This is a genomic window from Cytobacillus sp. Hm23 (genome assembly GCF_051842895.1).
Lineage (GTDB): Bacteria > Bacillota > Bacilli > Bacillales > SM2101 > Nanhaiella.
On record NZ_JBPXRQ010000014.1, the window covers coordinates 1 to 57671 of the forward strand.

At 34.6% G+C, this 57671-nt stretch carries 66 protein-coding genes and 2 pseudogenes (1 of these 68 running past the window's edge); 62 read left to right on the forward strand and 6 right to left on the reverse strand.

Annotated features, from left to right (window positions below):
* The first annotated feature begins 141 nt into the window (after positions 1 to 141).
* From ACSVDA_RS10845 to ACSVDA_RS11010, 34 genes and pseudogenes are all read left to right on the forward strand, one after another.
* Entirely contained in the window at positions 142 to 408 is a 267-nt protein-coding gene (locus tag ACSVDA_RS10845) for a hypothetical protein (protein WP_485883123.1), read from the forward strand.
* A 42-nt stretch (positions 409 to 450) separates the two neighbouring features.
* Positions 451 to 1011: a YopX family protein gene (locus tag ACSVDA_RS10850; protein WP_485883125.1), complete on the forward strand. Its 561-nt coding sequence runs from the start codon at positions 451 to 453 to the stop codon at positions 1009 to 1011.
* A gap of 21 nt (positions 1012 to 1032) precedes the next feature.
* Positions 1033 to 1215, forward strand: coding sequence for a DUF3954 domain-containing protein (locus ACSVDA_RS10855; RefSeq protein WP_485883126.1), 183 nt, complete (start codon positions 1033 to 1035; stop codon positions 1213 to 1215).
* 88 nt (positions 1216 to 1303) lie between these two features.
* Positions 1304 to 1504, forward strand: a complete 201-nt coding sequence (locus tag ACSVDA_RS10860; RefSeq protein ID WP_485883128.1) for a hypothetical protein — start codon at positions 1304 to 1306, stop codon at positions 1502 to 1504.
* 19 nt (positions 1505 to 1523) lie between these two features.
* Complete coding sequence (locus ACSVDA_RS10865; RefSeq protein WP_485883130.1) at positions 1524 to 1982, forward strand: ArpU family phage packaging/lysis transcriptional regulator; 459 nt, start codon at positions 1524 to 1526, stop codon at positions 1980 to 1982.
* Positions 1979 to 2521, forward strand: a complete 543-nt coding sequence (locus ACSVDA_RS10870) for a site-specific integrase (protein ID WP_485883132.1) — start codon at positions 1979 to 1981, stop codon at positions 2519 to 2521. The genes ACSVDA_RS10865 and ACSVDA_RS10870 overlap by 4 nt, the downstream gene beginning before the upstream one ends.
* A gap of 517 nt (positions 2522 to 3038) precedes the next feature.
* The gene (locus ACSVDA_RS10875; protein WP_485883134.1) at positions 3039 to 3206 is read left to right on the forward strand and encodes a hypothetical protein; all 168 of its coding nucleotides are present in this window, start codon (positions 3039 to 3041) and stop codon (positions 3204 to 3206) included.
* 18 nt (positions 3207 to 3224) lie between these two features.
* Positions 3225 to 3356: a hypothetical protein gene (locus ACSVDA_RS10880; RefSeq protein ID WP_485883136.1), complete on the forward strand. Its 132-nt coding sequence runs from the start codon at positions 3225 to 3227 to the stop codon at positions 3354 to 3356.
* A gap of 171 nt (positions 3357 to 3527) precedes the next feature.
* Positions 3528 to 3860 carry an HNH endonuclease gene (locus ACSVDA_RS10885; RefSeq protein WP_485883138.1) on the forward strand — a complete coding sequence of 111 codons (333 nt, stop codon included), beginning with the start codon at positions 3528 to 3530 and terminating at the stop codon, positions 3858 to 3860.
* A 117-nt stretch (positions 3861 to 3977) separates the two neighbouring features.
* On the forward strand, positions 3978 to 4295 hold the full coding sequence (locus tag ACSVDA_RS10890; RefSeq protein WP_485883140.1) for a P27 family phage terminase small subunit: 318 nt from the start codon (positions 3978 to 3980) through the stop codon (positions 4293 to 4295).
* Entirely contained in the window at positions 4292 to 5977 is a 1686-nt protein-coding gene (locus ACSVDA_RS10895; protein WP_485883142.1) for a terminase TerL endonuclease subunit, read from the forward strand. Before ACSVDA_RS10890 ends, ACSVDA_RS10895 begins: the two co-directional genes overlap by 4 nt.
* Positions 5978 to 5996: 19 nt before the next feature.
* A complete protein-coding gene (locus ACSVDA_RS10900; protein WP_485883144.1) occupies positions 5997 to 7136 on the forward strand; it encodes a phage portal protein in 1140 nt (379 codons plus the stop codon).
* A gap of 29 nt (positions 7137 to 7165) precedes the next feature.
* Positions 7166 to 7936 carry a head maturation protease, ClpP-related gene (locus ACSVDA_RS10905; RefSeq protein WP_485883331.1) on the forward strand — a complete coding sequence of 257 codons (771 nt, stop codon included), beginning with the start codon at positions 7166 to 7168 and terminating at the stop codon, positions 7934 to 7936.
* Positions 7937 to 7942: 6 nt separating this feature from the next.
* Positions 7943 to 9097, forward strand: coding sequence for a phage major capsid protein (locus ACSVDA_RS10910; protein ID WP_485883145.1), 1155 nt, complete (start codon positions 7943 to 7945; stop codon positions 9095 to 9097).
* A gap of 12 nt (positions 9098 to 9109) precedes the next feature.
* Positions 9110 to 9415: a hypothetical protein gene (locus ACSVDA_RS10915; RefSeq protein WP_485883147.1), complete on the forward strand. Its 306-nt coding sequence runs from the start codon at positions 9110 to 9112 to the stop codon at positions 9413 to 9415.
* Positions 9402 to 9758: a phage head closure protein gene (locus tag ACSVDA_RS10920; protein WP_485883149.1), complete on the forward strand. Its 357-nt coding sequence runs from the start codon at positions 9402 to 9404 to the stop codon at positions 9756 to 9758. Before ACSVDA_RS10915 ends, ACSVDA_RS10920 begins: the two co-directional genes overlap by 14 nt.
* Positions 9758 to 10123 (forward strand): HK97-gp10 family putative phage morphogenesis protein, encoded by a 366-nt coding sequence (locus ACSVDA_RS10925; protein ID WP_485883150.1) that lies wholly within the window; start codon positions 9758 to 9760, stop codon positions 10121 to 10123. Before ACSVDA_RS10920 ends, ACSVDA_RS10925 begins: the two co-directional genes overlap by 1 nt.
* A complete protein-coding gene (locus ACSVDA_RS10930) occupies positions 10120 to 10443 on the forward strand; it encodes a hypothetical protein (protein ID WP_485883151.1) in 324 nt (107 codons plus the stop codon). The genes ACSVDA_RS10925 and ACSVDA_RS10930 overlap by 4 nt, the downstream gene beginning before the upstream one ends.
* Before the next feature lie 12 nt (positions 10444 to 10455).
* The gene (locus tag ACSVDA_RS10935) at positions 10456 to 11031 is read left to right on the forward strand and encodes a major tail protein (RefSeq protein WP_485883153.1); all 576 of its coding nucleotides are present in this window, start codon (positions 10456 to 10458) and stop codon (positions 11029 to 11031) included.
* Between the two features lie 55 nt (positions 11032 to 11086).
* Complete coding sequence (locus tag ACSVDA_RS10940; protein ID WP_485883155.1) at positions 11087 to 11410, forward strand: hypothetical protein; 324 nt, start codon at positions 11087 to 11089, stop codon at positions 11408 to 11410.
* 209 nt (positions 11411 to 11619) lie between these two features.
* Positions 11620 to 14874, forward strand: coding sequence for a phage tail tape measure protein (locus ACSVDA_RS10945; protein ID WP_485883156.1), 3255 nt, complete (start codon positions 11620 to 11622; stop codon positions 14872 to 14874).
* Complete coding sequence (locus ACSVDA_RS10950) at positions 14875 to 15723, forward strand: phage tail family protein (RefSeq protein WP_485883158.1); 849 nt, start codon at positions 14875 to 14877, stop codon at positions 15721 to 15723.
* 2 nt (positions 15724 to 15725) lie between these two features.
* Positions 15726 to 17465, forward strand: coding sequence for a tail fiber protein (locus tag ACSVDA_RS10955; RefSeq protein ID WP_485883160.1), 1740 nt, complete (start codon positions 15726 to 15728; stop codon positions 17463 to 17465).
* On the forward strand, positions 17462 to 17683 hold the full coding sequence (locus ACSVDA_RS10960) for a hypothetical protein (RefSeq protein WP_485883162.1): 222 nt from the start codon (positions 17462 to 17464) through the stop codon (positions 17681 to 17683). Before ACSVDA_RS10955 ends, ACSVDA_RS10960 begins: the two co-directional genes overlap by 4 nt.
* Before the next feature lie 20 nt (positions 17684 to 17703).
* Positions 17704 to 18858 carry a siphovirus ReqiPepy6 Gp37-like family protein gene (locus ACSVDA_RS10965; protein ID WP_485883164.1) on the forward strand — a complete coding sequence of 385 codons (1155 nt, stop codon included), beginning with the start codon at positions 17704 to 17706 and terminating at the stop codon, positions 18856 to 18858.
* Between the two features lie 68 nt (positions 18859 to 18926).
* Entirely contained in the window at positions 18927 to 19337 is a 411-nt protein-coding gene (locus ACSVDA_RS10970) for a phage holin family protein (RefSeq protein ID WP_485883166.1), read from the forward strand.
* Positions 19338 to 19386: 49 nt separating this feature from the next.
* Positions 19387 to 19872 (forward strand): annotated as a pseudogene (locus tag ACSVDA_RS10975) (peptidoglycan recognition protein family protein); the annotation flags it as partial.
* Between the two features lie 449 nt (positions 19873 to 20321).
* Positions 20322 to 20549 carry a LexA family protein gene (locus ACSVDA_RS10980; RefSeq protein WP_485883168.1) on the forward strand — a complete coding sequence of 76 codons (228 nt, stop codon included), beginning with the start codon at positions 20322 to 20324 and terminating at the stop codon, positions 20547 to 20549.
* Between the two features lie 748 nt (positions 20550 to 21297).
* Complete coding sequence (locus ACSVDA_RS10985; protein WP_485883170.1) at positions 21298 to 22761, forward strand: phage head spike fiber domain-containing protein; 1464 nt, start codon at positions 21298 to 21300, stop codon at positions 22759 to 22761.
* Positions 22762 to 23617: 856 nt separating this feature from the next.
* The gene (locus ACSVDA_RS10990; protein WP_485883172.1) at positions 23618 to 24214 is read left to right on the forward strand and encodes a hypothetical protein; all 597 of its coding nucleotides are present in this window, start codon (positions 23618 to 23620) and stop codon (positions 24212 to 24214) included.
* On the forward strand, positions 24192 to 25571 hold the full coding sequence (locus tag ACSVDA_RS10995) for a ParB N-terminal domain-containing protein (RefSeq protein ID WP_485883174.1): 1380 nt from the start codon (positions 24192 to 24194) through the stop codon (positions 25569 to 25571). Before ACSVDA_RS10990 ends, ACSVDA_RS10995 begins: the two co-directional genes overlap by 23 nt.
* A 38-nt stretch (positions 25572 to 25609) precedes the next feature.
* Positions 25610 to 26773 (forward strand): hypothetical protein, encoded by a 1164-nt coding sequence (locus ACSVDA_RS11000; RefSeq protein ID WP_485883176.1) that lies wholly within the window; start codon positions 25610 to 25612, stop codon positions 26771 to 26773.
* Positions 26774 to 27147: 374 nt separating this feature from the next.
* Positions 27148 to 28371 (forward strand): DNA-processing protein DprA, encoded by a 1224-nt coding sequence (locus ACSVDA_RS11005; protein ID WP_485883178.1) that lies wholly within the window; start codon positions 27148 to 27150, stop codon positions 28369 to 28371.
* Positions 28355 to 29605, forward strand: a complete 1251-nt coding sequence (locus ACSVDA_RS11010; RefSeq protein ID WP_485883180.1) for a ComF family protein — start codon at positions 28355 to 28357, stop codon at positions 29603 to 29605. Before ACSVDA_RS11005 ends, ACSVDA_RS11010 begins: the two co-directional genes overlap by 17 nt.
* Before the next feature lie 110 nt (positions 29606 to 29715).
* Here the strand turns inward: ACSVDA_RS11010 and ACSVDA_RS11015 are convergent, their stop codons facing one another.
* Complete coding sequence (locus tag ACSVDA_RS11015) at positions 29716 to 29940, reverse strand: transcriptional regulator (RefSeq protein WP_485883182.1); 225 nt, start codon at positions 29938 to 29940, stop codon at positions 29716 to 29718.
* A 235-nt stretch (positions 29941 to 30175) separates the two neighbouring features.
* Between ACSVDA_RS11015 and ACSVDA_RS11020 the strand changes: the two genes are divergently transcribed.
* Complete coding sequence (locus tag ACSVDA_RS11020) at positions 30176 to 30598, forward strand: hypothetical protein (protein ID WP_485883183.1); 423 nt, start codon at positions 30176 to 30178, stop codon at positions 30596 to 30598.
* A gap of 240 nt (positions 30599 to 30838) precedes the next feature.
* Here the strand turns inward: ACSVDA_RS11020 and cotJC are convergent.
* From cotJC to ACSVDA_RS11035, 3 genes and pseudogenes are all read right to left on the reverse strand, one after another.
* Positions 30839 to 31036 (reverse strand): annotated as a pseudogene (gene cotJC, locus ACSVDA_RS11025) (spore coat protein CotJC); the annotation flags it as partial.
* A 37-nt stretch (positions 31037 to 31073) separates the two neighbouring features.
* A complete protein-coding gene (locus tag ACSVDA_RS11030) occupies positions 31074 to 31337 on the reverse strand; it encodes a spore coat protein CotJB (RefSeq protein WP_485883185.1) in 264 nt (87 codons plus the stop codon).
* Entirely contained in the window at positions 31334 to 31564 is a 231-nt protein-coding gene (locus ACSVDA_RS11035) for a spore coat associated protein CotJA (RefSeq protein WP_485883187.1), read from the reverse strand. Before ACSVDA_RS11035 ends, ACSVDA_RS11030 begins: the two co-directional genes overlap by 4 nt.
* A gap of 167 nt (positions 31565 to 31731) precedes the next feature.
* On the opposite strand from ACSVDA_RS11035, the gene ACSVDA_RS11040 reads away from it, so the two are divergent.
* The 6 genes from ACSVDA_RS11040 (at position 31732) to ACSVDA_RS11065 (ending at position 37232) form a co-directional block, all read left to right on the forward strand.
* Positions 31732 to 32364, forward strand: coding sequence for a CBS domain-containing protein (locus ACSVDA_RS11040; RefSeq protein ID WP_320208479.1), 633 nt, complete (start codon positions 31732 to 31734; stop codon positions 32362 to 32364).
* A gap of 60 nt (positions 32365 to 32424) precedes the next feature.
* Positions 32425 to 32820 carry a hypothetical protein gene (locus tag ACSVDA_RS11045; protein WP_485883189.1) on the forward strand — a complete coding sequence of 132 codons (396 nt, stop codon included), beginning with the start codon at positions 32425 to 32427 and terminating at the stop codon, positions 32818 to 32820.
* Positions 32821 to 32829: 9 nt separating this feature from the next.
* Positions 32830 to 33597, forward strand: coding sequence for a metallophosphoesterase (locus ACSVDA_RS11050; protein WP_485883191.1), 768 nt, complete (start codon positions 32830 to 32832; stop codon positions 33595 to 33597).
* A gap of 173 nt (positions 33598 to 33770) precedes the next feature.
* Positions 33771 to 34361, forward strand: a complete 591-nt coding sequence (locus ACSVDA_RS11055) for a genetic competence negative regulator (protein WP_485883192.1) — start codon at positions 33771 to 33773, stop codon at positions 34359 to 34361.
* A gap of 341 nt (positions 34362 to 34702) precedes the next feature.
* Entirely contained in the window at positions 34703 to 35983 is a 1281-nt protein-coding gene (locus ACSVDA_RS11060) for a Glu/Leu/Phe/Val family dehydrogenase (protein WP_485883194.1), read from the forward strand.
* Positions 35984 to 36260: 277 nt separating this feature from the next.
* Positions 36261 to 37232: a YpdA family putative bacillithiol disulfide reductase gene (locus ACSVDA_RS11065; protein ID WP_485883196.1), complete on the forward strand. Its 972-nt coding sequence runs from the start codon at positions 36261 to 36263 to the stop codon at positions 37230 to 37232.
* A gap of 194 nt (positions 37233 to 37426) precedes the next feature.
* On the opposite strand, the gene ACSVDA_RS11070 is transcribed toward ACSVDA_RS11065, so the two are convergent.
* A complete protein-coding gene (locus ACSVDA_RS11070; protein WP_485883198.1) occupies positions 37427 to 38395 on the reverse strand; it encodes an asparaginase in 969 nt (322 codons plus the stop codon).
* Positions 38396 to 38602: 207 nt separating this feature from the next.
* Between ACSVDA_RS11070 and prsW the strand changes: the two genes are divergently transcribed.
* From prsW to fni, 9 genes are all read left to right on the forward strand, one after another.
* Entirely contained in the window at positions 38603 to 39271 is a 669-nt protein-coding gene (gene prsW / locus ACSVDA_RS11075) for a glutamic-type intramembrane protease PrsW (protein ID WP_485883200.1), read from the forward strand.
* Between the two features lie 650 nt (positions 39272 to 39921).
* A complete protein-coding gene (gene sleB, locus ACSVDA_RS11080) occupies positions 39922 to 40710 on the forward strand; it encodes a spore cortex-lytic enzyme (RefSeq protein WP_485883333.1) in 789 nt (262 codons plus the stop codon).
* A 14-nt stretch (positions 40711 to 40724) separates the two neighbouring features.
* Entirely contained in the window at positions 40725 to 42071 is a 1347-nt protein-coding gene (gene ypeB, locus ACSVDA_RS11085) for a germination protein YpeB (RefSeq protein ID WP_485883201.1), read from the forward strand.
* 97 nt (positions 42072 to 42168) lie between these two features.
* Complete coding sequence (locus tag ACSVDA_RS11090; protein ID WP_485883203.1) at positions 42169 to 42825, forward strand: flagellar brake protein; 657 nt, start codon at positions 42169 to 42171, stop codon at positions 42823 to 42825.
* A gap of 247 nt (positions 42826 to 43072) precedes the next feature.
* On the forward strand, positions 43073 to 43258 hold the full coding sequence (locus ACSVDA_RS11095; RefSeq protein ID WP_485883335.1) for a YpfB family protein: 186 nt from the start codon (positions 43073 to 43075) through the stop codon (positions 43256 to 43258).
* A gap of 162 nt (positions 43259 to 43420) precedes the next feature.
* Entirely contained in the window at positions 43421 to 44092 is a 672-nt protein-coding gene (gene cmk, locus ACSVDA_RS11100) for a (d)CMP kinase (protein WP_485883205.1), read from the forward strand.
* A gap of 5 nt (positions 44093 to 44097) precedes the next feature.
* On the forward strand, positions 44098 to 44691 hold the full coding sequence (locus tag ACSVDA_RS11105; protein WP_485883207.1) for a lysophospholipid acyltransferase family protein: 594 nt from the start codon (positions 44098 to 44100) through the stop codon (positions 44689 to 44691).
* An 84-nt stretch (positions 44692 to 44775) separates the two neighbouring features.
* Positions 44776 to 45915 carry a 30S ribosomal protein S1 gene (gene rpsA / locus ACSVDA_RS11110; protein WP_485883209.1) on the forward strand — a complete coding sequence of 380 codons (1140 nt, stop codon included), beginning with the start codon at positions 44776 to 44778 and terminating at the stop codon, positions 45913 to 45915.
* Between the two features lie 11 nt (positions 45916 to 45926).
* Complete coding sequence (gene fni / locus ACSVDA_RS11115) at positions 45927 to 46976, forward strand: type 2 isopentenyl-diphosphate Delta-isomerase (protein ID WP_485883211.1); 1050 nt, start codon at positions 45927 to 45929, stop codon at positions 46974 to 46976.
* Positions 46977 to 47269: 293 nt separating this feature from the next.
* Here the strand turns inward: fni and ACSVDA_RS11120 are convergent, their stop codons facing one another.
* Positions 47270 to 47410, reverse strand: a complete 141-nt coding sequence (locus tag ACSVDA_RS11120; RefSeq protein ID WP_320208493.1) for a YpzI family protein — start codon at positions 47408 to 47410, stop codon at positions 47270 to 47272.
* Positions 47411 to 47569: 159 nt separating this feature from the next.
* Between ACSVDA_RS11120 and ACSVDA_RS11125 the strand changes: the two genes are divergently transcribed.
* The 12 genes from ACSVDA_RS11125 to ACSVDA_RS11180 form a co-directional block, all read left to right on the forward strand.
* Positions 47570 to 48169: a YphA family membrane protein gene (locus ACSVDA_RS11125; protein ID WP_485883213.1), complete on the forward strand. Its 600-nt coding sequence runs from the start codon at positions 47570 to 47572 to the stop codon at positions 48167 to 48169.
* Position 48170: 1 nt separating this feature from the next.
* Positions 48171 to 49067, forward strand: a complete 897-nt coding sequence (locus tag ACSVDA_RS11130) for a YIEGIA family protein (protein ID WP_485883215.1) — start codon at positions 48171 to 48173, stop codon at positions 49065 to 49067.
* The gene (locus tag ACSVDA_RS11135) at positions 49064 to 49249 is read left to right on the forward strand and encodes a capping complex subunit for YIEGIA (protein WP_320208496.1); all 186 of its coding nucleotides are present in this window, start codon (positions 49064 to 49066) and stop codon (positions 49247 to 49249) included. The genes ACSVDA_RS11130 and ACSVDA_RS11135 overlap by 4 nt, the downstream gene beginning before the upstream one ends.
* 296 nt (positions 49250 to 49545) lie before the next feature.
* Positions 49546 to 50856 carry a ribosome biogenesis GTPase Der gene (gene der / locus ACSVDA_RS11140; protein ID WP_485883217.1) on the forward strand — a complete coding sequence of 437 codons (1311 nt, stop codon included), beginning with the start codon at positions 49546 to 49548 and terminating at the stop codon, positions 50854 to 50856.
* 275 nt (positions 50857 to 51131) lie between these two features.
* The gene (locus ACSVDA_RS11145; protein WP_485883219.1) at positions 51132 to 52169 is read left to right on the forward strand and encodes an NAD(P)H-dependent glycerol-3-phosphate dehydrogenase; all 1038 of its coding nucleotides are present in this window, start codon (positions 51132 to 51134) and stop codon (positions 52167 to 52169) included.
* A 460-nt stretch (positions 52170 to 52629) separates the two neighbouring features.
* The gene (locus ACSVDA_RS11150; RefSeq protein ID WP_485883221.1) at positions 52630 to 52830 is read left to right on the forward strand and encodes a DUF2768 domain-containing protein; all 201 of its coding nucleotides are present in this window, start codon (positions 52630 to 52632) and stop codon (positions 52828 to 52830) included.
* A gap of 29 nt (positions 52831 to 52859) precedes the next feature.
* Positions 52860 to 53582 (forward strand): hypothetical protein, encoded by a 723-nt coding sequence (locus ACSVDA_RS11155; RefSeq protein ID WP_485883223.1) that lies wholly within the window; start codon positions 52860 to 52862, stop codon positions 53580 to 53582.
* 203 nt (positions 53583 to 53785) lie between these two features.
* Positions 53786 to 55264, forward strand: coding sequence for a stage IV sporulation protein A (gene spoIVA / locus ACSVDA_RS11160; protein ID WP_320208501.1), 1479 nt, complete (start codon positions 53786 to 53788; stop codon positions 55262 to 55264).
* A gap of 339 nt (positions 55265 to 55603) precedes the next feature.
* A complete protein-coding gene (locus ACSVDA_RS11165) occupies positions 55604 to 55876 on the forward strand; it encodes an HU family DNA-binding protein (protein WP_214480049.1) in 273 nt (90 codons plus the stop codon).
* Between the two features lie 256 nt (positions 55877 to 56132).
* A complete protein-coding gene (gene folE / locus ACSVDA_RS11170; RefSeq protein ID WP_485883226.1) occupies positions 56133 to 56699 on the forward strand; it encodes a GTP cyclohydrolase I FolE in 567 nt (188 codons plus the stop codon).
* A gap of 89 nt (positions 56700 to 56788) precedes the next feature.
* On the forward strand, positions 56789 to 57034 hold the full coding sequence (mtrB, locus tag ACSVDA_RS11175; protein ID WP_320208503.1) for a trp RNA-binding attenuation protein MtrB: 246 nt from the start codon (positions 56789 to 56791) through the stop codon (positions 57032 to 57034).
* A gap of 439 nt (positions 57035 to 57473) precedes the next feature.
* On the forward strand, positions 57474 to 57671 hold the start of the coding sequence (locus ACSVDA_RS11180; RefSeq protein ID WP_485883228.1) for a heptaprenyl diphosphate synthase component 1. The gene runs 627 nt beyond the window's last position; only the first 198 of its 825 coding nucleotides appear in the window; it begins with the start codon at positions 57474 to 57476; its stop codon lies off the right edge, out of view.

A 57671-nucleotide genomic window follows, 5' to 3' on the forward strand; every position in this document is an offset into this window, starting at 1 on the left:
AGAGTTAGTAATGCAGTTTTAAGTTTTATAATAATCACCTCTTTGAAGTTGAAAATTAAATTAATGATACCATATAGTGTCTAGGGATATTATAAGATTTAATAAACACAAGATAGATTCTGTTGAATAGAGGGATTGAAAATGTCTATTGAATATAACAGTGTTAAAAAAGAGGAACTATATTTTACATGTGGTTATGATGAAAAAAGCTTTGACTCTTATAAAGGAATTGAAGTCCAATGCCTACACAGTGATAAAATATTAGACACTATAAATACAGGGAATGTTTGTAACGATTTAGAGGTTGCATATAAAAAATATATAAATCATCATCTAATAGTACACTCTAGTTCAATTGACAATTATCATTCGGATATATTGGTGGGGAAAGAGTTATGTAATGATTGATTCTGAGATAGCTTATGGAATAAATTGAAGGAGGCTCCTAGTTTGAATGATCTGCAATTTAAATATTATTTTAAAAATAAAGATGGAGAAATAACTAGTATTAAATATGAAATGGCAGAGATAGAACGAGCAAAAGAAGGAATTATGCATCAAGTTAAACAACAATTAGGGGATGAATGGTCATTTGTAGGTAGAAACCAGTGTACAGGCATGAAGGATAAAGATGGAAGGGTAATATATGAGGGAGACATTATCAAAGCAAGAGTATCAGACACTGATAATATAGCAACATTAGTGGTGAGCTATGACTATGTAAATGGTTGTTTTGTATTTATCCCAGCCTATTTTTATGAAAAAGGAAAGCACATAGGTGTGACCTTAGATGAAGTTACAAGCGTAAATGTTGTTGGTAATATTTTTTCAACACCTAAATTATTAGATTTTATTGAAGTTGGCTATGAATCAGAAGAAGTTGGTCCTGTACATTTTGATGAGGTCGAATCAATGAGAAATGAATTTAAAGAATGGCGTGAAAAATACCAACATGAAAACAAGGTGGATTTAACAAAAGGTGAATTAAGAGATTTATATTATTATCAATGAAGGAATGAGGAGGTTCACCAGATGAAAATTAATACTAAAAATAAAACTGTAGATATAGATTTAACTAAGGATGCAACATATGCAGTCAAGGATGGAGAAATAAAGCTTGTTGATCCACCAAAAGACGGACATGGTGAACAAGTGATCACATGGCAAAACGGAAAACCACATGTATTCAAATTATCATACACAAAAAGAATATAGCTCATCGGAACAACCGAGGGCACTAATCATTACAGCAATACAGCTGTATGGTTGGTGTCCTTTTTATTTTGTAGAGAGGATGAAGGGTGTGAGAACAATTCAAGGAGAGCTGAATAAATGGAGGGGGAAAAATAGCACCAAAGTTACATTACCGAAGGTAAAGAAAAAGGATATACAAGATTTACAAAAGACAGATGAAAAGCTCTCCAGGAGAGAATGGGAAGAGTTAATGGGACAAAACAGGAGTCGTTATTATCGTGGTCCTGGTGGAGCTTATAGATCAAAATAATTGTTTGAGGAGTGGTCAAATGAAAAAACAATTAACATTTATATTGCCAAAGATAGATGCAGGGGCTACTAAATCAAGAGTGGAAGAGACCTTTGAGCAATATAGAATATTTTTATTAACTGTTCCAGAACGGTTTACACCAAAAGTAACACAATCCTTTTCATTTGTTTCTTCCTCCACAACAAATGAATTTAGGTCATCAACAGAAGATGCTGCTTTAGCAAACATTGATTATGAAATAGAAAAACAGAAGTATCTAACAAAGGTACAAAGAGCTGTTAATAGATTAAGCTATCAAGAAAGAGCAGTCATTATCAAAAGATATATGAGTGAAGATGATATGTGTGATTATGAGGTATATAACGAGGTTGGCATGAGCGAGAGAAGTTATTACAGACTAAAAAAACGTGTCTTTTATAAGCTTGCTTTAGCCTTAAGGATTGAAGTATATGAGGAAGAAGAAGGTGATACAGAATGAACTTTGTTCAACCTATCAGAGATCCAGATATGATATTTGAAATTAAACGATATTTAAAAGAACAGAGCTACCGAAATTACATGTTATTTGTGACAGGTATTAATTCAGGTTTACGTATATCAGATATTCTTCCTTTACGAGTTAAAGACGCTAAACGATCATATTTCAATATTATAGAAATTAAAACAGAGAAGAAAAAACGTATTGATATGACACCTCAATTACAACGTGAATTCAAGCTGTATATTGAAGATATGGAAGATCATGAGTATTTGTTTAAGAGTCGTGAAGGGATTAATAAACCCATCGGAAGAAGCATGGCTTATAAGATCCTACGTGATGCTGCAGATTATGTAGGGTTGGATGATATAGGTACACATACATTAAGGAAAACATTCGGTTATCATCTTTACAAACAAACAGGGGATGTTGCATTATTACAGAAGATATTGAATCACAGTGACCCAGCATTCACGTTAAGATATATTGGGATAGATCAGGATGCAATGAATAAGGCAATAAAAAACTTTAAGATATAGTTCACTCTTATAAAACAGGGTGAGCTTTTATTTTTGCCTCTATTATCTCTCTAATTCTCTTCAATAAGGTAGTGTGTAACTCATTTTTAAGAAGTGGCATGAGGTTATGTGTATCAAGGCTTTCAGCCTTTTGGCGAATTACACACAATATAAGATATGTGTAACTCAAGGATGGATTAAGCAACAAGTAGCTAATAATTATATATGAGGTGAAATGTATGTTAAATTTAGGTATCAATCCAATAGCTGAATTATTATTAATGATAATTGGATTCGGAGTTATAGCAGGCTTAGTTATAAAGGGTGTTACTAAAATACGTTAGTGGCAGAAAAGTGGCAGAAAGATGGCAGAGCATTTGGGGTTGAAGGTGTTATTATAGTAGTGTACACAAATTATAAAGTTTGTTGATAGAGAATACGGCAGATGAGTCTACTCCTTCAAGAGTAGGCTTTTTATTAAAGGAATTATTGTAAATTTATAGAATTGGTTAATATAACAACTTTGTGAGGTGATATTATGACTTTTAATAGTGGAGATCAAACAGTTCCAGGTGGAGGACGTAGTAACAATATCGGTGATGAACCACTTCCAACTGGAGAGCGCAGTAAATATAGTGGTGATGGTCCAGCACCAACAGGTGGAAAGTTATTAAGTGGTGACGATACTGCCCCAACAGGCGGTTAACTTGAAAGGGTGGATAACATGAACCATAGTGAAGGCGGAGGACCAACAGTTAAACCTGGAGGACATCACTTAGATCCAGTTGAACCAGAGCCTGGAGGTCACCATAAAGATCCAATCACTCCAGAACCAGGTGGAAGTCGTTTGAATTAACCTAAAGGGGTGGTACAAATGAAAGAAGCGAAACCAGGTGGTTATTATGTCTAGAGATCCGGTTGAGCCAGGTGGCGGTAAGTTCTTAGATCCAATTGAACCTGATACAGGTGGTTAATAAAGTTACAAAGTCTATCCAACGGGTAGGCTTTTTTATATGGAGTTGAAAGAATGAACTTCTACAAAACAAAACAACAGAAGCGTAAGTTTTACGATAGTGACGATTGGAAACTGATTAGAGAAGAAGTGAAGCAAAGAGACAATAACGAATGCCAAGAGTGTAAACGGAATGGCTTTGTAATGATTGATACTAATGAGTATAGTAAGAAAGCTAAACGTAAGAAGATCCAATTGGTTGTTCACCATTTAAAAGAATTAGAGGATCATCCTGAGCTAGCTTTAGAAATAGATAACCTTGAAACATTATGTGTGAGATGCCATAACGAAATCCACGGCAGAGTATTCAAACGAGTAGAACCTAAATGGGATGACGAGAAGTGGTAATGAAGTAGTACCCCCCGGGTCAAAAGTTTTGGGAATTCCTTATATACGGGCACCGGAGGGGGGGACTGTACTGTCGGATTTTTTGAAAAAAATACTCACGATAGGGGGGTGGGAACTATGGCGGTAAGTATCACCAAATTAAAGAAACAATTGATGGATCGAATTGACATAACCGACTTGGCACAAGTGGAAAAAGTGGAACGATATCTTGATCTTGTCAAATCATTTCGAAAAATAAGCAAAACGATCAACAAAGAGGGGGAGTCTGTTACAACCATAAATGGTGCGCAGACATTCACCAAGGCCCATCCTCTTATTGGAGAAAGAAATAAATTAAATGCTCAAATAATCGCTCTTGGTAAAGATCTAGAATTAGACAAGATGAAAAATTCTAGTGATGGTCAAGGTGGGTACAACACTAGTGATCTAGTATGATTAGTCAAAAATATGTAGACGAGTATATACGTCTGTATGAATCAGGCAAAATTAAATTTAACAAAGAGCGAATTTTACTGATCAAATATTTAAAGAAATATGTGTTAAATCGAGATGATATATATTTTAATGACGAAATGATTGAGAACTGTATTGCGTTCGGGGAAAAATGGTACTTTCCTTTAGGACCGTTTCAGAAGTTCTTAATTGCTTTCGTTTTTTTATTTTATAGAAAAAACCACCGTGTCTTTTATCGAAAACATTTGTGGATGTTTGGGCGTGGTGGAGGTAAAAATGGATTAATTTCTGTTGTTACTCACTTTTTGATTAGTGAGCTGCATGGAATTGAGGATTATAATATCTCAGTTGTTGCAAATAGTGAAGAACAAGCGAAAACATCACCAGATGAAGTTCATAAAACCATTAAACGATATGAAATTCTTAAGAGGGCATTTAAAACAACACTTACACAAACCGTATCGAAGAGAACAGGGAGTATATTAAAGTTCCGTACTTCAAATGGTGAAACAAAAGACGGATTACGTGATGGTGCTGTTGTCTTTGATGAAATACACCAATATGAAAGCAATAAAGACGTAAGGGTACATATTTCAGGTCTTGGTAAGAAACCAAACCCTCGTGAATTTTATATTGGGACTGATGGCTATGTTCGTGATGGTTTTTTAGACAAACTTAAAGAGAAAGTAATGAAAGTTTTAAACGGTGAAGCACGTCCTAATGCGTTGTTTCCGTTCATATGTAAGTTAGATGATGAAGGTGAGGTTGAAGATCCTTCTAATTGGGAAAAAGCGAACCCAATGTTAAGCGAGCCACGAGGAGAATATGCTGATGGTTTATTTGAAACCATTCATGAAGAATACGAGGACTTAGAAGACGACCCAAGTAATCGTGAAGAGTTCATGACCAAGCGTATGAATCTACCAGTTACAGACTTAGAACGATCAGTGGCTAAATGGGAGGAAATCGAAGCGACGAATAAACCAATGCCTAACTTGTTAGATCAAGAATGTATCGGTTGTTTAGACTTTGCGAGCATTCGAGATTTTGCTGCATGTGGACTGGTCTTCAAACATGATGGTAAATACCCTTTCATCACCCATTCTTTTGCGAGAAAAGAGTTTGTTGATAAATACTACAGTTATTCTAAAAAACATGATGCTGAGATGGCTGGAAAACGCAAATTTGCACCTATAAGGGATTGGGAGAAGCAAGACCTTATTACAGTTGTAGATGAAGCTACGATTAACCCTAAACATGTTGTTGATTGGTTTGTAGAGAAAAGCAAGCATTACAATATCAAAAAGATTATTGGCGATAATTTCCGTATGGAAATACTTAAAGCTCCATTGGAAAAAGCAGGGTTCGAGGTAGAAATTATTCGCAATCCAAGAGCCATTCACAGTTTGTTGGCACCTCGTGTGGAAACAGGGTTTGCTAACAAGCTTTTTTTATTCGGTGATAATCCTTTGATGCGTTGGTACACAAACAATGTGCTCGTGTTAATTAAAAAAGATGGAAATAAAGAATATCTAAAGAAGGAACCAATTAGGCGAAAAACTGACGGCTTTCAATGTTTAGTTTACGGTCTATATAGAATTGACGAAATAAGCGATATGAACATTGAAGATTCGTTAGATGTTTTAGACACTTTAAATTTCTAAGGGGGGTGAGAATAGAAGAATGGGATGGATTAGTGACATTTTAAGTAGAAATAGTGAATTGGAATGGATGTTTGATCTCGACCTGACGAATGAAACATCTCACCGAGCATACCTTAAAAAAATAGCTTTAGAAACCTGTATTAATTTTATAGGGCGCACGATCAGTCAATCTGATTTTAGATTAATGGAAGATGGTAAACGCCAATTAAATGACTGGCATTATCTATTAAATGTTCGTCCGAATACGGATCAGTCAGCTGCAGACTTTTGGCAAAAATTTATCTATGAATTAATCTACGAAAACGAAGTGTTGGTCATTCTAACAGATCATAATGACTTACTAATAGCTGATAGCTTCACTCGTGTGGAATATGCAGTGTACGCAGATGTCTTTAAAGATGTGACGGTTAAAGACTACACATTCCAACGGTCATTTAGAATGGATGAAGTTATTTACATTACCTACAACAATGATAAATTAAGCGATTTTATGGATGGAATGTTTAAGGATTTTGCAGATTTGTTTAGTAGAATGATTGAAACAAGCATGAGGGCGAATCAAATAAGAGGTACTGTTAGCATTGAATCAACGGGATCTCTCGATGAAAAAAGTAGAACAAAATTACAAAGCTTTATTGATAAGTTGTTCCATGCGTTTAAAAACAATTCAGTTGCTGTTGTACCGAAACTAAAAGGGTTTGATTACAATGAAGTCTCAAACGGTTCAAACAATGGTAAATCAATTGAAGAATTAACCAAGCTAAAAAAATCATTAATTGATGATGTAGCTGACATTCTAGGAATACCAAACGCTCTTATTCACGGGGAGCAATCAGACTACGAAACTAGCATAAAGGCTTATGTAAAGTTCTGCATTGGTCCATTAATCAAGAAGATAGGAGATGAATTGAATGCTAAGTTAATTGATAAAAATCAATACCTCAATGGATCTCTAGTTGAAGTGAAGGGTGTCACTGAAAAAGACTTAATTACTCATGCGGAAGCTGTAGATAAGCTTGTTGCATCTGGAGCTTTTACAAGAAATGAGGTGAGGGAATTATTTGGTGCTGAACGATCTGATAATCCTGAATTAGATGAGTTTGTGATTACGAAAAATTATCAATCAGCAGGCGATGTTAAAGGGGGTGAGAACAAGTGAGAAATTTAAGTAAAGAAGATTTCTTTAAGATGTTTAAAAATCAGTCGTATGTTGAGCAATTGAAAGAAATTCCTCAAAAATTTAATGTTGTTCATAATGAGGAAACGAACACTAGTGATATTACTATTTACGGTATCATTGGTACATCATGGTGGAGTGATAGCTTTTCGGCTAGTGACATGGACAATGCCTTGAATGAAGCTGGAGATAATGATATTAACATCCATATAAACAGTCCAGGTGGCGATGCATTCATGGGGATTGCGATTTACAATCGATTAAAACGTCATCAAGGTAAAGTTACAATTTATGTAGATGGATGGGCTTGCTCGGCTGCATCTGTGATAGCAATGGCAGCAGATGATTTGATTATGGGCTTAGGTTCCATGCTGATGATCCACGAAGCAAGTAATATTGTTTGGGGTACAAAAACCGATATGCGAAAAGAAGCTGATGTCCTCGACGAACTAGAGGAAGGAATTGTCGATATATACATGACCAAGGCAAATGTTGATCGAGAGGAAATTCGCTCTAAGGTCGATGCTGAAACTTGGTTTAGTGCTCGAAAAGCCGTAGACATTGGATTTGCTAGCCAAGCAGAAGGGGCAGAAGATGACAACGATGATGATAATAATGCTAGTAATTCAGTATTAAATCTAGAACAAAAAAAGGAAATTATCAATGAATTAAAAAAGACTTTAAAACCAAATAATCAAACGAAAGAACCTGATCCGACTTCCTCATCAACTGTGGAAAACAAAGGAAACGGTTCTTTTAATTTACTCAAAAAATGGAGGTAATAAACTATGGTTATAAAACTTAAAGGTAAAATGGAAAACTTTGAAGCTAAAAAGCAAGCATATATGAACGTGATGAAGGATGAAAATTCAACGCCTGAACAATTAGAAACAGCCTTCAATGAAATGTTTGCAGCCTTGCAGACTGATTTGACGGAAAAAATTACAAATGAAGCAAGAAATGAAGTTCATGATGGACAGATTTTAGCAGCACGTGGTCAAAACGTATTAACATCTACAGAACGTCAATTCTTTAATGAAGTTATTTCAAGTGGTGGATTTGCTGAAGATACAATCTTACCAGTAACGACACAAGAAAGAGTTTTTGAGGATTTGGTATCAGAACATCCATTATTAGATGCGATTGAGTTAAAAGATTTAGGTGCAATAACTCGATATATCTACTCCGATGCAAATAAAGCATATGCTTGGGGTGCGTTGTTCGGTGAAATCAAAGGACAAATTTCAGCATCATTTAGAGAAGAACAAATTGGTCAGTTAAAGCTTACAGCATTTGCTGTTATACCGAAGGATATGTTGGAGCTAGGACCTGAGTATGTAGAGCGATATGTTCGCACTGTTTTAGTTGAATCATACTCCGTTGGTTTAGAGTATGGGCTTGTAAATGGTCGTGGACCTGCGCAAAACGAACCCACAGGTTTAATGAAAGATGTTAATGCTGATACTGGCGCTGTTACTGACAAGACTTCAAGTGGTACATTAACATTTGCACCTTCTGATAGAGGTGAGGTTGTTGCGAAAGAATTAGGCGGGGTTGTTGTTGCTTTATCAAAAGATGCTAAAGATAAGGCTCGTAAAGTAGCGAATAAAGTTGTGATGGTAGTTAATCCAGTTGATGCTATTAAAGTACAAATTGGAAACACGATCCAAACAACAAATGGTCAATGGGTAACAAACCTACCTTACAACATTTCTCCAATTGAGTCAGAAGAAGTACCGGAAGGCAAAGCATTATTCTTTGTGAAAGGTGCTTATTTAGCTGCAATAGCAGGGGGTTACAAGATTAATAAATTTGATGAAACCCTGGCAATCGAGGATGCTCGTTTATATACGATGAAACAATTCGCAAACGGTAAACCAAAGGATAATAAATCTGCATTAATCTATGATTTGGATATTAACTTTGCTCTACCAGCAGAATAAGGAGTGATGTAAATGAGCATCACAGATGGTATTTTAATAGAATTCAAGGATAGGATGCACTTAGGTGATGATGAAGATGATAACTTAAGGCGCATCCTTTCTGCGTCTAATAATAGTTTAAGGCGTATATGTGGTGATTACGATATTAATATTGATGAGGAATTTAAAGAGCTAGTTTTTGAACGATCACGATACGCTTACAATGACGCACTTGAATACTTCCAAGCGTATTTCTTAATACAGATCAATGATCTTAGGATTGCTAAAGCATTAGAAGAAATATCGTTAGAGGATAGTGATACAGATGCAGCAGTTTAAATACAATCCTAATTATAATACTGGTCAGTTTAGACATCGAATTACGTTTCAAATATATGATAAAAATGCAAAAGATCAGGATGGATTCCCTTTAACAGAAGAGCAAAGGTGGAAATACTATAAAAAAGTATGGGCTAAGATTAAAACGGTTAAAGGCAGCGAATACCATCAAGCAGCAACTACAAAAAATGAGAATACAATTCGCTTTATTATTCGTTTTACAAAAGACATCAACCCTGATATGAGGATTATATATAGGGAACATGCATATGAAATTGAATCTGTTATTAATGATGACATGAAAAGTAAAACATTGACCATCATTGCAAAGGAAGTGGTGTGATGGGTTTTGAAGTAAAAGGCATGAATGAGCTACTAAAGAAGCTGAGAAACATAGGAGAAAAAGGACAGCCCATTGCAGAGGAAGCATTGAAAGCTGGCGCTGAAATACTTCAACAGAAAATGAAGGAACTTGCACCAAGATCCACATTAAATAAAAAACATCTAGCTGACAATATTATTATTTCAGCTATAAAAGACGGTAAACTTGAAATTGGTCCTCATAAGGACTTTTTTTATGCTCACTTTTTGGAGTTTGGAACTTCAACAATAAGTCCTCAGCCTTTTGCACAAAAAGCATTTGAGCTGTGCAAAGGTCAAATTCAACAAAAAATGGCTGATGTAATACGAAGTGGTTTAGGGTTATGAGCATCAATCAGATTGTAATAAACACTCTTGAATCAGTAGGTGTTCCAGTGGAATTTCATCATTATGATGGTGATGAGAAAACTTACATTACATTCTTTGAATATAACCAAGGGTCAGGGTTACATGCAGATGATGATGAACAAAAGACGGTTCATTATGTTCAAGTAGATGTGTGGAGTGACTTAAACTACATGAACCTAGTTGACCAGGTCAAGGAAAAGTTAAAGAATGTAGGATTTAGACGAACAAGTGAAGCTGATTTGTACGAAAGAGATACAGGCATTTATCACAAGGTGATGAGATTTAGTTATACAACTTAAGGAGGGAATAATATGAGTGGAATTATTATTGGTTTAAAAAACATCCATGTTGCCAAATTAACGAAGGATGATGAAATAGAGGTAACATATGAAACGCCACAAAGGTTAGCAAAAGCCATAGAAGCCAAAATCAAACCTAATGTGAATTCATCAACACTTTATGCTGACGATGGTCCAGCAGCCACAGATAGTAGCCTTGGAGAAATTGAAGTAGAAATTAACATTGATGCGTTATCGACTCAAGTGCAGTCGTTTCTTTTAGGCCATAAAGTAAATGGCGAGGGTGTATTAATTAAGTCTGCTGATGATGTATCACCTTATGTGGCTCTTGGTTTTAGTTCTCCTACGAGTGATGGTGGGAATAAGTTTGTTTGGTTGTACAAAGGGAAATTCCAATTACCTGAGTCAAATTATAAAACAAAAGGTGACTCTATCGAGTATCAAACACCAACTATTTCAGCTAAGTTTATTAAACGTGCATTTGATAATCAATGGAAGGTAGAAGTGATGAGCAGTGACGAAGGAGTAAGTGAAACAGTCATAAATAATTGGTTTACTGAAGTTTACAAGGAAACACCTGAAGCATAAGGGACTTTTCAAAAGGTCCCTTTTCTTATGATTACACTTAAATGGGGGTATTACAGTGAAGAATGTTGTAGAAAAAGGTGTCAAGATTACTTTAGATAAAGAGCGTATTTTGAAATATGACCTAAACAGTTTGGTTGAAATAGAAGAAAAGTATGGTAAAGAAGGACTCACAACTGTCATTAACAAAGTGAAAGAAGGTAAACTTAAAGACATCCGTTTCCTTCTCTATTGCGGTTTAATTCATGAAGATGATGAACTCACAGAAAAGAAGGTCGGTGCATTATTTGACTTCACCAATATTCAAGGGATAGCCACTACGTTAATGAGTGCATTTGTTCAAAGTCTTCCAGAACCTGAAGAAGAAGCAAAAAACAAGTAAGCCAGTCTCAAGGAGAGAATACACTCGATTGGGACTGGCTTTATTATGCAGGAACAGTGATATTAGGCTGGGATGATGAGATGTTTTGGCGGAGCACTCTCCGTAAACTGGTTGCCCTAATTAATGTTCATGTACGTGTGAATACCTCAAGAAAAGAACAAGAAACACCAAGAGGCTTTATAGATCAGTTGTGGTAGGGAGGTGGGATATTGGAAGAAGTAGGAGCTTTAAGAGTCAATCTTGGTCTTGAAAGTGCTGAGTTTTCGAAAAGTATTACTGAAATAAATCGAAAACTTAAGGCTGTTGAAAGTGAATTTAAGGTTGCAAGTGCTGGTGTAGACGGATTTGAAAATAGTATTGAAGGCTTACAAGCTGCATCTCGAAATTTAACAGATAAGCTTGGTCTACAACAGAAAAAAGTTGAGCAATTACGAAGGCAGTATGAAGAGAGCGTTAAAACTAAAGGTAAGGATGCAAAGGAAACTGAGAATCTGTTAATTCGCTACAACAAGACCTATGCAGCGATGAAAAAAACAGAATCAGCGTTAAAAAGTACCAATAAAAAGATTGAAGATCAAACAAATGTATGGAAGCAACTCGACAAGAAAATAAAAGAGGCTACTGAATCCATCAAAGAATCAGGCGAGAAGATGAAAGAGGTAGGCGGTGCTATTACAGCAGCAGTTACCCTCCCACTCACAGCAATTGGAGTTGGTGCATTTAAAGTTGCGGATGATTTTGACGGGATTCAAGGAAGAATACAGGCTCAACTAGGTTTAACAGCGGAAAAAGCGGATGAATTGGCGGATGTGGCTCAAGAATTGTGGTCGAATGCTTTTGGTGAAAGTATAGGAGAAGCGGCAAACTCACTTAAAATCGTAGCTCACAACATGAAGCAATTAACAGACAATGAACTAGAAGAAGCGACAGAAAAAGCCTATATACTAGCCGATGCATTTGAAGCGGACATTGGAGATTCTACTAAAATTGTCAATCAGTTAATGAATGATTTTGGAGAGGATTCCAATATGATTTTTGACCTCATTACAACAGGGTTTCAAAATGGGCTTGATTATAGTGGGGAATTCTTAGATACCCTTAATGAATATTCACCTCAATTTGCTGAGATGGGTTATGAAATAGAAGAAATGTTCAACGTTCTTCAAGCTGGAAGTGACGCAGGTGCATGGTCTCTTGATAAAGTTGGAGACGCTATCAAAGAAAGCCATATTAGAATGTCTGAAATGTCAGAAGCCACTGAAGATGCTTATAAGACATTAGGCTTAAATGCGAAAGAGTATGTTAATAAAATTGCAAAAGGTGGAGATGAAGGAAACGAAGCCTTTCAAAAGATTGTCACAGCACTCATGGAAGTAGAAGATGCCACAGTACGGAATCAGTTATCTACTGATTTATTCGGAACACAGTATGAGGATCTTCGTGAGAAAGTAATCCTTTCATTAACTGAAGTAACAGGTGTATATGACGAAGTCGAAGGGGCAACTGACCGTGCAGGAGAAGCTCTCTATGATAATTTTGGTACACGAGCAACAGAGGTGTGGAGAGGTTTTCAAGAAGCTCTATTGCCAGTTGGAGAGATCCTTTTAGAGTTGGCTGAAAAATATCTTCCTGTATTAGCTGAAAAGATTGAACAACTATCAGCATGGTTTAGTGATCTATCACCAGAAATGCAACAGTTATCCGTAATTGCTGGAGGAATCGCAGCGGCTCTAGGTCCTATAATTATTGTTACGGGGCACATCATTAGTGCGTTTGCTTCATTTATTCCTCATGTGGTGAAAGTTGCTAAAAAGATGAAAAGTATTGGTACAGTTACAGGTATTTTATCAAGAGGTCTTGCAGCATTAACGGGTCCTGTTGGTATTGCTGTAGCTGCCATAGCAACAATAACAGCGGGAGGCATTGAATTATATAAACATTTTAGTCAGGATGCCATTCCTGAAATACAAAGATTTGGACCAGAAGTATCAAAGTCTACACAAGAAGCTGTGGGTGCATTTTTGGATTTAAACGACCAAGCTACCATTGCACTTGATCAATTAGCTTGGTCAGGAACAACAATCACTGATGAAATGGCGACTGAGATCATTAATACGTTTGCTCAAATGAATGAACAGGTCTTAACGAATATGCAGGAAAAGCAAGCAGAACAACTTACCTCAATAACAGATTTTTATGCTCAAAGCTCTGTCTTAACAGAAGAAGAGGAAGCAAAAATACTGGAAGAGGTTCAGAAGTATCAAGATGAAAAAGTTGATGCTATACAAGATGGTCAAGCCCGTATTACTGAAATAATGAATACTGCCAAAGAAGAAAAACGAACCATTACTTCTGAAGAAAAAGCAGAGATTAATCAGATTCAAGAGGAAATGGTCAATGTGGGTATTGATGTTATGTCAGAAAATGAGCTTGAACAAAAATCCATTATGGAGCGTATGAAGGCACAAGCTAGTGATCTCACTGCACGACAAGCTGCAGAAGTCGTAAAGAATTCACACGAACAAACAGAGGGAGCCATCGAAGCAGCAGAAGAGCAATACAATGATGTAGTAAAAAACATCATTTTCCAACGAGATGAAGTAGGAAGTATTACGGCTGAGCAAGCAGAAAAATTAATTGAAGAGGCACAAAAACAGCGTGATGGAGTAATTGAACAGGCAGAAAATATGCATGAAAATGTCATAACAATCGCTCAAACACAAGCTGGTGAACATGTTGATGAAGTTGATTGGGAAACAGGCGAAGTGCTTTCTAAATGGGATGTGTTTAAAAATGATATGGCAACAAAGTGGGGGAACATTAAAAAGGATGCCTCTGATGCAACACAACAGATGATTGTAGATACGGTTACAAAATTTGTTGAAATGAAGGAAGATGCTAGTGAAGCAGTTGAAGAATTAAAGGAAAACGTAAAAGAGAAATTCACAGAAAAGGTTGCAGATATCGGGACGAAAATGCTTGAAGCTGAAGAAAAAATAGTTGATGCCTGGAATAGTGCTGAAGAATTTCTTGCGGACATTGATTTGAAAGAAATAGGGTCGGACATCATCCAAGGTCTCATTGATGGTATAGCGGACACGAAGGATGATTTAAAAAGGAAAGCAATAGAAATTGCAAATTCTTTACCAGGTTGGATGAAGGATGTGCTTGGTATTAGGTCACCTTCTCGAGTCATGATGGATGTAGGAAAGTGGATACCAGCAGGACTGGCAGAAGGTATGGAAGGGAATATCGGATCAGTCATCACAGCAACTAACAACATGGCACAAGCAGCCACACCTAGTATGCAAGGATATCCAAGTTCACCTTCTCATTCAACAAGTAATAATTATCAACCAAACATCACGAACAATTATTATGTTCCTGTTTCTTCGCCATCTGAAATAGTTCGCAAGCAACGACAGATGAGTAGACAACAAGCAATGGGATGGGGGATAAGGTAAATGAGAAAGCTAACATTTACGAATAGCCGTGGTAGTACCATTTCATTAGGGAATATGGGTCCTTATCTCATGACAAATATAGAAGGGATCGGAGCCATTGAAGCAGATATTCAAATGCAAAAAGCACCCTTTCAGGATGGCACGACTTACACTGATAGTTCTTTAAGCTATCGTGAAATCGTTGTAGAAGGTGCAATTACAGAGCGTGACAGACAGCAAGTGATGAATCAAAGACAACTCCTACATCAAGCATTTAATACTAAGCTTGGTAAAGGGGTTTTGTTATATGAACAAGACGGTATTGTCAGGGAGATCGATGCAGTAGTAGACGGTGGGGTAGTGTTACCAGATAAGAAACAGGAGGCTTTTCAACGATTTATGGTTTCCTTTACTTGCCCTGATCCATACTGGAGAGATATTAACCCGACAAATATTAAACTAGAAGATTTCGTATCAAGCTTTCGTTTTCCGTTTAGCTTTCCCGTACGGTTTGCGACAAGGGGAGATTCAAGGGTATTGATAAATGAGGGGCATGTCCCTACTCCTGTGAAAATTACTTTTCGTGGCGAGGCTATTAATCCTAAGATAACAAATCAAACAACAGGGGAATTTATTCAAATTAATAGAAGCATTCCGAAAGATTATAGCCTAGTCATTAATACAGAATTTGGCAATAAGACAATAGAAATTATTGCACCTGATGGAATTGTAACAAGTGCAGCAGGGTATATGGATTTAGGATCTGAACTTTTTGACTTAGAGGTAGGAGAAAATAAAATTAATTTTATCACTGAAGGTGGTAAACCTGAGGTCTACATTGAATACAAAAATAGATATTTGGGGGTGTGATTGTGACAGAAAAATATAGTTTTTTCGATCCTATCGAAGACGAAAATGGTCTACCCGACCGTGAATATAACGCCCAACAGTTCACAAATTTTTTCTACGCACTAATAACAACAGGTGTTATGAAAGGCTTCGCAAATGAATTAGCAGTATTAGCAAACGGTGCGAACATGATTACAGAAGTTGAGCCTGGTATATCTTTTGTAGAAGGAAGATATTACATGAATGATTCAACTATTCCTCTTGCTCATGACACAGAGTCTTTAGGCAAGGATAGAATTGATAGAATCGTAGTTAGATTGGATGAAAATACAGATGCAAGGTATGTAAAAAGTTTTATAAAAAAGGGTGTTGCTTCCACTGATCCTGTACCTCCAGATTTACAACAAGATGAAACAGTGTATGAAATTAGCCTTGCTCAAGTAAAGATAATTGGAGGACAAACATACATCAATCCTGACGATGTGATTGATGAAAGAGGAATTGAAGATATTTGCCCGTGGGCAGGATCAAAGATATTACCTAATTTTGATGATGAAGCTTTGTCAGAATTGATTTTATCAATCGGTCAACCTAACGGGATTGCTGAACTAAACGCGGATGGTAAAGTTCCTTCAGAGCAACTAGATGTATCAGATCCACCAGATGCAACAACGAGTGTAAAAGGAATTGTTCAATTAGATAGTTCAATAAATAACACAAGTGCTATTAAAGCAGCAACTCCAAATGCAGTTAAACAAGTTAACGATAAGCTTACCACCTCGAAAGTAGAGATAGGAAAGAATGCAATTGCTTCAAGCTCTTATGGCATAGCAATCGGGGAAGACGCCAACATTATTTCTACTGCAGGCGTGGCAATTGGTAGAGAGGCGTCCGTTTCAAATTCTTATGGCATAGCTTTGGGTTATAAGGCGATTAATTCAAGTATTTATGGCATGGCAATCGGATACTTGGCGAGTGTCAGCTTAGGGAATTATTGTGTAGCAATAGGGAATAATGCAAGCGCTACAAGTGATAGTGGTATAGCAATAGGGAAAGATGCAACTAATTTAGAGAAATATGGTATAGCAATAGGCAAAGCGTCTAAGGCGGAAGGTAACTTTTCCATTGCGATAGGCAATGAGGCTCTAACCTATGATACAGGTACAATTGCAATAGGGGGCAATACCGTCAACGAAGAACCTTATGCGATAGCTTTTGGGACTAATACAGAAGTGCTTAATAGTAGTGAAGGGGTACTAGGTGGAGATGTTTGGACTACTACCACAAGATGGTTAATTCCTGGAAGTCTATCTGTATCTGGAACTAAAAACTTCGAAATGCCACACCCTAACCCTGCTAAGAAGGCAACACATGTTATAAGACATGGGGTGGTAGAATCCCCAACTGCTGGAGATACCTTATATCGCTATCAAATAGAAGCGGTGGAAGATGGTCAAACGGTCGAAATGCAATTACCAGATTACTTCGAACACTTAAATGTCAATGTTGATGTATGGATAAACCCTCACTTACATTTTGGAAGGGGATTCGGAGTAGTAGAAGGTGACAAACTAAAAGTTACGTGTGAAAAAGCAGGAACATACAAGGCTCTAGTGATTGGCACTCGTAATGATGATAATGTTCAAGATTGGCACATCAAGGGTGTGGAGCGTGAAGTTGGTGAGTCTTGGGTTGGCGAAACATATGCGTTTGCAGTTAAAGAAATAACGGAAGTAACAGAATTTGAGGAGGTAGCAAAATGATTGTTTTAAAAGAATCAAAATTACAATTTAAAAATCCAACCATTGGACAACCAAGTAGGGCGGTGGAGGAACATTATTACGCAAGAAGGATAGTAGCAATTGTGGAAGGTGAAGAAAGAAATTTCCGTTTTATGAAAGACAAACTACCTTTTGTTGCTAGTGAAAATCAGATGATAGAAGCAATTGAATTACAGCTATATGAAGAATCAAACGCCTAACAGGGCGTATTTTTTATGAGGTGATATATATCAAGCCAATACGAATATTAACGTCAGATATGCAACTCTTAGCAGAAATAGATGATTATGAATCATTAATTTTTACACGAAGATTCCACAATGTGGGTGAATTCGAGCTCCATATAAACCGACATAAACAGCATACAGATAAGCTAATCAAAGATAATCTTATTCTTCTTGGATCTGATCTTCACAAAGTCGGAATTATCAAGCATCGTGAGATTGGAATTGACGATAGTGGCAAGCAATCGGAAACGTGGGTTATTCGAGGGTTGGAGATAAAGGGAATTGTCAGCCAACGAATTACACTTCCACCAAGCCACACAGCATATGACAACAAAAGTGGCGATGCTGAAACTGTTCTTAAGCATTATGTAGATAGAAACATCGTGAATCCTGAAGACTTAAATAGAAAAATATCTGTGCTTGATTTAGCTGACAACTTGAATAGAGGGCAAAGTATAACATGGCAGTCACGTTTCAAGAATCTTTCGGAGGAACTGACTGCCATTTCATATACAACGGGTATCGGTTGGGGTGTACACCTTGATATAGAAAATAAAAAATGGCTCTTTGATGTACATGATGGGCGTGATCTTACTTCAAATCAAACAGAAAACCCACCTGTTATATTTAGTCATGATTTTGATAGTCTTAAATCATTACAATTCACCGAGAGTGAGTTTAATTATCGCAATCAAGCATATGTAGCAGGGCAAGGCGAGGGCATAAATAGAAGAGTTGTAGAGATTGGAAACCTCCAAGACCTCCAACGGATCGAAACATTTATAGATGCGAGGGATATAGCTGAAGTTGATGAAAATGAACAACCTATTCCTGAGCAAGACATAATAAACGCTTTGAATGATAGAGGGAATCAGAAGCTTCAAGAGTTTCTTCAAGAGCAATTTCTTGAAGGGCAAATACTTACACATTCTCCTTTTGTTTATGAAAAAGACTATGATCTTGGGGACATAGTGACCATTCAGAATAAAGATTGGGGCGTAACGATGGACGCAAGGATCACCGAAATTACAGAAGTATATGAAACTGGAGGCTTTCAGTTAGAAGCAACATTCGGAAATGCGCAACCAACGTTTGTTACTAAGCTTAAACAAGAGCTTAATCAAATTGATGCAGAGATAAAACGATAGTAAACACAATACCCACTGAGTCGATTAAGCCCTATTAAGGGCTTTTTATAATGGAAAGGAGAAAGCATATGGAATATATTAGCTCAATTTTTAAAGGTATAGTATTTGCAGTTGGTTCATTCGTTTCATTCTTAGTTGGAGGTGTAGGATTGGTCGTCACTATATTATTAGGAATGATGGGACTTGATTATATTTCAGGGTTAATTGTTGGTTTTATAGAAAAGAATCTTAGTAGCAGAATTGGCATCAAGGGGCTAATGAGGAAGGTATATATTCTGTTGTTAATCGGTGCTGTTTACATGATTGAAGCACTTATGTTTGAAACTGGGTACATTGCTGATGGAGTAACTATTGCATTTATTGTTACTGAATTTATCAGTGTGACAGAAAATGGAGCAAAAATAGGCGTACCAATACCTCGACAAATAAGAGATGTAATTGCTGTACTAAAAGAAAAAGGAAATGGTAAATCTTTTTAGCTACTTGGTTTCTTCAGGTAGCTTTTTTAATGAAAGGGGTAGATCCACTATGACAATTAAACCAAAGGAAAACCTAGTTTCTAAAAATAAATACAAAACTAAATGCCCTTACTCAATGGATGCTGAGTATATCACCATTCACAACACATACAATGATGCTCCAGCAGAAAATGAAGTTAAATTCATGGTAGGTAACAACTTAGAAGTATCCTACCACTTTGCAATTGATGATAAAGAAGTTATTCAAGGTATCCCTTTGGATCGTAATGCCTGGCATTGTGGCGATGGAGCATATGGAAAAGGAAACCGTAAATCAATAGGTATTGAGATTTGCTATTCAAAAAGCGGTGGAGAGCGGTATAGAAAAGCGGAGGCATTAACTGTAAAGTTTGTTGCTCAATTGCTGAAGGAAAGAAATTGGGGTATTGAACGAGTTAAAAAGCATCGTGATTGGTCAGGTAAATTCTGTCCTCATCGTATTTTAGGTGAAGGTCGATGGAGCGCATTTTTAAAGGCTATTGAATCAGAATTAAACAAACCAAAGCAGGAGGAAGAAGAAATGAAACTAAAACAGTGGCAATTTAATGAGTTGGCAGAGACTTATAATTTGGCTAGAGAACAAGGCATTATTACAAGTGATGAGTGGGAGAAGAAAGCTGCTAAAGGTGATATAACAACGGATGAAGCGGTGTTTTTAAACACTGTAATAGTTGGCCGTCCTTTAAAAAGTGCATACAAAAAATAACAATAGCATAATATAAAATACATCACGATTGACTACCACGAATTTCCTCCCTCCCCACACCAAATGGGTGGGGAGTACATAACTTAAAATTACATGGCATTTGCATAACCTCACATAGCCTCTACTCTTCGGAGTGGAGGCTTTTTTATTTTGCACTTTTTAGGCTAGCAAATAGAATATACGTTCGTTTATAATGTAATTAAATGCAGTTATAAGGAGCATAGATTATGCTATATGAAATGAACAAAAAAGAAAAAAAGAAGCTTGAATTTGAGCAGAAAGTATTAAAGGCTATAGAGAAATATCTAAAGCTTTATAATACTACTCCTAGTATTAGGGAGATCAGAAGAATGACAGAAATTAAATCATTATCCACTGTGTACGATGCTCTCAAGCGATTGCAAGAAAAAGGTGTAGTGAATTGGGAGCCTAAAAGACATAAAACAATAGAGTTATTAAATAAATAATGCCTTGCTACTAGAGTAAGGTTTTTTTATTTGCATTTAACTATACATAGTACGTTAATGAAAAGATAATTGCGCCATATAGCGTTTTAGCAACACTATTAAACAAAAAGAACATTGAGGTGAGCTGCAGAAGTATCATTCTAACAATCTTTATTTCTAATATAATTTAATTGAATAACTAATATAAATATCTTGATACAATTATGCAAAAAATGGAGAAATAATAAGAATACATAATATTATAGTCGAAAAATGGCTTATCCACTGTGTAGGTCAAAAAAATTTGACCTATTTACCCATCGTTATATGCTATTTATAATTTTTTTGAAGAAGGAGGGGAAGTGTTGAAAAAATAATTATCTTAATATTTAATCAACTAAGAACCTCTCATACAAAAAAATTAATATATAGGATAATGAGGGCATATGTAAACTAAATCTTTCACACTGGATTACCTTTGTTCTCAAAGAGATCAAACAGAAAAAAATTATGTGGAATAAAATAGAGTATTGGAGATGAGATTCTATGAAATAGTAAAGGGAATAATTAATAAAAAAATTTATATCGCTTGGTAGCCAAGTTGATTAGTGGTAATAACTGAGAACTGAAAGGAACTATTTCAAATTACTAGAACAGCAAAATGATAGTAAGGAATTGTACCAAATGATGACCATATTTCTTCGAATATATTGGAGATTAATGGAGGGAAACTTATTTTTATAGGATATACTTACTGGAGGTATTCAATATGAACAAATTAGGGAAGATCTTATCTACTACAGCTTTAGCAGCAGCAGTAGCAACAAGTACAATTGTGCCAATAAATGTTATGGCAGAGAAACCCATTAATAATGTTAATATGGATGAAGTTTCGATCACTTATTTTGATGGAAATAAAAACGTTGTAGATTTTTCAAGTTCAATCCAATTATTATCGTTGGATAATCAAGTATTACTGCCACCTCTTGAGGAATATATTACTGAAAATGGTTCTGGGTATGAGGAAGGATTACCACCGTCAACACTTGACTATCAGTCTATCGTTGAGGCTGATCTACTTGATTACGTTCCTGTTAAAATGACAATTTCGTATTTAGATTTAAGTAGTTTTTATGGGATTGATGATTATCTAGAATACACTGCAAAAGAATACGGGGAAAATGTTGAAGATGCTTATTTAGGATATATTTATAATAACAAGTATTACGATGACTTGATAGAACTATTTAGTAGCTCCATAACACCAGAAACACCATTTCCTATATTGGATGTAACCCTGATGGTTAATCCTTCATCCAAAATTGCCAGTAATTCTAAGATAAAACAAAACGGTTATTGGAAATTAGTAAGCAATGCGCTTAGAAGTTCAACTGAAGGAGAATCTTTAAGTATTGGCTTTGAAAATTCTTATGGAGTGAGTCGAGAAAAAGGGTACGAGTTTGCTCAATCAGTAGGTGTTACACTATCCTTAACTGTTGGTGGGGGAGACGTTATTCCTTTGCCTGAAGTTACAACGGAGTTATCTACTGAAATGTCAGAAACGTTTAGCCAATCCATAGCTATAGAAGAGTACTTTAGTGAATCAGATACTTGGGAGTTTAAGGAACAAGAGGGTGCTTATATTGGTGGAATTTATAATCTAAGGGGACAGTATTCTATCGTCCCAGGAGCTAATTTAAATTCCTTTATCGATGGTTATCCTGCCCTATCTGAACCAACACCTTTTACGTATCAAAATAGTTTATATTCAGCAGTTGTTAGGTTAGAAAATAAGATTCAGGATCCAAACCTTTTAGAACAATTTTCAATCAACGATTTTACACAATCTAGCTGGAGCAAGAACAATGTTAATGTAGGCTATAGCTCTGTAACTACGCCAGAGGGTGATTTTGCACAAAAATTAATCCAAACAGATGTTAATGGTGCCGTACAACAATATGTAGATATTGATTCGGGTGGAAAACAATATACATTTGGGGTGTGGTTGAAAGCTGATGAGCCTCATCAAGCACAAATAAAGGTTCAAAATCAAAACAATACAGAGTCAACAGGACTAAAAGTTGATGTTACAAAAGATTGGCAGTATTTCTCAGTAACATCCGATCAGCCGTTTTCTACTAATGATGGTGTAACTGCTGTTATTTGGCCAAGTGCCTATGGTGAAGCAATAGATTCTGTTTATGTTTGGGGACCAGAGCTTATCGAAGAGTAACAAAGAAACTATATGTAATGTATAGGATACTGTGGTAAGTAAGTTATAACATCTTTTCTCCCTTTTATTGAATAATACAATTTACAGCATCATCAAGAAGTATAGTTTAAAAAAATTCAATACAAATAATCTCGTCTTCACTTTGATGACGAGATTATTTGTATTGAATAGCGTAAAATAGAAGCGGTTCACATAAATATTTGTGTTATTGATTATTGTTATGCTCTTATAGTAGTGCCATTAACAAAATAGAAACTCAATGATTAGTGTGTCGATTAGTTCCAATTCTTCAAAAATGAAAAATTGGAGCTTTTTATTTTATTAAATTATGAGATGTGGGACCAACTTACAAGATACAATGCAAAAAGTTGATTAAACATGCATAAATATTTATTGGTTATGTAAAATAGAAGATTAAAGCATTTAATTCAATAAAGAGGGATATAAAAGATGTACCTTCTATTATTAAAATCTTTAATATTAGCTATGATTACTTGGAAAACGATAACATCATTTGTATATATGTTACATAGTATGTATCTTGAAACTCTGTTTTCAGTATGCTCTGTTTTCATTTGGGTTAGTTTGATGGAATTATATAAGAAGGCTGGTAAGTGGTGATTCTAAATAAAAAGATCTCGTACACAAATTCTTTTCTAGAAAAAGTGTATGAGATCTTTTTTTAAAATGCATACTAAAAATAGTTAATTATTTCTTATAAAGGAGGGAAAGTACAATTGAGTTAAATATTAAAGAAAATAAAAGAAGTATAAAAGCAAAAGAAAATTTTTATAAGGAGTGTGAAAGCCGAGGCTATAGGGCGTTAGAGCCATATAAAAATTACAGTACAAAAATTTTGTTATTATGCCCTAACGGTCATAAATGGAGAACAATCACTAGGAATTTTGTTTATAAAAAGATTAATTGTCCTGTTTGTAAAAAAGAAGAAAGTAAAAAAAGATGGAACTTATTTATAAACAACTCCAAATTTGAAGCCTTAACAGAGTATGTTAATTCAAACACTTATGTATTAGTAAGATGTACTGTCTGTGATAAAGAGTCATGGAAAATCCCTAAAAAACTATATAGTGGGTACAGAGATTGTAGTAGGTGTCGTAAAAAGGATTCCAAAACAGCAGCAGAAAATTTCTATCAAAAGTTAACAACAGATAATTTAACACCCTTAGATGAGTACGTGAATATGAAACAATTTGTTACTGTTAAACATAACACTTGTCAAACTATTTTCAGAATAATTCCAAGATCTTATATGTATGGATATAGAAAAAACAAATGCCCACTCTGTACAAAGAAAGTAAAAATAATAATTAACCAAGTAAAATCAGGACAATTAAATGTGGAAGATGCAATTCAGATTATTGAAAAAAATAATTGGTCAACAAACCTAAATGAGTTAAGGAGGTTTTTATATGGGAGCACCACAAATAACTGAATTTCCAGTCAATGATATTAAGATAATGAGAAATCGTTATCAGGATTTAAATGAAGATGTAGTAGATCAACTACGAAATAGTATAGAGGAAGTAGGGTTGATGAGTCCAATCACCTTAACTGAAAATGGTACTTTAGTATCTGGTTTACATAGATTAACTGCATTAGTCCGAATGGGATATAATAATATTCCTGCAATATTGGTCGAAGAGGATTCGGATAAAAATGATATAGAACAAATTGATGAAAATCTTGTTAGACAAACATTAACTTTTACCGAAAGAGCAGAACAAGTTATTAGAAAAGTCTCGTTAATGGTAAAGGAAATTAAAAAGCTTAATAGTGCTAATTCTGAGGAAGTGAAAATTTACCTAGAAGATGAAAACGTCTATCAACCAATAATTCATAAGTTAAAAGTTGATAAAAGAGATTACCTAGATTATAAGCTGGTTGTGTTTAAGCTAGATAATAAAGTAATTCGTTTCTTAAGGAAAATAGAACTCACTAAAAAAGCAAGAATTACTAAGGAGTCTTATCTTACAATTTCAACTTTACCTAAGGAATGGCAATACCGACTTGTGAATGAATTAGGAAATGCCAATGTTAACACAGCAATAAATAAATTAAATACAGAATATCAGAATTATTTAACTGAAAAAAGACTAGAAGAGATTAAACAACGTGAGCGAGAAGAAGCAAGAAAGCGAGAAGAAGAACTTATTAAAAAGCTTGAGTTAGAAAGAAAAGAACGAGAAGAATTATTTGAAAAGCAAGAGATTGAACGCAAAAAACGGGAAGAAGAAGCCCAAAAAAAACGAGAAATACTATTGGAAAAAATGAAACAAGCTCAAGCTGAAGAAGATCGTAAAAAGATTATACAAAAACAAGAAGAATTAGAGAGGCAACAAAGATTACAAAAAGTCGAAGCTGAAAGAAAAGAAAAAGAAGAACGGGATAGATTGGAGGCAATAAAAAGAAAACAGGAAAAAGAGAGAGAAAGACTTAGACAGGCTGAAATACAACGATTGAAAGAAGAAGAAGAAAGGAAGCAACGAGAAGATTACTTAAAGAAATATAACACTCTTCCACCTACTTTAAAGGATGAAGATTTGGGACGTTTTGATATTGTTAGCAATATGAATCAAGCTCCGAAAACAAGACATAGCATTGTCCACTTTAAAGACACCTTTACACTTGCAATGAAAGCAGAAAAGGTGCAAATGCGTGAGTGGATTGATTCAACAGATCATTTATATCGTGTAAAAGAGAATCTCGAAAAACATGAAAGTGTTTTATTTATCTGTTATAACAATGCAGATGCTGTTAAAGTAGCTGAAGAAATTGAAAAATATAGTTGATTAACAATCATAATTAAACATCATGGAGGGATCAACATATGATTAATGATATTTCAGAACAAAGTAATATTGGAGGAAAAGAAAACGAGCAACAATTTTTATCTTTACCATGCATTGGTTCTCCAACAGCATATGGCAATAAATATACGACTATTATGGATTATAGAACATTAAATGATGAGAAACTACATCTATTTTCAAACCGGACAGCACAACGTACAGTAAAGGATAAGAGAGCTCAAAAAATTGCTAAGGATTACTTTAATACCCTGACTAAAGACAACGAAGAGACTCATGAAGTTCCATTTCAATCAAGTTTTGTAGTGAACCTTAACCTTCAAGATCACGGTTTTTCAGAGGAAGACATTGTCTCAGAAGATGGTAAAACAATTAAAATACCGATAGCGGAAAATATTTTGAGCATAAGAGATGGTGGGCATAGAAAAGTAGCCTCTCATTATTTAATTAAAATGTTAGAGTCCAAAATAGAAAAGGTTAACAGCAGACCCTCTAAAAAAGCGTATTATCAATATGCTCTACAGAAATTTTTAAATGTTAATTTTACAGTTGATATCTATATAGATCTTGGAGATAAGTATAGCAAAAGATGTCTCCTTGATTTAGGTAAAAGCGAACCTGTAGCTTCTGGTCGAGAATTTTATTTTATACATGATGAATATGCAGATGCAATTGAGTTTTTATCCAATAAACCTAATGATGAGGTCCGTATTGATTTGGACAATAATATATATTCAAAGTATAACGGCTTAGCAGTTCCTCTTCATTATGTGTCTGATATCATAAAAGTGTTAGGTGATGCCTTGTATAAACAGGATAAGTTTACTGAAAAAGAGGTCAATGAGTATATAATAAAATTTATGACCGATTTATTCGCAACTCTAACTATTGATACATTTAGCTTTAAGGACAATCAACGTACTGGACAATTAAATTATCTGACAGATTGTAAAATGAATTTCTTTAAAGCTGTTAAACGTCAGCTTACTCAAGAACTTAAAGAAGTAAAGGCAAAGGCAATAAAGAAAGTTGTTGGTGTTGATATTCTATACAGTAAGTTAGCTTCTAAACCAAAGAGAGAGGTTATTGAAACGATTTCAGAAATTGATTTGATATCGAAGTTTAACTTTATTAAAGAAATTGTTACAACAAATGATTTCAAAGCAGACGTTTTTGCTAAATAACAACTAATAGAAGCTGGCATCTGAAAATGGTGTCGGCTTTATTAGAGTTAATGATTAATACGGTGACTAAAGACTAAATAAAGTCCTTTTTTGACTTCACTTAAGGTCAATTACTGAATCCCAAGGTAACACATATAGTACAAAATGTCATAATTTCTTTGAATACTTTAGCTTTCTAGATAATAAATTTATAGTATTTTCAGTCATAATTAAAGGGAAAAAACATGAATCAAACTTCTTCCGATTGTAATCCTAGGATAAAAAAGTACAAATTAGTATATAAAATAGATGAAAATGCCTATACTAAATATTGATAATTATCATCTTGATGATTATCAATAGTTTTGATATTATTTTTATAGGGAGGGAATTTTATGCTCCAATTTAAAGATATTGAAGAGTTGAAGGCATTTTTGTCAAAAGAGATTTTACTAACTAACGAAGCAAGAGAATATTTAGGGATCAGTTCGCAAAGGCTTCATCAACTAATACAATCAGGGAAAATTACCCCAATTAAAACCACAAAATCAAGCTCACTGTTTCTAAAGCCAGAACTATATGAAAGAAAATTTGAGATTGAGAAGAGTTATGGTGCGGGTCGTTCCGTTGCGAATGATGAAGGGGGAGTAAATAGTACTGAAACTATAAATGATGCGATTAATTATTTTACACTACTAGCACTGTTTAAAGGTAAAAATAAAAAATGTGACCCCATTTACCATCATTTAATATCACAGGCCGATCTAACTCTTCCTACTTCAGAAGTTGTAGAGGAAATATCAGAAATTACCGGTTTTGAAGAAAGGGAAATTCTTTTAGAAAGTTATAAAGTAAAAAAAGGTTTTGAAAAATTAGAAAAAGATGACTTTATAGTGAAGGTTGGCACAGAGTTATATCCGTCATTATTAGCAAAAACTGATCAAGCTCCAGTATTCTTATTTATGAGAGGAAACCCCAACCTATTGAAATTTAATGCAATTTCAATTGTCGGTACTAGAAATCCATCTGAATCTGGAGAGATAAGGGCAAACGTCCTTGCTGAAAAATTTGGTGCGAATAGAATTGTTGTTGCTTCTGGGTTAGCAAAAGGGATTGACACAGCAGCCCACAATGGAGCAATCCGTTTGGGGAACCCTACGATTGCTGTTATAGGTACTCCATTAACAAAAGTATATCCCAAAGAAAATAAAGAGCTACAGAAAGAGATTGAGGAAAATAACCTTGTAATAAGTCAGTTTGCTCCTTCGATGAATGTTCAAAGATGGAACTTTCCAATGCGAAATGCAGTAATGAGTGGGATCTCTTTAGCAACAGTAATAATTGAAGCAGGTGAAACAAGTGGTTCTTTAATTCAAGCAGATTATGCTTTAAAGCAAGGAAGAATGGTATTTATACCTCAGAGCGCTATTGATAATGATGAACTGAAGTGGCCAAAGAAATTTATCCAACGCAAAGGTGCTTATAAATTTTCAAAAATAGAAGAATTATTAGTTATATTAGCTGATAATCATAGCGAATTACTTCCAGGTTTTAAGGAAGAAAAACATGCGCCTGCGAATATTACTGAAGGATCAATAGACATTGTTCATAAAGAATAATGATATTAATTGCTTTATTCTACACACATCCCAGTTCTCAAATACGGAAATAGAGATAATAAAAAATGATTTTGGCCATTTATCGATTGTGTACCTAATTCCGTATGATCAAGAAACGCCAAGTTATGTTTCTAGTTACGATCTGCAGATCAAAGAAGGCACGATGGAACTGTTATTTGGTTATAAAAACCTTCTTCAACAAATTGTCAACCTAACGAAGGTTCCTTCTTGCGAAACTATCTTTATATCAAAAGATAAAGAAAAAATCAAACAGACACTATCATTACCTATCGGCACTTTATTAATAAGTTCAAACAAAGTAGATTTCGAAGATGTAGGTAAATTTCCAGATTTAAAGGTCGAAAATGTAAAGGATATTAAAGATCAGTTAACTTGGGGTTTTTTTTCGGAAATTTGTCTTACATTCGTTGAAAAAGGGAATAAAACTAAAAATTTGAGTGGGTCAGGAATTACATTTGCTTTTGGTTATGAAAGAGAGGATACAAGGTTTGATGTAATTGCTGCAGGTAGATATTTTCAACCTGGTCATGAATGCTTTAATATTCATCAATTATCACATAGAATTAAAAAAAGTAAAAAAGATACATCACAAAATAAATTATTTACAGAAATTTATAATGCTATTATAAAGAGGGAGATAGAATCAACGAAGATTCATGGTATTACTAGAGTACCTAATCGTCCTTCGAATATTGATAGACAAAAAAACATTGTAAAAGTACTAGCTGAAAAAAATTCTTTAGAAGATTTAAGTGATGCGTTAATATGCCCAAAAGACTATAACACTCACAAATTATTAAATTCTGAACAGAGATTTGAAAATGTTAAAAATAAATTTCAAGTCACAAAGAATGTATATGGGAAAAATATAATAATTATTGATGACGTATTTACAACTGGAGCCACATCTTTTGAATGTGCAAGACAGTTATACGATGCTGGAGCTGAAAAAGTTACTGTTATAGTAATTGGAGTTAACCAATTTCTTAGTAGTGAGTTTATACCACAAAGAGAGATAAAATGTGAATCGTGTGGGGGGAAAATGTATCTAAGGTTTAATGGGAAAAACCAAGTTGGATTTTATGGTTGTGAGAACTGGCGCCATAAAGAACACAGATGTGATAGGACTGATGAATATCTTCCTGCATGGAAAAGAATAAATGAAAATTATAGTCTATATCCTCAAAATGATGAGGAAGATTTTCTTTTTTAAAAAAACACTGTAATTTGTTATCGTTTAATATTAATATTTTTTATGAATTGTAAACACAAGTTGAGTTGTGTTCACAAAAGAAATAAAGGGACTGTCCATACAGTTCCTTTTTACACATCAAAAAAATCATCTCTTCTTACATTAAATCCCATCTTTTTCAAAGCTCTTTCAATTTTTACCCACGTAGAAATTCTAGGTACGTAATCAGGATTATTACACATGTTCGATATTGTAGCCCTTCCTAACCTCGCATTTTTCTCAATATCAATTTGCTTAATTTTTCTCTTATCTATCCATTTTCCGAATTTAGTTCTTTTTTTTCCTAGCCCAAACATTTTAAGATCACCTCTAGATTACAGTGTTGTCAAAAAAGTCCGTTTTTAGACCTATAGAAAAAAAGAGACATATTGGACAAGCACCACCTCGTACACTGTAATAAGATGTCAAAAAGACGTCTTAAACAAGGAGGTAATGCAAAATGGTATTAGAAATGTCTTTAAATCAACCAGGGAGTGAGGACGTCCTTATGAAAAGGGAGGGACGTCTACATAACAAAAGGGTGTACCACTGATGTATAGACCTACTGTTAGATACGATGATACGTTTCGCTACTATGTAGATGCCCTTTTTCAAGCTACTGACCTTGACCGTAATCAAATCATTAGGCTTGCCTTATTCACTTCAGCATATTCCCATACGTTCAAGAACATCATTAAAGATCACCTTAAGCCAGACGTCCCTCCTCCCTCGCCCATTTGGGAGCAGGATTTTAACCAATTGTGGATGGTACGGGATATAAAAAAAGAAGAGAGGGGGAGTGAGGACGTCTATGTTGACGAACGAAGAGAAAGCAATCTTAACAAAACTGTTGAACGAACAGCTGAAGCGAAAACGAAGATCGAGCAAACGAACTCGAGACGAATTAGGCAGATTCCTGTCGGAACAGGAAGGGTCAGAAATACAAACGGAGGAATTAAAATCACGCTCGTTTAAACTTAGGAAGGTTAGAGGTACAAACACTTATGAAGTTGTTGACGCGTTTTTCAATAAAGAAGAAAAGGATGCTTTTAAAGCTATTGGCATCCTGATATTAGTTGCTTGGATTTTTTAGAGATTGGAATTCAGCACATGAAACAAGTAGGGGAAGTAGTTTAATGGAGATATGTTTATAACAGAAAGTATATAATAGAAGGTTTATGCATGAGGAGTATAATTTTACTGATAACAAATAGGAGCAAATTCTTCAGTACCTATATCAGTTAATAACCCGATAACTTTATCAGGAATCGTATACCTTTGATTGAGATACCTTAGTGCAGCTGCGAGTTCTCCATCTGCACCACCGTATTGCTCAATGAGGTACTTTGCTAGTACTGGGTTACATGTACTAACCTTTACAGGATATTGTAGTTTTTTTTCATATATCCACATATCTTAAGAACACACTCCTTTTTACTTATGTCATTTGTTATATTTGCCATGGCCAAGGAGATTCGTTCCAATTCCATGGGTAGCCAGCATAGCTATTTCCATATTGTTGCAAAGGACCGTAAATAGGCTCAAGTTGTTTTGTTACTTGATGTTTTTTTGTTACATAATGATTGAATTGTTGAATTGCTTCATAGTCACCAGGGTGTGTATCTAAGTACAAAGATAACTCAAGGAGCACAAAATCTATCGACTGAAGTTCCTCCATCAGTGAGTAAAATTGTTCGGGTAATTGTTTTTTCATTGTGATTCTCCCCGCTCTTCTACCTCATTTGGGCCATAATATGGATCATAAAAGATAGGCCATAATGTCCCTTTTCTTAATGCTTCTTTTGCTGTATATTGTGGTAGCCGGTTTGGTTGGAATGTTATATATAGATTAGGTGGGGTAACGAAATATTTTTCGTATATGGGGTTACACGGGTCATGTGGGCTAATATACGGATGATATGATTTTCTAAAAGTAACCATTGAAAACCTCCTTGTTTAAATTCTTTTTCAAAGTATCATTCCATTTTTATGTTTTATTTTAAGGTTTCATGCCCACAGAATAAAAAAACATATACTTATAGCAGGAAAACTATTTTCTTTGTAGTATAATATATTATAGAGATATTATAGAATAGAGGTGTTTTTTCATGTTTGTAAAGAGCCTACTTATCCCAAAAAGTAAGTGTATATCGGTAGCTCATGATGAGTCTATCCAAACAGCTTTGAAGAAATTAAATGATCATCAGATTGATGCACTACCTATCGTAATGAACGAAAGTTATGTTGGTACCTTAACCCGATATCAAATATATGAAAGTTACTTTCAATCAACGTATAGCAAAGAAGAGTTTTTATCGAAAACGACAGCAAGTGAATTAGCTACTCACCAGGATACATACCTAGAAGGTGAAGAGGTTTTTGAAAAGACGCTAATCCAGTTAAAAGATTTTCCTTTGCTAGCAGTTGTGGACGAAGATAAAACATTTTTAGGTATTGTGACTCGTTATGATGTGTTGAAACAGTTCCAAAGTGCTTTTGGTATGCAAAAACCAGGTGTTAGAATTGCATTTTCATCTGTAGAAACTGAAGGAAGAATAGCTAGGTTAGCAGAAATAGCAAGGAGTTTCCATGAGCACATTATTTCTTTGGTCACTTTTGACGAGACAGATAAGTTAGTTCGAAGAATTGTCATGAAAATTGAAAAAAAGGACAATATTGATAAATTTGTTGCGAAGTTAGAGCAATCTGGTTTTCGCGTTCTAGATATATACGAAGACTAAGCCTTTCTTTGTTCATGATTTAATCCTTCCATACATAAATGTAGTATGGGGGTTTTTTTTATGTTAATGAAAATAATTAGTTTATTTACCGGTTTTTTATGTGGCTATGTCTTTATTCGTTGGATTCCAATTGAATCTCCAGTGACTTTGTCAGGAATTTTAAACAATCTTATATTTGATCCGTTGAAATTCATTGCTGCAATGGTCTGCTTTTTCGTAGGTTTTATTTGTAATGCCTTTTTAATTAGAAGTGCTATTGAACAAACTTATTTAATCTTCAAAAAAAATAAAGTTTCTTTTCTTGATATTGCTTTATCCTACGGGATTTTACCTAGCTTTTACTTGTTATTTAATATGGGGTACTGGCAATCATTAATTTATTTATCCTTTGCTGTGATTTATGGTATGATCTCAATAGACTTGAAGAGGAACTCAGTTATTGAGCTAAATCGTTAGGGAGGAAACATGATTTTTTTTGTTATCACAATAATTATATTTGGATTTTTAATTAGCTATATGTTTTATGAGGCGTTTCAAAACAATGTGAGAGAAATTACTCTTGAGTTCAGCACCTTTCCTGATAGCATCGATTCATTTAAGATGTTTTTTATTTCAGATATTCATCGTAGAAATATTGATGACGAGATTATTAACAAAGTCAAAGGGGAAGTTGATTGTATAGTTATAGGTGGGGACTTAATGGAGAAAGGAGTTCCTTTTTCTAGAGTAAAGGCTAATCTTCAGAAATTAAAGGAAGTCGGACCGATTTATTTCGTATGGGGAAATAATGATTATGAAGTTGATTATCACCAATTAGATGCATTACTCCTTGATTACGGAGTGAAAATACTAGACAATACAGCGGAGACCTTAGAGTCAGCACAAGGTGAGAAGATTATTATGATTGGTGTCGATGACATGACACATATGCGCGATCGAGTTGATCTTGCACTATTAGACGCTGACCAAGACGGGTTTAAAATTTTGATTAGTCATAACCCAAAGATTATCCAAAAAATAACTATTGAAGATGACATTAAGCTGATTTTGAGTGGACATACTCATGGGGGACAAATACGTTTTCTTAAATGGGGCCTTTATGAAAAAGGCAATTTAAGAAAGGTTGATTCAACTAATATACTCGTTAGTAATGGATATGGAACAACAGGTTTACCTCTTAGGCTAGGAGCTCCTTCTGAAACACATCTTATAACGTTGAAAAAATGTGATTAATGAACGGTAGGCATTATATTCAATCATGAGGAAGAAACTTGCTTAATTAACGACAAAATGCTTGTATTTATTATACAAAACATTGTAAACTGATAATTAAATCTAAGAACCTTTTGTTCGATTGAACATAAACTATAAGAAACTTGAGGATGTGTAGGTGGGGAGAGCTGATTATGAGACTCGAGCGTTTGAACTACAATAAGATTAAAATTTTCCTAACATTTGATGATTTAGTCGATCGTGGTTTGACAAAAGATGATCTATGGCAGGATTCTATAAAAGTCCAGCAATTATTCCGTGACATGATTGATGAAGCAAGTGAAGAGCTGGGTTTTGAAGCAAATGGATCAATAGCAGTTGAAATATTCTCCATACCAGCTCAAGGAATGGTCGTTATTGTAACGAAAGATCATGCAGATGTGGATGTAGATGAAGAATTTTTGGATGACTACATCGAAATGAAGGTTACTTTAGATGAAAGTGATGATTTATTTTATGAGTTTTCATCATTTGAAGATGTTATTCAGTTAGCGGGTCGACTATTTTTGTTAAACATTACCGACGGAAAGTTATACTCATATAATAATCGTTTTTATATTCACTTTGATGGAAAAATTGACTTGTATAAAGAGCATTTTATCGCAGTAGTAGCAGAGTATGGAAATCCTGCAACGATTACTACACATCGTGTTCATGAATATGGTAAGTTGCTTATGGATGAAAATGCCATACAGCAACTTTATGAGTATTTTATCAAAAAGTAAAAGTCCTTTTTATTTTGTTAAATAAAAAGGCTTTTTCTTGTGGAAAAATAAAAATGAAACCGATTACATTTTTGGGTATAAAAATTAAGAAACTTGTTTTTTTCATCTTGCATTCTATGTAAGAAGGTGTATACTATGTCATGAAAGGTGGACACTAACCTTTAAAAAGTGTTGTTGCAAATAAGGGATAAAAAGAACGGAAATGAAACTGAGGTAGGCACATAATAATTGCCATGTCATTTGACAACCGTTGAATCAGTATGCTGTGAAGTATATTTGAAAAGCCTTTTTCCGGTTTTTTGACATCCTCTATAAGTGATTTTTTTCTAGGAGGTTTATCAATGGTAGCCGATAATAACACCGCTGGTGAGCATGGTAAAGAAGACAAACTAGATGTCCTAAAATCAACACAGACAGTAATACATAAAGCTTTAGATAAGTTAGGATATCCTGAAGAAGTTTATGAGCTATTAAAAGAACCAATTCGTATGATGACAGTGAAAATTCCGGTTAGAATGGATGATGGGTCGGTTAAAATTTTTACTGGTTATCGAGCACAACATAATGATGCGGTCGGACCAACCAAAGGAGGTATTCGATTTCATCCAAATGTAACTGAAAAAGAAGTTAAAGCGCTGTCAATTTGGATGAGCTTGAAGTGTGGTATTGTTGATTTACCTTATGGTGGAGGCAAAGGAGGTATCGTTTGTGATCCTCGAGATATGTCTTTTCGAGAATTAGAACGATTAAGTAGAGGGTATGTACGTGCCATTAGTCAAATTGTCGGACCTACAAAAGATATACCAGCACCTGATGTATTTACGAATTCACAAATCATGGCTTGGATGATGGATGAATATAGCCGTATAGATGAATTTAACTCACCAGGATTTATTACTGGAAAGCCTTTAGTTTTAGGAGGTTCACACGGTCGTGAATCTGCAACAGCTAAAGGGGTTACAATCTGTATACGTGAAGCCGCTAACAAAAAAGGTATTGATATTGAAGGTGCCCGAGTAGTTGTTCAAGGGTTTGGTAATGCAGGAAGCTATTTATCAAAGTTTATGAATGATGCAGGCGCAAAAATTGTAGGTATTTCAGATGCATATGGCGCTCTTTATGATCCAGATGGCTTAGATATTGATTACTTACTTGACAGAAGAGACAGTTTCGGTACAGTAACGAAGCTATTTAATAATACAATTACGAATAAAGAATTATTGGAACTTGATTGTGATATATTAGTACCAGCTGCAATTGAAAATCAGATTACTGAGCATAACGCTCATAATATTAAAGCTAGTATTGTTGTTGAAGCTGCTAATGGTCCTACGACAATTGAGGCGACTGAAATATTATCAAAACGTGATATACTACTTGTTCCTGACGTATTAGCAAGTGCAGGTGGTGTTACAGTATCGTATTTTGAATGGGTACAAAATAATCAAGGTTACTATTGGACAGAAGAGGAAGTAGAAGAAAAGCTTGAGAAAGTAATAGTGAAATCATTTAATAATATTTATGAAACATCAAAAACGCGCAGAGTCGATATGAGGCTAGCTGCATATATGGTTGGCGTTCGTAAAATGGCGGAAGCATCTCGTTTTCGTGGTTGGATTTAAGATCAATCAAAATTGTAAAATATGTATAATTAATAACGTTAGTATAAATATCGTTGCATGTAATTATAAAATCCCCTATCATTTTGATAGGGGATTTGCTTTTTGAATATGAGATGCTAATACAGATCTTAAGCATCTCGAGTTGTCTAGTTAAATCATCTATCCCTTTAAGAACTAACGACATATAAACTGAATAACGTACTTCATAAACTGTACCTCCAGAGCTAATGGCAAGGAGGTTGAGTATTCGTATATATTCAGCAAGGAGTGAAATATCATGCAAAAGGAAGACGTAATAATTGTAGGTGGTGGACCTTGTGGTTTGGCAGCAGCTATATCGTTACAATCAAAAGGTTTTTCCCCACTTATAATTGAAAAAGGCAATATCGTTAATGCAATTTATCATTATCCTACACACCAAACCTTTTTTAGTTCTAGTGAAAGGTTAGAGATAGGAGATGTACCTTTTATAACAGAAAACCGTAAGCCAGTTAGAAACCAAGCATTAGCTTATTATCGAGAAGTAGTCATTAGAAAAAATTTACGAGTGAATACATTTGAAAAAGTAGCTAAAATTTCAAAAAGTAACCGTGGAGTTATAGAAGTAGTTACTTCTAATCAAACATATGAAACAAAAGATGTGATCATTGCAACAGGATATTATGACCATCCGAATTTCATGAACGTACCAGGTGAAGAACTAGAAAAAGTACATCATTATTTTAAAGAGGCACACCCCTACTTTGACACAGATGTTGTAGTTGTTGGAGGCAAGAATTCTGCGGTGGATGCCTCGCTTGAGCTTGTAAAAGCTGGCGCAAGAGTGACAGTGTTGTATAGAGGTAATGAATACTCAAATAGTATTAAGCCATGGATATTGCCAGAATTCGATGGCTTAATTCGAGATGGTGTTATTAGGATGGAATTTGGAGCTCACGTTACACAAATTACTGAAGAAAAAGTATTTTATCATGTTAATAATGAGGAAAAATGTGTAAAAAATGATTTTGTATTTGCGATGACAGGGTATCATCCAGATCATACATTTTTGAAAAATATCGGAATAGATATAGATGTGAAAACTGGACGACCTGTTTTTCATCAAGACACGATGGAAACAAATGTGCCAAGTGTTTTTGTAGCAGGTGTCATAGCAGCTGGAAATAACGCAAATGAAATATTTATAGAAAATGGACGTTTTCATGGAGAACAAATTGCAACATATCTTGAAAAAAAGAGACAAGGTTAAGTTTATTAGTTTCTTTAATCAGGTGGAGAGTCTATTCCACCTGATTTTCTTATGTATGTTAATCTTTTTACGAAAGCCATTGTTTTATAGAAGAAACGATCTGCGTGGTTATACGTGTCAAAGGCTCTCTTGTAGACTATCGAATAATTGCATTATTAAAAATTATTTAGCTTTAATGGCATAGGCAATTAAATTTATGAAAAAAATTTGTTAATTTGTTCGTGATTGTGAGTGACTTCTAAAGCGATCATCAATTTAATTCTTGCCTTTTGGCCATTTAGTCCATTAGAAAAGATAATACCAAGATTCTTTAATTCTTTCCCACCACCTTTATATCCATAAATATCTTGTACAATCCCATTGAAACAGCGAGAAACTAACACGATTGGTATGTTATCTTCAATAAGCTCTTGTAGTTTACCTACAGTGTTAGGGGGAAGATTACCTTGACCTAATGCTTCAATAACTAAACCATCAAGTTGAATTGATTTAATTGCGTTAAATATTGAATCATCCATACCTGCATACGCTTTTAATAATACAACGTTCTTCTGAATGCTTTTGATAGAAAATTTATCTCGGCTGGAAGGAATGTGGTGGAAAAACACCCCCCTTTTCGTAACGATGCCAATTGGACCATATTGTGGACTTTGGAAGGTCGCAATATTGCTAGTATGTGTCTTTGTAACATTTTTGGCAGTATGGATTTCATCATTCAGAACGACTAACACACCTTTCCCTCTAGCATCTTCACTTGATGCAACTTTAACTGATGAAATTAAATTATATAAACCATCTGCACCAATTTCGTTACTTGACCTCATTGCACCAGTAATGACAATTGGTACGTCTACTTGGATAGTTAAATCAAGAAAATAAGCAGTTTCTTCTAATGTGTCAGTTCCATGTGTGACTACTACGCCTTCAATACAGTCACTGACTACTTTCTCTTCAATTTGTTGTTTAAGCTGTAGCATTTCAATAGGCGTGATATGAGGTGAAGGAAGGTGAAATAGTTCTATAACCTGTACCTGTGCGATATCAGATAAAGACGGTGTGCTATCATGCAATGGGTTTACTTCATCAGGAGCAACATTGCCTGTTTTTTCATCCTCTTTCATAGAAATGGTGCCACCAGTATGTATAATTAATATCTTTTTCACTTAAATACACTCCCTTTTAATGATAAAAATATTGCAATACTTTATAAGTCTAACCTTTACTATCCTGTAATTAAATCACCCCAAGAGGAAAATAATATTTTTCATTTTTTTCCAGTTAACAGATGAAAATGTATATGGATGTTATTTTCAAATATAGTTTATCATGGTACGATACATTTAACATTTAAAAAGAAAAGAGGACAGATGATGATAGCGGTTGTTTCCGCAGGTATTGCTCCTGGCCTAGCTTTGTTATGTTATTTTTATTTAAAGGACGATTATGAGGTTGAGCCTATATCTATGGTTGTACGATCTTTTATTTTTGGCGCAATCTTAGTTTTTCCTATAATGTTTATTCAATATGTAATTCATGAAGAATATAATATTAGCTCAAATTTCATTAATTCATTTCTCGTAACAGGCTTACTTGAGGAATTTATTAAATGGTTCATATTATTTTATACAGTATATCAACATGTAGAATTCGATGAGGTTTATGATGGAATTGTTTACGGTGTAAGTGTTTCATTAGGGTTTGCAACTGTCGAAAATATATTATATTTATTTGCACAAGGAGTAGAGACAGCAATTATGAGAGCGATGCTACCTGTCTCAAGTCATGCATTACTAGGGGTTGTAATGGGGTATTATTTAGGTAAGGCACGTTTTTCCGAAGAAGCGAGTAAAAGTAAATGGTTAATCCTGTCTCTGTTCACCCCATTTATGCTACATGGATTATACGATTATATCATTTTATTAGCACAACAATTAGTACAAGAAAAATGGATTTTATTTATCATCCCTTTTATGATATTCCTCTGGTGGTTAGGTTTACGCAAAGTAAAAAAAGCACGTGCTATCAAACATATATATTAGATACAGGGTGTAAATGATATTATACTCCTCATAGTTGATTCACTATGTTCAAGCATACTTGTGCGGGTTTCTTAATGATTGTCTCTAGCTATAGAGGCGATCTTTTTATTTAGCATTTTAGAATTATTGTAGCTTTTCGTAATAAGAGCTAAACACAGAAATTCAACTTTTCTTCTCTAAAGGCTATAAAATCATCTAATACACATCAGTTCCTCAATATAAGTGAAAGAAGTCATAAAGTTTATGAAGAAGAACCTTTTCTTTTTCTAACTATACAATAATGAGCAGCTATCATGCAGCTCATGCTGAACTATTCCTACATAGTACTTTTTACCCAAAAAATGAAAACGAATTTTAATAGGAAAAATTTATTGCGTTCAACTCATTTCATTAATATATCGATATATTTCTTAGACAAGAACAACCTCATTATATCGTTTTTAAGAAGACAAGATGCCATGAAAGCTAGTTTCTATTTGTTAAATCTGCATATAACGACAACCTAAGCAAAACGACTCTGAATAAAAATTCTATGTCTACGGAAATCTAATAGTGGAAATTGTAGTATGTGAAAAGAGTTGGAGGTTAACAGAATGTACAAAAAATTATGTAAGAAAGTATTTTTACTTTCCCTAACATTTACTTGTCTCATGCTTACAAACTCTTCACCGATCGTCACAAATGCTTTTAGTAATCAGGTTATACAAAAAGGTGCTGTCGGTGACGACGTTATAGAATTGCAATCTCGCTTACAATTTATAGGTTTTTTTAAAGGGAAAATAGATGGAGTTTTTGGATGGGGCACATATTGGGCTGTACGTGAATTTCAATCTGAATTTGGATTACTAGTCGATGGTATAGCAGGACCTAGTACAAAAGATAAGTTAGCTAATGCCTCAAAATTTAATAAAGATTTTGTTTATGAACAAATTAATAAAGGTAATCATTTTACTCATTATGGTAACGTCGATTTAGAAAAACAAGTAAAACAAAAAAAGCAGGAGAAAGAGTCTAAACCAGCGAAGAAATCGCAAAAAGGAACGGCACCTAAAAAGTCAACAGCAATGAATATGCCAAGCGGTTACTCACAAAATGATATTCAACTTATGGCGAATGCCGTGTATGGAGAATCTCGAGGAGAAGAATATATCGGGCAAGTCGCAGTGGCCGCAGTCATTTTAAATCGAGTAGAAAGCAGCTCCTTTCCAAATACGGTCTCAGGTGTCATTTTTGAACCTAGAGCATTTACAGCAGTTGCTGACGGTCAAATTTGGTTAACACCAAATGAGAAAGCGAAAGAAGCCGTTTTAGATGCAATAAATGGATGGGATCCTTCAGAAAATGCACTTTATTATTTTAATCCAGATACAGCAACAAGTGAATGGATTTGGACCCGTCCACAAATCAAAAAAATTGGTAAACATGTATTTTGTAAATAGAGAGGCGGGATATTTTGATTAGAGGAATAATAATAGGAATTTTAACATTAGGTGTAGCGAGTGTATCGTACTGGGGGTATCAGGAACATAGAGAAAAAAACGCAATTTTAATTCAGGCAGAAAATAATTATCAACGCGCATTTCATGACTTAACTTATCAACTTGATTTGCTACAAGATAAGATAGGAACTACATTAGCTATGAATTCTCCATTATCGCTTTCTCCTGCACTAGCGGAAGTATGGAGAATTACATCAGAAGCACATTCTGATGTAGGGCAATTACCTTTGACGTTATTACCTTTTAATAAAACGGAAGAATTTTTATCAAAGATTGGTGAATTTAGCTATCGAACTGCGATTAGAGATTTAAATAATCAGCCATTATCAAAGGACGAATATGAGACATTAAAAACGTTATATGGAAATGCTGCTGAAATTCAAAGTGAGCTTAGGAAAGTACAATATCTAGTGTTAGAAAATAACTTGCGATGGATGGATGTTGAATTAGCATTATCTACTGGCGACGAGCAAATGGATAATACGATTATAGATGGGTTTAAGACAGTAGAAAAAAACGTCGAAGGCTATTCGGAAACAAATATGGGGCCAACATTTACGAGTTTAGATATGAAAAATGAAGGGTTAGAGCAAATAAAAGGTGAAAAGATTGATGAAGCAAAAGCTCAAAGAATTGCAATCAACTTTCTTGGTTTAAAGGGAGATGAGAAAATAAATATTAGTGAAAATGCTGACGGTTCAAACTATGATTTTTATAGCTTAACAATCCAAGATAACAAAAGTAAAGCTAATACGTATATGGACATAACTAAAAAAGGGGGCTACCCTATTTGGGTAATTCAGGACCGAGAGATTAAAGAACAACAAGTAAGCCTAAATGATGCAGCTAATAAAGCAGCTACATTTTTAAAAAAGAACAAGTTTGAAAACCAGCAGCTTTTTGAGAGTGCTCAATATGGTAATACAGGTGTGTTTACGTTTGTTACCGAGATGGATGGTGTAAGGATTTATCCTGATTCAATAAATATGAAAGTAGCCCTAGATAAAGGGAATATTATTGGATTTTCTGCTCGGGATTATTTAACTGCTAAGCGGGACAGGGCTATCCCACAACCAACATTAACAGTAGAAAAGGCAAAAGAAAATATAAACCCTGATGTAATTATAATGGAAGAGAGACAGGCGATCATTGTAAATAACTTAGGAGAGGAAGTTTTGTGCTTTGAGTTTATAGGGACGATCGATTCAGATACGTATCGAATCTTCATAAATGCAGAAAATGGTTTCGAAGAAAAAGTTGAAAAACTAAAAAACGCAGAACCTATCTACGAACAGCTTTAATGCTGTTCTTTTTCGTTGTTTCATGATTTAATAGTAATAATAAAATAACATATTTTAGTGTGTTTTTGGTTTGATTACCTACATAGGAGTGGTTTAGATGTTGAAAGTAGGGGATACGATTACACTTTCTCATACACGTGGTGAACAGACAGATACATATAAATGTAGAATTGTTGAATTGAATACAAAATACATCTATATTGATTATCCAATTAATACGTCGACAGGGAAATCAACATTTTTTACGATAGGTACTCACTTTAATGCTAAATACATAAGAAAAGATCAGCAAGTCTTTACCTTTAAGACACATATCATCGGCAAAACTAATCAGCGAATTCCTATGATATCGTTAGTAAAGCCATCAAAAGACAAGTTTGTTAAAGTACAAAGAAGACAATTTGTAAGAATTGAGACTTCTGTCGATGTTGCTGTACATTCTAAACAGGGTGACTTCCCCCCTTTTTTAACTGTTACGAGTGATTTAAGTGCAGGTGGGGCAGCCTTAATTATGCCTCAAGATGTAGAAATTTCACCTAATACAGAGATGTCAGTATGGTTTGTACTTTCTTACCAATCGGGAGAATATAAATATTTGAAAATACCCTGTAAAGTCATTCGAATGATTGGTGGGGATGATTATGACAGAAATAAAGCAACAATTGAATTTCTTGATATCAAAGAAACTGAGCGCCAAATGCTAATTAGATATTGTTTTGAACAGCAAGTTGCCATGCGGAAAAGGGAATTATAGTTTTTTTATAATATGAGGGTTAATATTAAATGCTCTTTTCGTAAACTTTGTTGCTATTGAGACTAATTTAGAACCGCAATAAATAATTTTATACAGTTGATATCATTTTAAAAGAGAAAAGATACCAGGATGCTTGGGTTACAGTTATTCCTTATTACGAAAAGCAACAATCAATGCAAAAACAGCCATATAAAAAATGTTATATGCATATTTTACTCTGTTTTTTAACACAATAATTAAAAACGGAGTGTTTAAATTGAAAAGATTTGAAGGTATTATCATGAAGTTAGTCATCATTCAAGTTATTTTTTTGATCATAGCTCAAAGTTTATTGGCTCACAAAGATGTAAAGCCATATATATCCAAACTAGTTGACTATGAGGGAGTGCAAAAAAATAACTTTACAATTGTGCTTGAAACGTTCGACCAGTAGGTCAGTGTATGTTACAATATAGAGGGAATTTTATTAAAGATTTACTCCGCGCTTATGTTAGAAAAGGGGATTTTCATGTTTTTTTATGATCTGCCGCATGTTAATTTTCTTGTATTAATGAGCGCTTTTTATTTATCTTTGTAAGTAGTTGTAGGAGGCATCATGAAAAAACTGATTTCAATAGCGATTGACGGTCCAGCTGCCGCAGGAAAAAGTACAGTTGCAAAAATTATAGCAGAGCAATTATCGTATGTTTATATTGATACAGGGGCAATGTATAGAACTATTACTTATAATGCATTACTGAACGAACTTTATCTAGATGATGAAAAAGCATTAATTCATTTATTAAAAGATACTGATATTCAATTGAAGCCATCAATAGACGGACAGCTTGTTTTTATGAATGGGAAAAATGTTACTGAAGAAATACGTACAGATGATATTTCCAATCAAGTATCAATAGTAGCTAAACATAAACTCGTTCGTGAAGAAATGGTTCTTAGGCAACAGCGATTTGCTCAAAACGGCGGCGTGGTTATGGATGGAAGGGACATCGGTACACATGTACTTCCTGATGCTGAGGTTAAAGTATTTTTGTTGGCCTCTGTTGAAGAAAGAGCGAAAAGACGCCATGAAGAAAATATTAATAAAGGTTACGATTCAAACATCGAACAAATAATGAAAGATATAGAATTAAGGGATAAACTTGATTCCGAGCGAGAGATTGCACCTTTGAAAAAAGCTCCTGATGCGATAGAGATAGATACCACATCGTATTCGATCCTTGAGGTTGTTAATATGATTATGGATATCGTTAAAGAGAGGATTTGATAAGGTTGTCTTTTTATACAATAGCAAAAAATATTGTTTGGGGGATATTAAAGCCGTTATATCGCATAAAAATTATCGGATCAGAAAACATCCCTAAAGAAGGGTCAGTATTAATTTGTTCAAACCACATATCTGTATTAGATCCACCCGTTGTTGGCATTACTTCAACTAGACCTATTCATTTTATGGCAAAAGAAGAACTTTTTCGAGTACCAATATTAAAAACAGCGATTAGCAACTTAAATGCTTTTCCAGTAAAGCGTGGCATGAGTGACAGGAGCGCTATTAGGAATGCTTTAGCAATATTAAATGATGATAATGTATTAGGAATATTTCCTGAAGGCACTCGAAATAAAGAAGGAAATCTCGGTAAAGGTTTAGCTGGCGTTGGATTCTTTGCACTTCGATCAAATGCACTTGTAGTACCATGTGCGATCATTGGACCTTATAAACCGTTTCGTAAGCTTCATGTGGTTTATGGGAGGCCTGTTGATATTACTGAGATGCGTAAACAAAAAGCATCAGCAAGTGAAGTGACTGATGTAATTATGGATGCAATTGGTGAAATTCTTGAAAATTACGATGTCAAAGCAAGTTAATACTTGACAAAAGGTTTTATTTGTAAGAAGTTATTAAAAAGAACTTTTAAAGCTGTTGTTGGGGAATTAAGGAGGTAAATAGAGATGACTGAGGATTTGAATCAAGTGGAAGTAACAACCTTTGAAGTTGGCGATGTAGTAAAAGGACAAATCACAAAGGTAGAAGAAAAGCAAGTATATATTGATGTAGAAGGTAGCAAACTAAGTGGAATAATTCCAATAAGTGAACTATCTAGTTTGCATGTAGAAAAAGCAAGTGATGTAGTTTCAGTTGATGATATGTTAACAGTAAAGGTTAAGAAAGTAGAAGAAGATGCATTAATTTTGTCCAAAAAAGAAATTGATGCTGATCAAGCATGGGATGACCTACAACAAAAATTTGAAACTGGTGAAATTATTGAAGCAGAAGTAAAAGACGTTGTAAAAGGTGGACTAGTTGTAGATATTGGCGTAAGAGGATTTATTCCAGCATCTCTTGTGGAAAAATTTTATGTAGATGATTTCACAGAATACAAGGGTAAGCAATTAACATTTAAAGTAGTCGAGTTAGATCGAGATAAAAACAGAGTTATTTTGTCACATAGAGCTGTTGTTGAAGAGGAAATAGAAACGAAAAAACAACAACTACTAAATACTTTACACGAAGGTCAAGTGTTAGAGGGAACAGTCCAAAGATTAACTACCTTTGGAGTTTTTGTTGATATTGGTGGAGTTGATGGTCTTGTACATATTTCACAACTCTCTCACAACAGAGTAGAACAGCCAGGAGAGGTTGTTGAAGTAGGTCAAGAGGTTAATGTGAAAATATTGGCTGTTGATCGAGATAATGAACGCATATCTCTGTCAATAAAAGAAACTTTGCCTGGCCCGTGGTCAAATATTTCTGATAAGTTAAAAGCTGGTGATATTCTTGAAGGAACGGTTAAGAGACTAGTATCATTCGGTGCATTTGTAGAGGTATTACCAGGAGTAGAGGGGCTTGTTCATATTTCTCAAATTTCAAACTCTCATATAGGAACACCTCATGAAGTGTTGAAGGAAGACCAAAGTGTTAAAGTAAAGGTATTAGATGTTAATGAAGATGAAAAACGAGTTTCATTAAGTATTAAAGAACTAGATGAAAATGTGAAAGAAGAAGTAGAAAGTAATTATCAAGCTTTAGAGGAAAATACAGGCTTTCAATTAGGCGAAGTCATCGGTGATAAACTAAACGAATTTAAATAATGGTGATGGACTTGAGTAGAGCAAAAAGGAAGCAAGAGCATATATTGTTTGCACTTGAAACAGGACAGGAACGAAATAATGGTTTCGATGATGTCCAGTTTGTCCACCAAAGCTTACCAAATATAGCATTAGACAATATTGATGTTAGTACAGAAATAGGCGAACTTAATTTAAGTTCGCCTATTTTTATCAATGGCATGACTGGTGGTGGTGGAGAGGAAACGACAAAGATAAATAAAAGCCTTGCTATAGCAGCTAATGAATGTAATGTTGCCATGGGTGTTGGCTCAGGAATGTCAGCACTTAAAGACCCAGCTGAAAAAGAATCGTTTCAAATCATTAGAAAGGTTAATCCGAATGGGATTGTTTTCGCAAATATCGGTAGTGAAGCTACGGTACAGGATGCACAGAGAGTAGTTGAAATGATTGACGCTAATGGCTTACAAATACACTTAAATGTTATTCAAGAGTTAATTATGCCAGAAGGTGATCGTGACTTTACAAGTGCGTTACATAGAATTGAAAAAATCGTTCATGGATTAGAGGTCCCTGTGTTAGTTAAAGAAGTTGGCTTCGGTATAAGTAAAGAGACAGCTCGACAGTTGTTTGATATTGGTGTGAAAATCATTGATGTAGGTGGATACGGAGGAACTAACTTTTCTAAGATTGAAAATAAGAGGCGCAAAGACACGTTAAGTTACTTTGATAAATGGGGGATTCCAACAGCTACTTCCATTTGCGAGGTGCGAGCTACCCGTGATGAACTTTCAATCGTAGCTTCAGGTGGTATACAAAATGCTTTAGATGTCGCCAAGGCAATTGCGCTCGGAGCAAATGTAACTGCTTTTGCTGGCTACTTTCTAACAATATTAACTAACCATGGTTTACAAGACTTAATCGATGAGATTACGAAGCTTAAAAATCATTTAAAGATAATTATGACAGCACTAGGTACAAGAACGATTACAGAACTTCAACACAGCCCTTTAGTCATTAACGGGGACACGTATCATTGGCTATGTCAAAGAGGAATTAATACAAGTCAATATAGTAAAAGATAAGAACCTGACACTATCAATAGTGTCAGGTTCATTTTTTATGGTTTTTTTCGTGAACTTAGTTGGAATTTGAATCGTAACAAATGGTTTTATACGTTTGTCATCGTTTTTAGAAAAGATACCTCAAATTCTAGCTAAGTACGTATTTATTTCTTAATAGAAAACAACAATCAATGCAAAAACAGCTTTTTTATAAGGATATTTATGCTGTTCAAATTATAACGGCTAAAAGAGTTATATACATTGGTTACTTACTTTCTGTTGCTATCTTTGAACAACAATAGAAACCTCAGATGTTACTGTTCTTGACCATTGCGTAATCTAGCTTGACTAGGACTTTCAAGTTCTGTTGCACCACGGTAGTGTAGAGCTTGATCTCTGTCAGATTCAGTTTGCTTCTTTTTTTGCAGTTTTTTTTCCTGTCGATCTTTTCCCATTTAGTAACCTCCATGTTGTGTGGTTTTAACTAACACAAGTTATTAACAAGATAATTCTAATATTCGTTTTAATAAAGCTATCTATTCATGTTGTTTTTCATTTAATTGGATTAAATTTATTGTTTTGTAGCAATAATGGTTATGAAGGGAGAATTGGTCGTGGAGGGACAATTTTTTTATTGGTTCTTTTGGTCTTTGTGGGTTATAGCAACTTTTTGTCTAAATAAGAGTACAGAGAGATTAATGATAGCGATAGTTGCATTATTAACAATCATACTTTCGGCAAGTACGTTAAAAAATGACATCATGTCTGTGTCATATAGTTATTTATTGTTGCTAGTAGTATGTTATGCAGTCATATCTAAAAAACGCTGGAACCAACAAATATATACGTTTATTTCAATGATTACCATTACATTTGCTTATGTTAGCTTTCATTTGTTTGAGTTGTTTGACCCTGTTTGGGTTTTATTTGATCGAAAATGGATGCTAGCTATCCCGCTAGTATATATCACTTTTATGCTTGCAAAATATTCAAAAGATAGAGTGATTATATTTGTAATCGGGTTATGTCACGGTGAGTTATTATATTTTATCATTTTACAGAGATTTAACTTCTATTATGAGATTGGTTCACTTAATTTTTTTGATATAGTCTCCATAGGGTTATTTTTAATTATGGGTTGGGCTGCGTTTGAATATATTACAAAGTATTTTGACCTGTTAATTCATAAAAACATAAAGGAGAAACAAGGCTAAGATGAATGAATATACGTATCCGATTTTATTTGGTGTCATATTTGGTACTATTGCACGTTTATATATGCTTCGTACAGATTATAGGCAATATCCAACATACCTTCATGGTAAGATTATACATATAGCTCTTGGGTTTATCGCAGCAGGATTAGGAACAATTGCAGTCCCTGCTATTATGGAAGAAGATTTTTCTGCAATTACTTTTTTAGCATTAGCTGCATCACAATTTCGGGAAGTAAGGAATATGGAAAGAAATACATTAAATGAACTAGATCAATATGAACTAGTTCCAAGAGGAAGTACTTATATTGAAGGAATAGCAATAGCTTTTGAAGGTCGCAATTATTTAGTTATTTTTACTTCGCTCATCGCAACATTATGTTATTTAGCGTTTGGGATGTTGGTTGGAACAATAGTTGGATTTATCGCAATTGGGTTATCAAGAAAGTTAATGACTGGTGGGAAATTAAAGGAAATCGTAAGTGTGGAATTTGTTGAGCCACGATTTGATGGAAGTGGATTGTATGTAGATGATATCTACATTATGAATATTGGGTTACCAAAGAGACAAGAAGAGGTACTACAATACGGAATGGGTTTTATTTTATCTCCCAAAAATTTCGATGCCCGTTCAACGATCGCGAATTTAGGGCAACGACAAGCGATTCTACATGATATATCTACGGCATTAGGTGTGTATAGAGATTCTGGTACACCTGCGCTCATTCCTTTAGCAAAACGAGATTTAGATGATGGTAGGGTTGGCATATTTATTTTACCACAGGAAAAAGACGTAGTAAAAGCAATGGAGATCATCGGTGAAGTACCTACATTAGAAAGTGCAATTCGTATGCCTACAGAATCTAAAGCTAATGAAAAGGGGCGTGAGCTTAAATGAATCTCGAAAAGTATATTCTTGCAGTAATTACTACAAAAAGTAATAAGGTAGCAGGAGGAGCCCCTACGTTTACTTGTGATAGTACAGCAGAAATGGAAAAGATTGCGGCAAATTTGGAAGCTATTTTAGACGGAATTGCACATGGTTTGAGCGATGATTTATATATCATTGTAAAACATTAAAATAAGATGCTGTTTTCGCCCATACCTTTGCATGTGTTCTAATTTTGCAGATGGTTTTTATTATCGAGAGAAATTTCAACCTTAAAGAATATACTTATTTACTTGTTCAACTTCACTAAGGGGTTTGTCCTGTTGTTGGTTTTCTGATAATATATAAAAGTTAAACCCTTCATTATTGAAGGGTTTATTTATTAGCATTACTTCTTTATTATATATATGATTGATATAAAAGCACTTTGACACAAATACGACATTCATTTTCTTAATATAGATAACAGAGAGAGGTTGACAAAACTATGACTAAACCAGTTGTTGCAATTGTAGGTAGACCAAATGTAGGGAAATCAACAATTTTTAATCGATTAGCAGGCGAGCGGATTTCTATTGTCGAAGATATACCTGGAGTAACACGAGATAGAATATACAGCTCAGCTGAATGGTTGAATTTTGATTTTAATATTATTGATACAGGTGGGATTGATATAGGTGATGAGCCTTTTATAGAGCAAATCCGTCACCAAGCAGAAATTGCGATTGAAGAGGCAGATGTTATCATTTTTATGACAAATGGTAGAGATGGCATCACAGCATCAGATGAAGAAGTAGCAAAAATATTATATCGATCTAAAAAACCAGTAGTGTTAGCCGTTAATAAAGTAGATAATCCTGAAATGAGAGATCAAATTTATGATTTTTATGGGCTAGGTTTCGGTGAACCATATCCTATTTCAGGTACTCATGGCTTAGGGTTAGGTGATATGTTAGATGCTGTCGCAGCTCACTTCCCAAAGGATTTAGTTGAGGAATATGATGATGAAATTATTAGATTTTCACTTATAGGTAGACCGAATGTTGGAAAATCCTCATTAGTTAACGCTATTTTAGGAGAAGATCGTGTAATTGTAAGTGATATAGCAGGAACGACAAGAGATGCAATTGATACTGAATATCAGTTCAATGGGCAAGACTATGTTATTATTGATACAGCAGGGATGAGGAAAAAGGGGAAAGTATATGAAAGCACAGAAAAATATAGTGTGCTTCGAGCGTTAAAAGCGATAGACAGATCTGATGTTGTATTAGTCGTAATCAATGCTGAAGAAGGAATCATAGAACAGGATAAAAAAATCGCTGGCTACGCTCACGATGCAGGAAGAGCCATTGTGATAGTAGTGAATAAGTGGGATACAATTCATAAGGATGAAAAAACGATGCGTGACTTTGAACAGAAGATTCGAGATCACTTTTTATTCTTGGATTATGCACCAATTGTATTTTTATCTGCAAAAACGAAGAAACGTATGCATACGCTTCTTCCAATGATCGGTTTGGCAAGCGAAAATCACTCGCTACGAGTTCAAACGAATATTTTAAATGATGTAATTATGGATGCTGTAGCGATGAATCCAACACCAACTAGTAATGGCAGCCGTTTGAAGATTTACTACGCTACACAAGTAGCAGTTAAGCCTCCTGCTTTTGCTATATTCGTAAATGACCCTGAGTTAATGCATTTTTCGTATGAACGTTTTTTAGGAAATCGTATTCGTGATGCTTTTGGTTTTGAAGGGACACCTATAAAAATATTTGCACGTTCCCGCAAATAGGGTATGTGAGGTAAGTGTTTATAGCATCTGATCGTAAGGAGAGGGTGATACTGGATATTAGGACCTATTAAATTATCCTCGGATTACCTAACTTTTTTGCAATTGTATTAAATTAGAAAAGCAAAATATTGATTTAATTAGTTAACGTCATTTTTGAACAAGAAAAGATGCCACGAACACTTGGTTTATACGTATATATTTCTTAGTATGAATAGCAATAATTAGTGCGTAAAACATCCATAAAGTTATGAGATAATCAAGAAGGGTGTGGAAAAATGAATAGTATTGCAGTAATAGGTTCAGGAAGTTGGGGAACAGCTCTAGCTATGGTACTAGCTGATAATGGTCATGATGTGCGTATATGGGGGAGAAATAAGAAGCAAATTGATGAAATTAATACTGCTCATATGAATACACAGTATTTACCAGAGATTAAATTATCACCTAAAATTATTGGTTATAGCTCTTTACCAGAAGCCTTACAAAATGTGAAGACTGTCGTTTTAGCGGTTCCAACGAAAGCGATAAGAGATACGCTGAAAAAGGTTAAACAAATTATTTCAGAGCCGATTACAATTGTCTCAGTAAGTAAAGGTATAGAACCAGATACTTTATTAAGAATTTCAGAAATAATAGAGCAAGAACTCCCTGAAAGTCTTTTGACAGACGTTGTAGTTCTTTCTGGACCAAGCCATGCAGAGGAAGTAAGTTTACGTCACCCAACTACTGTAACAGTAACTTCCAAAAATATGGATATAGCTGAAAATATTCAAGATTTATTTATTAATCAACACTTTAGAGTTTACACGAATCCAGATTTATTAGGTGTTGAAATTGGTGGGGCACTAAAGAATATCATTGCGCTTGCTGCTGGGATTACTGATGGTTTAGGCTACGGGGATAATGCGAAAGCTGCGTTAATTACTCGAGGATTAGCTGAAATCACCCGCTTAGGTAGTGCAATGGGCGCAAACCCATTAACATTTGCTGGTTTAACTGGAATTGGAGATTTAATCGTAACTTGTACAAGTATCCATTCAAGAAATTGGAAAGCAGGTCATATGCTTGGAAAGGGAGAAAGCCTTACTGAGGTATTAGACAATTTAGGTATGGTTGTTGAAGGTGTCCGTACGACAAAAGCAGCTTATCAACTTGCGAACAAAATGGATGTGACAATGCCGATTACAAACGCTCTGTACGATGTTCTGTTTGAAGATAAAACTGCAAAAGAAGCTCTTGATTCACTCATGCAACGAACAAGAACAGGCGAGATGGAAGAGCTATTAAATATCATAAGTATTAATAATAATTAGCTAAAGGGTACATATTTCTTGCTAAATGTAATAAAAAATGGGCTGTTGATGATACAACATAGTTCATTTTCGCATAAAATGGAACGTACGACCATATGAGCTTGAGCTAAGCGAAATGGGTTACATTGTCATATGCTGGAGTAGAGCTGCCCCTCTTTACTTCAGCATTTTCTGATGATGAAATAGGATAAGCTGTGATTGTAATCTGACTAAATCTTGCATTTAAGATATCTAGAGGCGTTCATCATGGTCATCCAACGACTCTAAGTTTTTAAATTGTATAACTTTTGCAACATTCCTCCACAGCCCCTTAACCCATTCTTCAAAGCAAAGGTGCAGTTAAGTTAATGGGTTTCAGCATGAGTGCTGAATATCCAAAGAACTTACTAATTTCTCATTGTTGATAACATTTTCATGTGATAAGATATAATATGGTTTTAAAAAGGAGAGGTAGTTAAGAATGTCACCAGGGATGATTAAAATGTGGATATCGCTTGCAGCTATGGGCTTTATGTTTCTTGCTATTATAGCGATATATTTTAGTAGATTTAAGTTAAAAGGTGTGTTGAAAGGTATAGTTGCATTTTTTGCGTATTGTTTCATGGTGTTAGCAGGTATTATTATCTTTTTTGTTGTTTTTAGTGGTCCTGTAAGTGAATAGATATACATAAAATTAAGGAATGATTTACAATGAAATTATTCATTAACAGTGGGGTTACATTATTACTTCTTATGTTATTATCGGGATGTTTATACCCTGAAGCTAAATTGGAAAAAAATCAAATCCCAATCGAAAATCAAGTATCAGCTGTTCAGGAAGCAGTGGTTAATTACCAAAAGGACCAGCAAGGACTATTACCGATAAAAACGAGAGAGGCATCTACTCCTTTATATCAAAAGTATCCAATAGACTTTAACAAGCTAGTCCCACGTTATTTATCAGAAACGCCAGGAACAGCATATGAAAGTGGTGGAGTGTTTTCATATGTTCTTGTAGATGTTGAAACGAACCCTATGGTAAAGCTTCTTGATTTAAGGATAGCGGAGCAAATTAGAGAATTAAATACACGTTTAATGTTCTATAGACAATCAAATGGTTACCCTCCATATAAAGAAGTAGTTGATGATGGTGTCTTTACTCTAGATTATGCGAAATTAGGGTATGAAGAGCCACCATTTGTAGTCAGTCCATTTTCAGGACTTAATCTTCCATTAATCATTGCGTCTGATACAGAAATTTATGTTGATTATACAATAGATTTATTTAAAGTATTACAAGAGGAAGACTACTCTTTTAACCAAGATGAAGATATTAGGCATATATTAGTGGATCAGTCAATATTTGTGCCAGCGTATTCGATGCCTTATACAATTGATCCGAAAAATGGAGAACCAATTTTTTTATATAAATAAGTCATGAACCCTTTACTTAGGAATACAATCTAAGTGAAGGGTTTTTTAGTAATCCTTTGTTTAGGTCATTGTATGCCATTTGAAAAAAAATGTTCTTAATAGTCATAAATAAATAGGACAACATCATAAACATATAATGTCCCCTATTATCAAATAACTGGATTAAATATATTCCAAGAACTCTAAGACCGGGAGGGAATCATTTGGAAAAGGTAGATATTTTTAAAGATATCGCAGAACGCACTGGTGGAGATATTTATTTAGGTGTGGTAGGTGCTGTTAGGACGGGAAAATCTACTTTTATTAAAAAGTTTATGGAGCTCGTTGTGTTACCTAATATCGGTAATGAAGCTGATAAAGCGCGTGCACAGGACGAATTACCACAAAGTGCAGCCGGGAAAACAATTATGACTACTGAACCGAAGTTTGTACCAAATCAGGCGGTATCAGTACATGTTGAAGAAGGTCTTGATGTAAATGTTAGATTAGTAGATTGTGTTGGTTATACTGTACCAGGAGCCAAAGGGTATGAGGATGAGAATGGACCAAGAATGATTAATACGCCATGGTATGAAGAACCTATTCCATTCCATGAAGCGGCTGAAATAGGGACTAGGAAAGTTATTCAAGAGCACTCTACAATCGGCGTCGTCATAACAACCGATGGTTCCATTGGTGAAATTCCAAGAATGGACTATGTCGAAGCTGAAGAAAGGGTTATTGAAGAGTTAAAAGAGGTAGGAAAACCTTTTATTATGGTAATTAATACGGTTAGGCCGCATCATCCAGAAACTGAAGAGCTTAGAAGAAAACTAACAGAGAAGTACGATATTCCTGTATTAGCAATGAGCGTGGAAAGTATGAGAGATACGGATGTATATAATGTGTTGAGAGAAGCTCTTTACGAATTTCCTGTACTTGAAGTGAATGTAAATTTACCGAGCTGGGTAATGGTTTTAAGAGATGAGCATTGGTTAAGAGAAAGCTATCAGGAATCAGTAAAAGATACTGTAAAGGATATAAAGAGACTGAGAGATGTTGATCGCGTTGTAGGTCAATTTAGTGAATATGATTTTATTGATAAGGCAAGTTTAGCTGGGATAGAAATGGGGCAAGGTGTTGCGGAAATTGATTTATTTGCTCCAGATGATCTATATGATCAAATTTTGAAAGAAGTTGTTGGAGTTGAGATTCGAGGGAAAGATCACTTACTACAATTGATGCAAGATTTTGCTTATGCAAAATCAGAATATGACCAAGTGGCTGATGCACTTAAAATGGTAAAACAAACTGGTTATGGGATTGCTGCACCAGCTCTATCAGATATGAGTTTGGATGAGCCAGAAATCATTAGACAAGGATCGAGATTTGGAGTAAGATTGAAAGCTGTTGCTCCTTCGATCCATATGATTAAAGTAGATGTTGAATCTGAATTTGCTCCAATCATAGGCACTGAAAAACAAAGTGAAGAGCTTGTTCGCTATTTAATGCAGGATTTTGAAGAAGATCCATTATCAATTTGGAATTCTGATATATTCGGTAGGTCGTTAAGTTCATTAGTAAGAGAAGGGATTCAAGCGAAGCTTTCTCTAATGCCTGAAAATGCACGATATAAATTACAAGAAACTTTGGAAAGAATCATAAATGAAGGATCAGGTGGATTAATAGCCATTATTCTATAATTCAAAGACTCCATAAGGGGTCTTTTTTATTGTTAATATTTCATAAAATAAAACACCCTAATTATTGGGAATCACTGAAATAGGTGGTCTTTAAGCTAAAATATGCTTGCTATGACTGTTCCAGTGTGATAATCTTTTAACAGTAAAGGCGCATTTTAATAGTGATTGTCTATCTAAAGGTTATTAGTCAAACATATTGAATTCTGTCAATTCTTCATATAACTTATGCATGGTAATAAAATGATGATATTAGTATGTATAGAATTAGTTTAAAATGTGAAAAAATGTTGACAAGATAGCTTTTTATATAACATACATCTTTGGGAGGAGGTGAATGTCATGAATAAAGCAGAATTAATTAATACTGTAGCTGAATCAAGTGAACTTTCAAAGAAGGATGCAACAAAAGCTGTAGATGCTGTTTTTGATACAATCTTAGAGACACTTAAAACTGGTGACAAAGTACAACTAATTGGTTTTGGTAACTTTGAAGTACGTGAGCGTGCTGCTCGTAAAGGACGTAATCCTCAAACTGGTGAGGAAATCGAAATCCCAGCAAGTAAAGTACCTGCATTCAAACCAGGGAAAGCACTTAAAGACGCTGTAAAATAATATTTACATAGTTGGTAGAATCAATATAGCACACACAAAGAGGAACGACTGTTATGTAGTTCCTCTTTTCGTATGTCGTAAGATAAGAATCTGCTTTACGGTGCAAGTAGATTTGATAATGAATGTTAGCATCTTAAACAGTCGTTAGAGTAAACACTTATTTTTAGCGTTGGTTGCGCAATCCTTTACTTTAATGTTGTCGTTATGCTAGAATCTGATTACGACGATAGTATACAATCGTAGGAGGATTTATTGAATGGCAAATATTAATTATGAACAACTTGAACATGCAATGAAATTAATTATAGAAGCTGTTGGAGAAGACCCAAATAGAGAAGGATTACTCGATACGCCAAAGCGTGTAGCGAAAATGTATGCAGAGGTTTTTGCTGGCTTAAATGAAGATCCAAAAGAGCATTTTCAAACAATTTTTAGTGAGGATCATGAAGAGCTTGTACTTGTCAAAGATATACCGTTCTATTCAATGTGTGAGCATCATTTTGTCCCTTTTTTCGGAAAGGCTCATGTAGCGTACCTACCGAGGGGAGGGAAAGTAACTGGGTTAAGTAAATTAGCTCGAGCGGTTGAAGCTGTAGCAAAAAGACCACAACTTCAAGAGAGAATTACTTCAACAATAGCAAATTCAATAATGGAAACTTTAGAACCATACGGTGCAATGGTTGTAGTTGAAGCGGAACATATGTGTATGACCATGCGTGGGGTGAAAAAGCCAGGCTCTCAAACAATAACAACTGCTGCAAGAGGCAAATACGAAAACGATCATATTGCTAGAAATGAAGTATTATCACTTATTAAAGCTTAATAAGAAATGATGAATTTCTAAAAATCACCAATAGTTAAACGAATGGTTGTGTGTTTATATGACATATAGAAAGTTCAGGAGGTTGTATCGTGAATAAAAATAACAATGGTGATTACATTGTGATTAAAGCCATTGAAGATGGTGTGAATGTGATTGGGCTTACCCGTGGTACTGACACGCGTTTCCATCATTCAGAGAAGCTGGATAATGGAGAAGTGATGATTGCTCAATTTACCGAACATACATCCGCAATTAAAATTAGAGGAAATGCTATTGTTCAAACACAACATGGAGAAATGAAATCAGAGCCGACACGCAAAAACAAACAAGAATAGTAAATGTATGTTGAAAATTATAATATAACATTATACTTCTTGCTAGTTTTTTTGATAAGGCTCATTTTTGTTACTTATGTAAACGAATTAGCTCAACTAGATTAGCTTACATATGATTGTCATCGCTATAAAGAGAAAGGTGCTTCGAACTAATGATAAATGTTTTTTCTCATAGTTAGAAGAACGCAATCAATATGAAATAGACTATGATAAACAACTAAATTAATCTGTAACTAAGTACATATTACAATTCATGTCGCTTCGCTGCTTCCTAGAAAGAACTATATCTTTTTTGGGAAAAGGCGAAGCGATTGTCAATATAGTAATGTAAAAACCTGTTTCGAAGAAAATAGTTATTTTTTTAAAAGTTATGTTATAATGGTCACTGGAATTTAGTAATTATCACGGTGTAAATATATGGGAAACAAGGGTGATTTAATTGGAAGACATCTGGGGGAAAATTGCATTATTTAAAGAAGACATTACAGATAGGATACACTATCCTTTTCTATTTAAGCACATTCATGCTCCTTTAATTGACGAGGATAAAATGTTGCTTCTATATTCAGTACTTCAAGAATTAGAATTATCTAATGAAACAGTTTCTGAATATATGATAGCAATCATGCTTGTGCAA

Bases quoted from the DNA above. Each gene is read 5' to 3' on its own strand.
- ACSVDA_RS10845 (WP_485883123.1), top strand. From the start codon at position 142: ATGTCTATTGAATATAACAGTGTTAAAAAAGAGGAACTATATTTTACA.
- ACSVDA_RS10855 (WP_485883126.1), top strand. From the start codon at position 1,033: ATGAAAATTAATACTAAAAATAAAACTGTAGATATAGATTTAACTAAG.
- ACSVDA_RS10865 (WP_485883130.1), top strand. From the start codon at position 1,524: ATGAAAAAACAATTAACATTTATATTGCCAAAGATAGATGCAGGGGCT.
- ACSVDA_RS10870 (WP_485883132.1), top strand. From the start codon at position 1,979: ATGAACTTTGTTCAACCTATCAGAGATCCAGATATGATATTTGAAATT.
- ACSVDA_RS10875 (WP_485883134.1), top strand. From the start codon at position 3,039: ATGACTTTTAATAGTGGAGATCAAACAGTTCCAGGTGGAGGACGTAGT.
- ACSVDA_RS10880 (WP_485883136.1), top strand. From the start codon at position 3,225: ATGAACCATAGTGAAGGCGGAGGACCAACAGTTAAACCTGGAGGACAT.
- ACSVDA_RS10885 (WP_485883138.1), top strand. From the start codon at position 3,528: ATGAACTTCTACAAAACAAAACAACAGAAGCGTAAGTTTTACGATAGT.
- ACSVDA_RS10890 (WP_485883140.1), top strand. From the start codon at position 3,978: ATGGCGGTAAGTATCACCAAATTAAAGAAACAATTGATGGATCGAATT.
- ACSVDA_RS10895 (WP_485883142.1), top strand. From the start codon at position 4,292: ATGATTAGTCAAAAATATGTAGACGAGTATATACGTCTGTATGAATCA.
- ACSVDA_RS10900 (WP_485883144.1), top strand. From the start codon at position 5,997: ATGGGATGGATTAGTGACATTTTAAGTAGAAATAGTGAATTGGAATGG.
- ACSVDA_RS10905 (WP_485883331.1), top strand. From the start codon at position 7,166: ATGTTTAAAAATCAGTCGTATGTTGAGCAATTGAAAGAAATTCCTCAA.
- ACSVDA_RS10910 (WP_485883145.1), top strand. From the start codon at position 7,943: ATGGTTATAAAACTTAAAGGTAAAATGGAAAACTTTGAAGCTAAAAAG.
- ACSVDA_RS10915 (WP_485883147.1), top strand. From the start codon at position 9,110: ATGAGCATCACAGATGGTATTTTAATAGAATTCAAGGATAGGATGCAC.
- ACSVDA_RS10920 (WP_485883149.1), top strand. From the start codon at position 9,402: ATGCAGCAGTTTAAATACAATCCTAATTATAATACTGGTCAGTTTAGA.
- ACSVDA_RS10925 (WP_485883150.1), top strand. From the start codon at position 9,758: ATGGGTTTTGAAGTAAAAGGCATGAATGAGCTACTAAAGAAGCTGAGA.
- ACSVDA_RS10930 (WP_485883151.1), top strand. From the start codon at position 10,120: ATGAGCATCAATCAGATTGTAATAAACACTCTTGAATCAGTAGGTGTT.
- ACSVDA_RS10935 (WP_485883153.1), top strand. From the start codon at position 10,456: ATGAGTGGAATTATTATTGGTTTAAAAAACATCCATGTTGCCAAATTA.
- ACSVDA_RS10950 (WP_485883158.1), top strand. From the start codon at position 14,875: ATGAGAAAGCTAACATTTACGAATAGCCGTGGTAGTACCATTTCATTA.
- ACSVDA_RS10960 (WP_485883162.1), top strand. From the start codon at position 17,462: ATGATTGTTTTAAAAGAATCAAAATTACAATTTAAAAATCCAACCATT.
- ACSVDA_RS10970 (WP_485883166.1), top strand. From the start codon at position 18,927: ATGGAATATATTAGCTCAATTTTTAAAGGTATAGTATTTGCAGTTGGT.
- ACSVDA_RS10980 (WP_485883168.1), top strand. From the start codon at position 20,322: ATGAACAAAAAAGAAAAAAAGAAGCTTGAATTTGAGCAGAAAGTATTA.
- ACSVDA_RS10985 (WP_485883170.1), top strand. From the start codon at position 21,298: ATGAACAAATTAGGGAAGATCTTATCTACTACAGCTTTAGCAGCAGCA.
- ACSVDA_RS10995 (WP_485883174.1), top strand. From the start codon at position 24,192: ATGGGAGCACCACAAATAACTGAATTTCCAGTCAATGATATTAAGATA.
- ACSVDA_RS11000 (WP_485883176.1), top strand. From the start codon at position 25,610: ATGATTAATGATATTTCAGAACAAAGTAATATTGGAGGAAAAGAAAAC.
- ACSVDA_RS11005 (WP_485883178.1), top strand. From the start codon at position 27,148: ATGCTCCAATTTAAAGATATTGAAGAGTTGAAGGCATTTTTGTCAAAA.
- ACSVDA_RS11015 (WP_485883182.1), bottom strand. From the start codon at position 29,940: ATGTTTGGGCTAGGAAAAAAAAGAACTAAATTCGGAAAATGGATAGAT.
- ACSVDA_RS11020 (WP_485883183.1), top strand. From the start codon at position 30,176: ATGTATAGACCTACTGTTAGATACGATGATACGTTTCGCTACTATGTA.
- ACSVDA_RS11030 (WP_485883185.1), bottom strand. From the start codon at position 31,337: ATGAAAAAACAATTACCCGAACAATTTTACTCACTGATGGAGGAACTT.
- ACSVDA_RS11035 (WP_485883187.1), bottom strand. From the start codon at position 31,564: ATGGTTACTTTTAGAAAATCATATCATCCGTATATTAGCCCACATGAC.
- ACSVDA_RS11040 (WP_320208479.1), top strand. From the start codon at position 31,732: ATGTTTGTAAAGAGCCTACTTATCCCAAAAAGTAAGTGTATATCGGTA.
- ACSVDA_RS11045 (WP_485883189.1), top strand. From the start codon at position 32,425: ATGTTAATGAAAATAATTAGTTTATTTACCGGTTTTTTATGTGGCTAT.
- ACSVDA_RS11050 (WP_485883191.1), top strand. From the start codon at position 32,830: ATGATTTTTTTTGTTATCACAATAATTATATTTGGATTTTTAATTAGC.
- ACSVDA_RS11055 (WP_485883192.1), top strand. From the start codon at position 33,771: ATGAGACTCGAGCGTTTGAACTACAATAAGATTAAAATTTTCCTAACA.
- ACSVDA_RS11060 (WP_485883194.1), top strand. From the start codon at position 34,703: ATGGTAGCCGATAATAACACCGCTGGTGAGCATGGTAAAGAAGACAAA.
- ACSVDA_RS11065 (WP_485883196.1), top strand. From the start codon at position 36,261: ATGCAAAAGGAAGACGTAATAATTGTAGGTGGTGGACCTTGTGGTTTG.
- prsW (WP_485883200.1), top strand. From the start codon at position 38,603: ATGATAGCGGTTGTTTCCGCAGGTATTGCTCCTGGCCTAGCTTTGTTA.
- sleB (WP_485883333.1), top strand. From the start codon at position 39,922: ATGCTTACAAACTCTTCACCGATCGTCACAAATGCTTTTAGTAATCAG.
- ACSVDA_RS11090 (WP_485883203.1), top strand. From the start codon at position 42,169: ATGTTGAAAGTAGGGGATACGATTACACTTTCTCATACACGTGGTGAA.
- cmk (WP_485883205.1), top strand. From the start codon at position 43,421: ATGAAAAAACTGATTTCAATAGCGATTGACGGTCCAGCTGCCGCAGGA.
- rpsA (WP_485883209.1), top strand. From the start codon at position 44,776: ATGACTGAGGATTTGAATCAAGTGGAAGTAACAACCTTTGAAGTTGGC.
- ACSVDA_RS11120 (WP_320208493.1), bottom strand. From the start codon at position 47,410: ATGGGAAAAGATCGACAGGAAAAAAAACTGCAAAAAAAGAAGCAAACT.
- ACSVDA_RS11130 (WP_485883215.1), top strand. From the start codon at position 48,171: ATGAATGAATATACGTATCCGATTTTATTTGGTGTCATATTTGGTACT.
- ACSVDA_RS11135 (WP_320208496.1), top strand. From the start codon at position 49,064: ATGAATCTCGAAAAGTATATTCTTGCAGTAATTACTACAAAAAGTAAT.
- der (WP_485883217.1), top strand. From the start codon at position 49,546: ATGACTAAACCAGTTGTTGCAATTGTAGGTAGACCAAATGTAGGGAAA.
- ACSVDA_RS11145 (WP_485883219.1), top strand. From the start codon at position 51,132: ATGAATAGTATTGCAGTAATAGGTTCAGGAAGTTGGGGAACAGCTCTA.
- ACSVDA_RS11150 (WP_485883221.1), top strand. From the start codon at position 52,630: ATGTCACCAGGGATGATTAAAATGTGGATATCGCTTGCAGCTATGGGC.
- ACSVDA_RS11155 (WP_485883223.1), top strand. From the start codon at position 52,860: ATGAAATTATTCATTAACAGTGGGGTTACATTATTACTTCTTATGTTA.
- ACSVDA_RS11165 (WP_214480049.1), top strand. From the start codon at position 55,604: ATGAATAAAGCAGAATTAATTAATACTGTAGCTGAATCAAGTGAACTT.
- folE (WP_485883226.1), top strand. From the start codon at position 56,133: ATGGCAAATATTAATTATGAACAACTTGAACATGCAATGAAATTAATT.